Raw genomic sequence first — 56453 nt, forward strand, 5'->3', positions numbered from 1 at the left:
CCCGGTCCTCGCTTTGCGTTTGTCATTTCCATGCCATGGAAAAAACAGGCTTGACAAACAGCCCCTTGTAGCGTAAAATACAACTCAAATAATTTACTTAAAAAAATTTAGATAAATTATTTGATTAATCAAGAGGGAGTGCGTGACAATGACTTTTGAAAAAGTACGGGATAGGATCGTGGAGACCCTGAGCTGCGATGCCGACAAGGTGACCATGGAGGCCCGCCTGGCCGAGGATCTGGAGGCCGACTCTCTGGCCGCGGTGGAGTTGTCCATGGCGCTAGAGGAGGCCTTCGGCGTGACCATCGAGGACGGAGTGCTGCCCACCCTCAAGACGGTGGGCGACCTGGTGAACTACGTGGACGCCCACCGGAACTGAGAGGCCGCCCATGACGAACCAGGAGCTCTTTGAGCTGATGGACCGCTTTTCGGCCAGCGGACTGACGGGGCTGCGACTGACGCAAAAGGACGTATCCCTGGAGCTGACCCGGAACGGGGGGGCTGCGCCGGACGCCCCAGCCGCGGCCTGCGCTCCGGCGGGGCCGGAACCGGCGGGGAAGGTCCTGTCCGCACCGCTGGTGGGGACCTATTACGCCGCCTCTGCGCCGGACGCCGCCCCCTTCGTAACGGCGGGTGCGCAGGTGTCCGAGGGACAGACGGTCTGCCTCATCGAGGCCATGAAGATGATGAACGAGGTCAAGGCCCCCTGCGACTGCATGGTGGAGGAGCTGTACGGCCGGGACGGCGAGCTGGTAGAATTCGGCGCCCCACTTCTCCGCTACCGCCCCCTGTAAGCCATGTTTAAGCGCGTGTTGATTGCCAACCGGGGGGAGATCGCCCTCCGGGTGCTCCGGGCCTGCCGGGAGCTGGACATCGAGACGGTGGCGGTGTACTCCACCGCCGACCGGGAGGCCCTGCCCGTGCAGCTCGCTACCCGGTCGGTGTGCATCGGCCCGCCCCGGGCCGCGGACAGCTATCTGAACCAGGACGCCATCCTCACCGCCGCCCGGGCCGCCGGGTGCGACGCCGTCCACCCCGGCTACGGCCTGCTGTCGGAGAACGCCGGGTTTGCCGATGCCTGTGCAGAGAACGGAATCACCTTTATCGGCCCCTCTGGGGATGTGATCCGGGCCATGGGCAACAAGGCCGCTGCCCGGGCGCTGATGCGGAAGGCGGGGGTGCCGGTGGTGCCCGGCTCCGACGGTCCGGTACCCGACGGAAAAGCCGCCGGGGCGGTGGCGGAGGCCATCGGCTACCCCGTGCTGGTAAAGGCCAGTGCCGGCGGCGGCGGCCGGGGGATGCGCCGGGTGGATCACCCGGCGGATCTGGAGCGGCTGTTCCACGAAGCCCGGGCCGAGTCGGTGGCCTGCTTTGGCAGCGGGGAGCTGTATTTGGAAAAGCTGATCCTGGACCCGCGGCACATTGAATTTCAAATCATGGCCGACCGGCAGGGTCATGTGGTCCACCTGGGGGAGCGGGACTGCTCCCTCCAGCGGCGGAACCAGAAGCTGGTGGAGGAGTCCCCCTCCCGGGCCCTGACGCCGGAGCTGCGAAAGGCGATGGGGGAGGCCGCCGTGGCGGCGGCCCGGGCTGCGGGCTACGAAAACGCGGGCACCATCGAGTTTGTGCTGGACCCGGCGGGCCGGTTCTATTTCATTGAAATGAACACCCGTATTCAGGTGGAGCATCCGGTCACCGAGCTGGTGACCGGCACCGACCTGGTGCGGGAGCAGCTCCGGGTGGCGGCGGGTCTGCCCCTGTCCTGGGGGCAGGAGGACATCGCCCTGCGGGGCCACGCCATCGAGTGCCGCATCAACGCCGAGGACCCGGCCCAGGGCTTCCGGCCCTGTCCCGGACGGGTGGAGTTCCTCCATTTCCCCGGCGGCTGCGGGGTGCGGGTGGATTCCGCCCTGTACACCGGCTACGAGCTGCCCCCCTATTATGATTCCCTGTGTGCCAAGCTGGTGGTCCACGCCCCCACCCGGCTGGAGGCCATCCGCCGGATGCGCCGGGTCCTGGAGGAGTTCGTGCTGGAGGGCTTTCCCACCAACGCCATGCTGGCCCACCAGATTCTGTACCACCCGGATTTTGTCCGGGGCAGCGTCACTACCGCATTTTTGGAGGAGCACCTGGAGGAGCTTCTGGCCTGGACCAAGGAGGCTGAGACATGACCGATTTGTTTGCCAAGCGCCGGGCCCGCCTGCTGGCCCTGAAGGCCCTGCGGGACGGCCAGAGCCACCCGGCCCTGGACAACACCCTGGCCGCCCCCTGCCCGGCCTGCGGCGCCGTGGCGTCCAAGCGGGAGCTGGCCAAAAGCCTCTATGTCTGTCCCCGATGCGGCCATCACAACCCGGTGGGCGCCTATTACCGGCTGCGGCTGGTGCTGGACCCCGGTACCTTCCGGGAGCTGGGGGAGAGGATCGGGGCCCGGGATCCTCTGAATTTCCCGGGTTATGGGGAGAAGCTGGACGACGCCCAGCGCCGCACCGGCCTTACCGAGGCGGCGGTCACCGCCACGGGACGGCTGGACGGCCGCAAGGTGGCGGTGGGGGTGCTGGACGGCCGCTTCCTCATGGGCAGCATATCCGCCGCCGTGGGGGAGAAGGTGGCCCAGCTTGTGGAGTACGCGGCCCAATATAAGCTTCCCCTCATCCTGTTCTCCGCCAGCGGCGGGGCCCGGATGCAGGAGGGCATTTTATCCCTGATGCAGATGGCCAAGACCGCCGCCGCCCTGGAGCGGTTCTCTCAAAAGGGGGGAGTGTACCTCTCCGTGCTCACCGACCCCACCACCGGGGGAGTGACGGCCAGCTTTGCCAGCCTGGGGGACGTGATCCTGGCGGAGCCTGGCGCTCTCATCGGATTTGCCGGGCCCCGGGTCATCCGGCAGACCATCCACCAGACCCTGCCCGAGGGCTTCCAGCGGGCGGAATTTTTACAGGAGCACGGCTTTGTGGACGAGGTGGTCCCCCGGGCCGAGCTGCGGGAGACCCTGGCCCGTCTGCTGAGGCTCCATGGAAAGGGGGGAGGGCGATGAACGGGAACCGCACCGCCTGGGAGCGGGTGACCCTTGCCCGGCACCCGGACCGGCCGGGAACGGCGGACTACATTGCCGCCCTGTTCACCGATTTTTTTGAGCAGCGGGGGGACCGCCTGTGCGGAGAGGACGGCAGCATCCTGGGGGGCGTGGCCCTGTACCACGGCCGCCCGGTTACCGTTCTGGGCCATCGGAAGGGAAAGACCCTGGAGGAGCACCTTCGGTTCCGCTTCGGGATGCCCAACCCGGAGGGCTACCGCAAGGCCCGGCGGCTGATGGACCAGGCGGAAAAATTTCGCCGCCCGGTCCTTACCTTTATCGACACTCCCGGCGCTTATCCCGGCCTGGAGGCCGAGGAACGGGGCCAGGGGGAGGCCATCGCCCGCACCCTGGCCCGGATGAGCGCCCTCACCGTGCCGGTGGTGTCGGTGATCACCGGGGAGGGAGGCAGCGGCGGGGCCCTGGCCCTAGGGGTGGGCAACGTGGTGCTCATGCAGGAGAACGCCGTCTACTCCGTCCTGTCGCCGGAGGGCTTTGCCGCCATTCTGTGGAAAGACGCGGGACGGGCGGAGGAGGCCAGCGGGGTGATGAAGCTCACCGCGCCGGACCTGCGGCGGCTGGGGGTCATCGACGGCATCATCGCCGAGCCCCCCGGCGGGGCCCATACCGACCCGGCCGCCGCCTTCGCCGCCATGGACCGGGCCCTGACCCGGGCCCTGGGCTCCCTGCGGAAGCAGAGCGGCGAGACCCTGGCAGCCCAGCGGTATCAAAAATTCCGGGCCATGGGAGACCCGGCAGGAAAGAAGGAACGCGCGTGAGCGGAATCAGGCTCAAGGGCACGGGCAGCGCCCTGCCCCGGCAGGTGGTCACCAACCGGGATCTGCAGCGGATCGTGGAGACCGACGATGCCTGGATCGTCAGCCGCACCGGCATCCGGGAGCGGCGGAAATGCAGGGACGAGACCCAGAGCAGCCTGGCCGAGGCCGCCGCCCGGGCGGCCATGGAGATGGCCGGAATCGGTCCGGAGACCGTAGGGGTTTGCCTGGTCCCCACCATCACCGCCGACTACATCACTCCCTCCACTGCCTGCGTGCTGCAAAACCGGCTGGGTCTGCCGGAGGACACGGTGTGCTTCGATCTAAACGCCGCCTGCTCCGGCTTTGTCTACGGCCTGCACACCGCCCAGGCCCTGCTGGCGGCCAGCCCCCGGAAATACGGCCTGGTGGTCTGCTCCGAGGTGCTCACCCGCATCACCAACTACACCGACCGGGGCACCTGCATCCTCTTCGGGGACGGGGCGGCCGCCGCGGTGGTGGAGTATGGGGAGACCTATCCCCCCATGCCCACGGTGCTGGGGGCCCGGGGGACCTGGGATATTCTCAACGGGCCGGGGATCAACCGGGGAGCCGAGCCGGTGCTGTATATGGAGGGAACGGCGGTGTTCCGGTTTGCCGTGGAGACCGTACCCCGGTGCATGGATCAGGTGCTGGACCGGGCTGGGCTGGCGTTGGAGGACGTGGATGAATTTGTCTTCCACCAGGCCAACCGCCGCATCCTGGAGCACATCCGGAAAAAATGCGGCATCCCGCCGGAGAAGGTATGGATGAACATGGACCGATACGGCAACGTCTCTTCGGCCAGCACCGCCCTGGCGCTGGACGAGGTGGTCCGGGCCGGGCGGCTGGGGCCGGGGAAACGGGCCCTCTGCGTGGCCTTCGGCGGCGGGCTGACCTGGGGCGGCGCCCTTGTGGAAATGGGGGAGAGAACATGAAGCTCAATGAACTTCTGGGGACGGAGTTCCCCTTTATCCAGGGCGGCATGGCCAACATCGCCACCGGCGCGTTTGCCGCCGCCGTCTCTAACGCCGGGGCCCTGGGCCTGATCGGAGGGGGCGGCATGGACGCCGAGACCCTGCGGATGCATATCCGCCAGTGCAGGGCGCTCACCGACAAGCCCTTCGGGGTGAATATCATGCTGATGAACCCCGCCGCCCCGGAGATGGCCAAGGTGGTGGCCGAGGAGGGGGTCAAGGTGGTGACCACCGGGGCGGGCCTGCCCACCGCCTACCTTCCCCTGTGGAAGGAGGCGGGGATTACCGTATTCCCGGTGGTAGCGGCCTCCCTGGTGGCCAAGCGGCTGGCCCGCAGCGGCATCGACGGCGTGATCGCCGAGGGCTGCGAGTCCGGCGGCCACGTGGGGGAGATGACCACCATGGCCCTGGTGCCCCAGGTGGCGGACGCGGTGGATCTGCCCGTGGTGGCCGCCGGCGGCGTTGCCGACGGCCGGCAGCTCACCGCCGCCTTTGCCCTGGGGGCCTGCGGCGTCCAGCTTGGCACCTGCCTGCTGACCAGCCTGGAGTGCCCCATCCACGACAACTACAAGCAGGCCCTTTTGAAGGCCAAGGACAGCGACACCATGGTTACCGGCCGCACCACCGGCGCGCCGGTGCGGGTGCTGAAAAACAAGATGGCTCGGGAATACGTCCGCATGGAAAAGCGGGACGTGCCCTTGATGGAGCTGGAAAAGCTCACCCTGGGCTCCCTGCGCCGGGCGGTGTTCGACGGCGACGTGGACACCGGCAGCCTGATGGCGGGCCAGGTGGCGGGGATGCTCCACGAGATCCGCCCCCTGCGGGCCATCTTCGAGGACCTGTGGACGGGGTATCAAAGCTGTGTGAAAGGACTGACGGAGCGATGAAGCTGGCCTTTTTATACGCCGGGCAGGGCAGTCAGCACCCCGGCATGGGGCGGGCGTTTTACGAGTCCAGCCCTCTGTTCCGACAGGCCTACGACGGGGCCCCGGTGGACTTCGATCTGACCGAAACCTGTCTGGACGACCCCCAGGGGGTGCTGAACCAGACCGCCTACACCCAGCCCTGCCTGGTAGCCTTCGCCGTGGGCGTGACCAAGCTGCTGAAGGCGGCAGGACTGCGTCCGGACTACTGCGCCGGCCTCAGCCTGGGGGAGTATTCCGCCCTTCACTGTGCCGGGGTGCTGGACGACGAGACCGCCATTTCCCTGGCCGCCTTCCGGGGCAGGGCCATGGCTCAGGCGGCCCAGGGCGTGGAATCCGCCATGATGGCGGTGCTGAATTTGGACCGGGCGGCGCTGTCGGAGTGCTGCCGGGAGGCGTCGGACCTGGGCGTGGTGGAGATCGCCAACTACAACTGCCCCGGCCAGCTTGTCATCGGCGGTGAAAAGGCCGCGGTGGAGCGGGCCGCCGCCCTGGCCCGGGAAAAGGGAGCCCGGCGCTGCCTGCCCCTGAAGGTCAGCGGGCCCTTCCACACCTCGCTGCTGGCCCCCGCTGGCGACACCCTGCGGGAGCGGTTCCAGACCGTGGCCTTCCGCCCCATGGAGGTCCCCGTGCTCTTCAACTGCCTGGGGGACCTGATGGGCCCGGCGGATACCATCCCCGCCCTACTGGAGCGGCAGGTCCAGTCCAGCGTCTACATGGAGGACACCATTCGCCGTCTGGCGGCGCTGGGGGTGGACGCTGTGGTGGAGATCGGTCCGGGTAAAACCCTGTCCGGCTTCGTCCGCAAGACCGCCCCGGAGATGCAAACCTATGCCGTGGAGACTCCCGTCGAGCTGGACGGGGCGGTCTCTGCCCTGAAAGGATAACATGCCATGAGTTTAGAAGGAAAAATCGCCGTGGTCACCGGCGGCAGCCGAGGGATCGGCCGGGCGGTCTGCCTGGAGCTGGCCCGACAGGGCGCCGCAGTGGTGTTCAGCTACGCCGGCAACACCACCGCCGCCCGGGAGACGGAGGCCGCCTGCGCCGCCCTGGACAGGCCCGCCCGGGGCGTCCGGGCCGACGTGACGGACACCGCCGCCGTGAATGCCCTGCTGGACGGGGTGGTGAAGGAGTTCGGCCGCATCGACATCCTGGTCAACAACGCCGGCATCACCCGGGACGATCTGGTGATGCGGATGAAGGAGGAGGACTTCGACGCCGTCCTCGCCACCAATTTGAAGGGGGCCTTCCTGTGCTGTAAGACGGCGGCCCGGACCATGATAAAGCAGCGCTTCGGCCGTGTCGTCAACGTCAGCTCAGTGGTGGGCCTGCGGGGCAACGCGGGGCAGTCCAACTACGCCGCCAGCAAGGCGGGACTCATCGGCCTGACCAAGTCCCTGGCCAAGGAGCTGGCCACCCGGGGCGTCACCGTCAACGCGGTGGCTCCCGGCTTCATCGACACCGATATGACCGCCGTCTTGCCCGAGACCGCCCGCACCGCCCTGCTGGACACCATCCCCATGAAGCGGCTGGGCACAGGGGCGGATGTGGCCGCCGCCGTGGCCTTTTTTGCCTCGGAGGAGGCGGGCTATCTCACCGGCCAGGTTCTCTGCGTGGATGGGGGCATGGCCGTATGAAGGAGGTTGGTTCGATGGAAAAACGACGGGTCGTCATCACCGGACTGGGGTGTGTCACCCCGCTGGGCCACACCGTGGCCGAGACCTGGCAGGCGGTGAAGGACGGGGTGTGCGGCATCGGCCCCATCACCCAGTATGACGCGGAAAACCAGAAGGTCAAGCTGTGCGCCGAGGTAAAGGATTTCGACCCCACGGCCTGGATGGACCGGCGGGAGGCCAAGCATATGGCCCGCTTTGCCCAGCTTGCGGTGGCGTCGGCCCAGCAGGCCGTAGCGGACGGCGGGCTGGACATGGAGCGGGAGGACCCCCTGCGCTGCGGCGTCATCGTTTCCAGCGGCATCGGCGGGCTGTCCATCACGGTGGAGGAGCTGGTGAAGGGCCAGACCAAGGGCTTCGACCGAATCTCTCCCTTTTATATCCCCATGACCATCTGCAACATGGCCGCCGGGCTCATCGCCATCCGGCACGGCTTTCAGGGCATGTGTACCTGCCCGGTCACCGCCTGCGCCGGGGGCACCAACGCGGTGGGCGACGCCTTCCGGCAAATCCGGGACGGCTACGCCGACGTGATGCTCTGCGGCGGGGCCGAGAGCGTGGTCACCCCCCTGGCCGTCGGCGGCTTCACCTCCATGAAGGCCCTGCACACCGGGGACGACCCGGCCCGGGCCTCTATCCCCTTTGACAGGGAGCGCAGCGGCTTTGTTTTGGGAGAGGGGGCCGGCATTCTGCTTCTGGAGGAGTATGGCCGCGCCAAGGCCCGGGGGGCCCGGATCTATGCCGAGGTGGTGGGCTACGGCGCTACCTGCGATGCCCACCACATGACCGCCCCGGCCCCCGACGGCTCCGGCGGGGCGTCGGCCATGGCCCTGGCGTTGGCCGACGGAGGAATCCGGCCGGAGGAAGTGGATTACATCAACGCCCACGGCACCTCTACCCCCCTGAACGACAAGGGGGAGACCGCGGCGGTGAAGGCGGTGTTCGGGGACTGGGCCTATCGGCTGGCTATGAGCTCGACCAAGTCCATGACCGGCCATATGCTGGGGGCCGCTGGGGCGGTGGAGGCCATTTTCTCCGCGCTGGCCCTGGTGGACGGCTATCTCCCGGCCACCATCCACTACCGGGAGCCCGACCCGGAGTGCGACCTGGACGTGGTGCCCAACACGGGCCGGAACGCCGACCTGCGCTGCGTCCTGTCCAACTCCCTGGGCTTCGGCGGCCACAACGCCAGCCTGCTGTTTCAGAGATGGGAGGGACGGTAGATGGAGCTGGATTCCAATCAGATCGCCGCGCTGCTGCCCCACCGCTACCCCTTCGCCCTGGTGGACCGGATCACGGACTACGAGCCCGGAGCGTGGGCCAGGGGAATCAAGTGCGTGTCGGTGAACGAACCGTTCTTCTGCGGCCATTTTCCCCAGAAGCACGTGATGCCGGGCGTGCTCATCCTGGAGGCCCTGGCCCAGGTGGGGGCGGTGGCGGCCCTGTCCCTGCCGGAGAACAGGGGCAAGCTGGCCATTTTCGGCGGCATTAAAAACGCCCGGTTCAAGCGCCGGGTGGCGCCCGGCGACGTGCTGGAGCTGGAGTGCGCGATGGTGAAGCGGAAGGGCCCGGTGGGCATCGGCGCGGCCGGGGCCACGGTGGACGGCCAGGTGGCCGCGGTGGCGGAGCTGACCTTTGTACTGACCGACCAGTGAGACTTGCCGTTCTCCCCGCCGTCTGATACAATAAGAAAAACGCACAGGATCATCGACGTGGAGGCGGGACGCATGCTGGAGCAGAAATTCGCGGAGGTCTATACCAAATTCAAGCTGCACTTCTATCTGGAGACGTTTGAGCGCTTCCAGAGGCGGGAGGCCAGCCTGACCACGGTGGAGACCTTTGCCATGGAGACCATCCAGGCGCTGGGGGAACCTACGGTAAACGAGTTTGCCTCCTTTATGAAGATCTCCTCGCCCAACGCAGCCTATAAGGTAAACAGCCTAATCAAAAAGGGCTATGTGGTGAAGGTGCGCTCGGAGAGCGACAAGCGGGAGTACCATCTGCGGCCCACCCAGAAGTATTTGGACTACTATAACATCAGCAACGACTACATCCAGACGGTGATGGGCCGGGTGATCCGGCGGTTTTCCCCGGCCGAGTGCGCCCAGCTCGAGGAGATATTGACCGTCCTGAGTCGGGAGCTGATGCCAGAGGTGCAGCTTCCCGGCGCTCCGGCGGACCGGGAATGAGCCTGTATACGGCGCCCGCCCCAGTGGAAAGCGGAACGCGGCCCCCGCGTGGGCCGCGTTTTTGCATACCTGCCCGGCGGGAATAGGGTGGACAAAGCCCCTGCCGGCGGTGTATAGTAATAGAATCGAAAGGAAGCGGGAACGATGTGGGTTCTTTATGCGTTTGGTTCTGCCCTCTTCGCCGGCATCACGGCGGTACTGGCCAAGATCGGCATCAAGGGAGTCAACTCCCACCTGGCCACCGCCCTGCGCACCGTGGTGGTGGCGGTGTTTGCCTGGCTGATGGTGCTCATCGTGGGCTCCGGCGGCACCATAGGAGACATCCGGGCCGGGAGCTGGCTCTTCCTGGTCCTCTCCGGCCTGGCCACCGGGGCAAGCTGGATCTGTTATTTCCGGGCCCTCCAGCTCGGCAGCGTGAACCAGGTGGCGCCCATCGACAAGTCCAGCACCGTGCTCACCATGCTTCTGGCCTTTCTGCTGCTGCGGGAGCGTATCTCCCTCAACATGCTGCTGGGAATGGGCCTCATCCTGGGCGGCACCCTGCTGATGCTCCAGCGGCAGGAGAGCGCCAAGGCAGAGCCGGAGGGGAAGGGCTGGCTCGTCTGGGCGGTGCTCTCCGCCGTGTTTGCCAGCCTCACCGCCATTTTGGGAAAGGTGGGCATCCAGGGAGTGGAGTCCAACCTGGGTACCGCCATCCGAACCCTGGTGGTGCTGGCTATGGCCTGGGGGATCGTCTTTGCACAGGGCCTCCAGCGGCAGATCCCCGCCATTGACGCCAGAAGCTGGATCTTTTTGGCCCTGTCCGGCCTGGCCACGGGACTGTCCTGGATGCTCTATTACCGGGCCCTCCAGGATGGACTGGCCAGCGTGGTGGTCCCCATCGACAAGCTGAGCATCCTGGTCACGGTGGCCTTTTCCGCTCTGCTGCTGAAGGAGCGCCTCAGCCGCCGGGCAGGCGTGGGGCTGGCTCTGCTCACCGCCGGGACCCTACTTCTGCTGGTGAAATTTTAGGAGGAATCCCATGAGACGATTGCTGGCGGCCCTGTGCGCCGCGCTGCTGCTGGCGCTGACCGCCTGCACACCCCGGAGCCAGACGCCGGAGCGCCACGAGCTCACCTATCTGGACGTCTTTGACACGGTCACCACCCTGGTGGCCTACGGCGGGACCGGGGAGGACTTCAGCGCGGAGGCCGGACGCATTCACGCCGAGCTGTTGGACTATCACCGGCTCTACGACATCTACAACGACTACCCCGGCCTCAACAACCTCAAGACGGTGAACGACCGGGCGGGAGAGGCCCCGGTGGAGGTGGACCGGCGGATCATCGACCTGCTGCTGGAGGCCCGGGAGATGTACGGCGTCACCGGCGGCAAGGTCAACGTGGCCTTCGGCAGCGTGCTGTCCATCTGGCACGACTACCGGGAGGCGGGCATTCTGGACCCGGAGCGGGCCGCGCTGCCTCCCATGGAGGCGCTGCGGGCGGCCGCGGAGCACACGGACCCGGAAGCTGTGGTCATCGACGAGGAGCGCTCCACCGTCTATCTGGCCGACCCGGCCATGAGCCTGGACGTGGGGGCCATCGCCAAGGGCTATGCCGCCCAGCGGGTCTGCGACAGCGCCCGGGCGCGGGGGGTAGAATCCCTGCTCCTCAGCGTGGGGGGCAACGTGTGCGCCATCGGCAGCCGCCTGGGGGCGGACGATCCCTGGCCGGTGGGGGTGGAGAACCCCTTCCCGGGGGAGGGCGGCTACCTCCACACTCTGCGCATCGCCGGCCAGAACCTGGTGACCAGCGGCAGCTACCAGCGCTATTACACCGTGAACGGCAGAGACTACCACCATATTATTGACCCGGACACCCTGATGCCGGCGGACTATTTTGCCTCCGTCACAGTACTGGCGGACGACTCGGGGAAGGCGGATGCGCTGTCCACCGCCCTGTTCAACCTGCCCTATGAGGCGGGAAAGGAGCTGGCGGAATCCCTGGAGGGGGTGGAGGCTTTCTGGGTGGAGCCGGACGGAACCGAACACTGTACCGACGGCTTCCAGGCCGTGATGGACGACCAGACCTGAGTGGAGGGAACGAGAGATGCGCATTTTAGTCATCGACGGGCAGGGCGGCGGCATCGGAAGCCGTCTGGTGGCCCTGCTCAAGCCCCGGCTCCTGCCGGGGTGGGAGCTGCTGGCGGCGGGCACCAACGTGCTGGCCACCAACGCCATGCTCAAAGCGGGGGCTGGCCGTGGCGCCACCGGAGAGAACGCCATCGCCGTCAATGCGGTCCGGGCGGACATCATTCTGGGCCCCATCGGCGTGATCCTGGCCAACGGTCTCATGGGCGAGGTGCCGCCGGCGGTGGCCTCCGCCGTGTCCGGGGCGGAGGGGGTCAAGATTCTGATCCCCTCCAACGCCTGCGGAACCCGGATTGCCGGGACCGAGGAGATGAAGCTGGAGGAATACCTGCGGCGGGCCGTGGAGCTGGCCGCGGCGGAGATGGAGAAAAAGAGCTCATAAAGGATACGGGGCCGTCCCATTGGGACGGCCCCGTATGTTTATAAGGTGACCCAATACCGCCTTAACCCGTCCTTTCGCGTCATCTGGCCCAGCCGCGGCTGCGGTCCACGGCCCTGTGCCAGTCGGACAGCAGTGTTTCCCGCCGCTGAGGGGCCATATCCGGATCGAAGGTCACATCGCACTTCCAGAGTCCCTCGATCTCGTCCTGGTCCTTCCACACCCCCACGGCCAGCCCGGCCAGATAGGCCGCGCCCAGAGCGGTGGTCTCCCGGATCACCGGACGCCGGACCTGCCGGTCCAGGATATCGGCCTGGAACTGCAGCAGAAAGCCGTCCCGGCTGGCCCCGCCGTCGGCCCGGAGCTGGTCCAGCGGAATGCCGGTGTCCTTCTCCATGGCGGTGGCCAGGTCACAGACCTGATAGGCGATGGACTCCTGAGCCGCCCGGATGATGTGCTCCCGCCGGGTGCCCCGGGTCAGGCCCACGATGCAGCCTCGGGCGTACATGTCCCAGTAGGGGGCTCCCAGGCCGGTGAAGGCGGGCACCAGATACACGCCCCCGGTATCGGGGACCTTTTGCGCGTAATATTCCGCGTCCCGGCTCTCGGTGAGAAAGCGCATCTCATCCCGGACCCACTGGATGACCGCGCCTCCCACAAAGACCGAGCCCTCCAGGGCATACTGCACCTTCCCGCCCAGGCCCACGGCGATGGTGGTGATGAGGCCGTTCTGACTGACACAGGGGATGGCGCCGGTGTTCATCAGCAGGAAGCAGCCGGTGCCGTAGGTATTCTTGGCCTGGCCGGGGCGGAAGCAGGTCTGCCCGAAGAGGGCGGCCTGCTGGTCGCCGGCGATGCCGGCGATGGGCACCTGCGCCCCGGCAAATTCAGCGTAGCCATACACCGCGCTGGAATCCCGCACCTCCGGCAAGATGGCCCGGGGGATGTCCAGGGCGGCGAGCAGGGTGTCGTCCCAGCACAGCTTATGGATGTCGTAGAGCATGGTGCGGGAGGCATTGGTGTAGTCGGTGACGTGGACGGCCCCGCCGGTCAGCTTCCACAGCAGCCAGGTGTCCACCGTGCCGAAGAGGATCTCTCCGCAGCGGGCCCGCTCCTGCGCGCCCTCCACATGATCCAGCATCCATCGGATCTTGGTGGCGGAGAAATAGGCATCGGGCACCAGGCCGGTGGTCTGCCTGATGTGATCCCCGAGACCGTCGGCGAGCAGTCTGTCCACGATGGGGGCGGTGCGGCGGCACTGCCACACGATGGCGTTGCAGATGGGCCGCCCGGTGTCCTTTTCCCACAGGATGGTGGTCTCCCGCTGATTGGTGATGCCGATGGCGGCGATTTGGGCGGGGGTGACCCCTGTCTGGGCGATGACCTCCATCATCACGCCGTACTGGGAGGACCAGATCTCCATGGGGTCGTGCTCCACCCAGCCTTCCTGAGGATAGAACTGGGTAAATTCCTTTTGGGCCACGCCCACGATGTTCTGCTCCCGGTCAAAGAGAATGGCCCGGGAGCTGGTGGTGCCCTGGTCCAGGGCCAGCAGATAGGCGCCCATACCGGCCGCCTCCTTTCCTTGTCTGGTGGATTACAGCTCTGTGCTCTCCCCGTGCTCCAGCAGCAGCCGGCCCGGGCCATCGAAGCCCTCGGCCAGAGCGCGGTTGTAGTGATAGCTGGGGTCGGTGTGGATGGGCACGGAGTGCCGGGCGGCCACGGTCCAGGCGCAGCGGCTGGCCTCGGCGGCGTCCATGTTGTAAATACCGTCGATGGGCAGCAGGGCCCAGTCCAGGCGCCGGCCGGCCAGGCCGGCCATGGCGTCCACCCAGGAGGTGTCCCCGGCGTGGTAGAGGGTCCTGCCGTCGGCGGTGAGGAGATAGCCCACGCAGGCGTCCATGGGGTGGTTCCGGTTCCCGGCGGGGACAGCCTCTACCCGCACGTCCCCCACCTGAAAGGTGCGGTAGACGCCGCCGGTGAGGGCCTGGCCGGCCCGGATGACCCGGCAGCCGGCCTTCTGGATGACCCGGGAGAGGTCGTTGTGGTCGCCGTGCTCGTGGGTGATGAGCACCAGATCGGCGGGCAGGTCGTAGCCTTCCCCAACGGCAGGGTCAAGGTAGATTACCATGCCGGACCGGGTGACGACGCGGCAACTGGCGTGCCCCTGAAAGAGCAGAACAGCCATAGAGGATACCTCCTTTTTCTCCTTATAGGCGTTTTTTGCGCAGGGCGAAGGTGCAGGCGAAAAACAGGGCCAGGTACAGCGTGATGGAAGCGCCGGCGGAGGAACCGATGTAGTAGGAGGTCATCAGTCCGGCCACGCCTGCGATCACAGCGGAGAGGATGGAGAACAGATGGTACTCCTTCATGTTCCGGGCCACGTTGCGGGCGGCGGCGCCGGGGAGTACCAGCAGGGAGTTGATGACCAGCAGTCCCACCCAGGTCATGGATACGGTGACCACCACGGCAATGGCGGCGGAGAAGAGGGCCTCCTGCCAGAATACCCGGATGCCGCGGCTGTCGGCCAGAGCGGGGTGGACCGAGGCGAGCAGGAGCTGGTTGAAAGACAGAGCCCACAGCAGAACCAGGACCAGCAGGATGAGGGCCAGCAGGCCAATTTTGGCAGGCTCCACGCTGAGGATATCGCCGATGAGCAGGGCGTTGTACTTGGTGAAGCTGCCGCCGCCCAGGGTGGCGATGAAGATGCCCAGGGCCACGGCGGTAGAGGAGAAGACGCCGATGACGGTGTCGCTGGCCAGGGCGGTCCGCCGCCGGACAAAGGTGAACAGCAGGGCAAAGACCACCGCGAACAGCACGGCGAACCACATGGGATCGGCGCCGGCAAAGAGCTTCACCGACGCGCCCAGCAGAGTGCCGATGGCGATGCCGGTAAAGGCGGAGTGGCCCAGCGCGTCGGAGAAGAAGGACATGCGGCTTTCCACCACCATGGTGGACAGCAGGCCGAACAGGGGGGAGATGACCAGCACCGCCAGCAGGGCGTTCTTCATAAAGAACATGCTTCCGGGCTGGGCCCAGTCGAAGGGCAGCAGGTCCACCAGGGAGTACCACAGCGCCATATCAGCCCCGCCCCCTTCCCAGCGAGAGGTGGAAGACCTCCTGGAATTCCGGGGAGGAGAGGACCTCCGCCGGCGTGCCCGCCTTCAGCACTCCGCTCTGGAGCAGGATGACCTTGTCGGCATATTCCTCCAGGGTGGCAAAGTCGTGGGTGGACAGGAGGATGGACAGGTCGTAAGACCGCCGCACCTCGTCCAGCATGTCCAGAAGCTGCTTTTCCCCCTCGATGTCCACACCGGACAGTGGCTCGTCCAAAATCAGAATGTGGGGCACCGGCTCCAGGGCCATCGCCAGCAGCACCCGCTGGAGCTCGCCACCGGACAGGGAGCCGATGCGCTTGTCGATGAGGCTTTCGGCGTGAACCCGCTCCAGGCAGGCCGCCACCCGGGCGCGGACCTTTTTCGGCGCCGGCAGGAACACCGGCCAGGTGTCGATGGCGGAGACGAACAGGTCCAGCACGCTCACCGGGTCCCCCCGGTCAAAGGAGGGGGATTGGGGCACATAGCCGATGAGGGGCCGGGTCCGCCGCCCGCCCGCCTGCTGGAAGTCGATGGTCCCCGCGTGGGGGAGCTGGCCCAGAATGGTGCGGAAGAGGGTGGACTTGCCCGCTCCGTTGGGGCCGATGAGGGCGGTGATCTCCCCGCAGTGGAGGTGGAAGCTGACATGCTCCAGAATGGTCTGCTCCCCCAGCGAGACGGACAGGTCCGCCACCTTCAGGCAACAGGCCCCCGAGCAGCCGGAGCCGGCGTTTTCGTGCTTTTTGACGCTCATTGCAGAGCCTCCAGAATGGTGCCGAGATTGGCGTTCATAGCGTCGATATAGGGCTGGATGCCGTCGCCGTCGCCGCTCATGATCATGTCGAGCGTATCGACGGCGCAGCCAGTCTCCCGGGCGATGGCCCGGGCGGTGGCGTCGGAGCCGTTTTTCTCAGTGAAGATGGCGGGGATATGGTGCTCCTCCACCAGAGAGACGATTTCCCGGATCTCGGCGGCGGACGCCTCGGAGCCCTCCTCCTCTTCGATGGCCTTGAGCAGCTCCAGACCAAACGCCTGGGCGAAGTACTGGAACCCGTCGTGGAAGGTGATGAGACCCGGAAGGGCGGCCAGCGCATCCCCGTCCGGCTGGATGCCGCTCTGAATCTCCTTTACGGCGGTACCGCTGTTGGAGCGATATGGATCCAGATGGCTTGGATCGACAACGGCCAGCGCCTCTGCGATCGTTTGAAGCATCCGTTCCGCATTCCCGGGGGCCATCCAGATGTGGGGGTCATAGTGCTCCCCTTCCTCCTCGCCGGCTCCGTGGTCATGTTCTTCGTGACCCTCGTAGGGAAGCAGTTCAAGACCCTGGGCGCAGTCGATGACTGAGGCGGCGGATTGGGACAGGGCGTCGGACATGAAGTCCTCCAGCCCTACGCCATTCATGACGATGACGTCGGCGGCCTCGATGGCCTTCATATCGTTGACGGTGAGGGTGTAGTCGTGGAGGCAGGAAATCTGCCCCTGAACCAGCAGGTCCACCTGTACCCCATCCACCCCCTTGGTGACGGCGGTGGTAAACAGATAGACGGGATAGGTGGTGCACAGGACCCGCAAAGTGCCGCCCTCCGTGGGGGCGGGGGAGGCCGGTTGCCCCCCGCCGCAGGCGGTGAGCAGGAGCAGCGCGGCCAGGAGAATGGAAGACAGAGATTTTTTCAAGCGAACACCTCATAACCGGAAAATCGTTGGTATGGATCGTCAATATTTTATTATACCCTGTCTGTACCGATTTGTAAATAAAACCGGAGCGGCATTGGCCGCTCCGGTTTCCAAAGGTCAGAGCTGTTTCAGTAGGGAGAGGACGGGCTGGAGGGAGAAGAAACCCGCCGCAAAGCTGGCAGCGTTGGCAGCCAGGGCATAGAGTATCCGCCGGCCCCGGGTATGCCCTCCCTTGAGCAGGAAGGCGTAGGCTACGGCCTCCACCGCGAAGATGACGGCCTCCGCCGGGAGCAGGACCAGCAGATAGAAGGGGAAGGAGCTGGCAAGCGTGACGAATCCGCTGCCGATCACCAGGTGGAGCCCGAGCTGCGTGGCCAGGTTGACCAGCAGGAACACCAGGGCATTCTCCCGCAGCCGGAAGCCGAAGAGGAGGAGGACGATCCCCTCCACAATCAGGGTGGGGATCAGGGTGGCCAGGAGCTGGATCAATCTGGCCAGCCAGCCGGAGGTGGCCCGGGTGACAGAGTTGGTCTGGCAGTCATAGACCAGATTGGTATAAAAAGCGGTGCGGGTGAAGGATTCCTCTGTGGCCTGGGAGCCCTCCGCCGTGGAGACGGCGATGCGGAAGGTCTTTGGCAGGCCGTGGTAGGTGAAGCGGTGGGCGCCGTTTGCATCGGGAGTCAGGTCTCCGAAAAGCGGGGCCCGGGTGCCGCCGGCGAAGGCGGGATACCAGCCCTCCCCCTCCCAGACATGAAGCCCGGCCAGCAGGGCCTGGTCGTAGGGCTTGCCATGCAGGTTGTCATAGCTGCCCCGCGTCTCCTCCGGGATGAGCAGATCCAGGTAGTAGAGCCCGTCCGGAGCGTTTTTCACCAAAATGGTGAGCTCCGGCTTGGGCCCCATATCGGCGGAGGCGCGGACCGGGAGCAGAGCCAGACAGAGCAGCAGCGCGCAGGCAAGAGAACAGATGCGTTTCATGGTGGAACCCCCTTTCTATCCAGATAGACGATGGAAGGACCCTTTTTATGACAGAGCCTCCCGGAAAAAATCATCCGGGAGGCTCCGCGTTCCATCATTTTGCGTAGAAGTTGATGAGGCAGCCGGCCAGGATGATGTCCCGCTCTTCGCGGGTCAGGCCGGGCAGGCACAGGGTGACAGGGGATTCCACGCCGTTCTGGAGCAGGGTGGCCGTCACCTCCTCGCCGTCGCCCTCCAGCAGGGCCCGGATACCCGGAATATAGACCCGGTCGCCGGGTTGGAGGTTTTTCTCCTTCAGGCCAGCGCAGATGAAGGGCAGCATCCCCCAGTTCACCACGTTGGAGCGGTAGCGCTTAGTGGCATACTCCTCGGCAATGTTGGCGCAGCCGCCCAGCACCCGCTGGCAGGAGGCGGCCTGCTCCCGGGCGGAGCCGTCGCCGGGCTTCAGGGCCATGACCAGAGAGCCCAGGCCAGTGGTCCTGGGGTCGTGACCCAGCAGAGCGTCGGGGACCTCGCCCGCCCGGCGTCTGCGCTCCTCGGCCAGGACCGCCTTGGCCCGGGGCACATACTGGGGGTCCTTCCGGCTCAGGGCAAACTCACTGAGACGGATGGGGTTGGAACGGTAAGAGGAGGTCTCGCCGGAGGGGATGAGCTCGTCCGTGGTGGTCACCGGGTCATAGATGGCACACGCCACGGTGAGGAGCAGGTCCTCCGGCAGGGGCACCTGCTCCGGCCAGTCGGCGATGTTGGGACCGAACACCAGCTCGGCGTCCTTCTGGGGCTTGCCCACGCCGTAGTAGACGCGGGAGCGGTAGGAGCTGTCGTCGTACTGATAGGGTTCGCGGGCGGGGTCCGCCGGGGGCTCCGGCAGCTCGTCCGCCCCGGTGAGCACGCCGCCGTTCAGGGCGGTGGCGGCGATGGAGCGGGCGTCCATCAGGGCCACATAGGACACCTGGCCGTCGCCGGGCTTGGAGCCCTCCCGGTTGGGGAAGTTGCGGGTGGAATGCCGGATGGAGAAAGCCCCGTTGGCGGGCACGTCTCCGGCGCCGAAGCAGGGGCCGCAGAAGCAGGAACGAATGGAGGCGCCGGCGGCCATCAGCGTGCTGATATAACCCTTGCGGGTCAGCTCCTGCATGACGGGCATGGAGCCGGGGTAACAGGACAGCCAGAATGCGCCGGAGCCGATGGGGTGGCGGCCCAGGATCTCCGCTGCCCGGACCAGATTCTGATACACGCCGCCGGAGCAGCCGGCGATGACGCCCTGGTCCACCTGGAACTGGCCGTTCACAATCTTCTTGGTCAGAGAGGCGGGGGGATTCTTCAGCTCCAACTGCCGGACCGCGTCCTCGTCCACCTGGTGCAGCAGGTCGGCCATGTTGGCCTTGAACTCCCGGATGGTGAAGGCGTTTGAGGGGTGAAAGGGCAGGGCGATCATGGGTTCCACCGTGCCCAGGTCAATCTCGATGAGGGCGTCGTAGCGGGCGCCGGCGGCGGGGGCCTGAGCCTTGAACTGCTCACCGCGGCCCAGAAGGTCCAGATGCTCCCGCACCGTGTCGTCGGTGGACCACACGGAGGACAGGCAGGCGGTCTCGGTGGTCATGACATCAATGCCGGAGCGGTAATCCATGGCTAGGCTGGCTACGCCGGGGCCGAAGAATTCCAGCACCGCGTTTTTCACGATGCCCTGCCGGAAGGTGGCGCCGATCAGGGCCAGAGCCACGTCCTGAGGGCCGGTGCCCGGGCGGGGGGCGCCGGTGAGGTAGACGGCGATGACCTTGGGATAGGCCACGTCGTAGGTCTTGCACAGGAGCTGGCGGGCCAGCTCGGGGCCGCCCTCGCCGATGGCCATGGCGCCGTAAGCGCCGTAGCGGGTGTGGGAGTCGGAACCCAAGATCATCCGGCCGGGGGCGGCATACCGCTCCCGCATGTAGGAGTGGATGACGGCCTGGTGGGCGGGAACAAACTCACCACCGTACTTTTTGGCGGCGGACAGGCCAAAAACGTGGTCATCCTCGTTGATGGTACCGCCCACGGCGCACAGGGAGTTGTGGCAGTTGGTAAGCACATAGGGCACCGGGAATTCCGTCATGCCAGAGGCGCGGGCGGTCTGGATGATGCCCACATAGGTGATGTCGTGGGAGGCCATGGCGTCAAACCGGATCTTCAGACGATCCATATCGGGGGCGGTGTTGTGGGCCTTCAGGATGGAGTAGGCCATGGTTCTGTCCCGGCCCTCGCTCCCGGCGGCGGGCGCAAAGCCCGCCCCTGTATAGGTTACGGGAGAGTTGGTGATTCGTATCATAGGAATCCCTCCGTTTTGATTTAGCAGAATAAAGTTATTATATCAAAAGGCTTGGACCGTGACAAGAGGCGGAAGAAAGACCCTTATAGAAATCCTGCATAAGAGCGGATAGAGCAGAAGGGCCCGGCCGTCCAGTGGACGGCCGGGCCGAAGCGGTTTGGCTTACAGCATGCCCATCAGGTTGAAGCTGACCACCAGGCCGGAGAATACGATAGAGACGGTGGAGCACAGCTTGATGAGAATGTTCAGGGAGGGGCCGGAGGTATCCTTGAAGGGGTCGCCCACAGTGTCGCCCACGACGGCGGCCTTGTGGCAGTCGGAGCCCTTGCCGCCATGGTGGCCGGACTCGATATACTTCTTGGCGTTGTCCCAGGCGCCGCCGGCGTTGGACATAAACACAGCCATGGCAAAGCCGGTGACGGACACGCCGCCCAGCAGGCCCACCACGCCGGTGGGGCCCAGGATCAGACCGGTGGCGATGGGGACGATGATGGCCAGCAGGGCGGGAGCCACCATCTCATGCAGGGCGCCCTTGGTGCACAGGGAGACGCAGGCGGCATAGTCGGGATCAGCCTTGCCCTCCATGATGCCGGCGATCTCGCGGAACTGCCGGCGGACCTCCACCACGATGGATTCGGCGGCGGTCTGCACCGCGGACATGGTGAAGGCGGAGAACACGAAGGTCAGCATGGCGCCGATGAACATGCCCACCAGCACGGTGGGGCTGGTCAGGGTGAAGTTCAGAACCTCGCTGGTCTTGGTTTGGACGATGTCCACATAAGACACCAGCAGGGCCAGAGCGGTCAGGGAGGCGGAGCCGATGGCGAAGCCCTTGCCGGTGGCGGCGGTGGTGTTGCCCAGAGAGTCCAGGGCGTCGGTACGCTCGCGGACCTGCTCAGGCAGGCCGGACATCTCAGCGATGCCGCCGGCGTTGTCGGCCACGGGGCCGTAGGCGTCGGTGGCCAGGGTGATGCCCAGGGTGGACAGCATACCCACGCCGGCGATGCCGATACCGTAGAGGCCCTGGTTGAAGGCGGCGGTGAACAGGCCGCTTTCGTCCACTACATTCAGGGAGCCGCCGGCGGCAAAGTAGCTGATGAGCACGGCGGCCGCCACGATGAGGATGGAAGCCACGGTGGATTTCAGGCCCAGGGAGATGCCGCCGATGATGACGGTGGCGGAGCCGGTCTCGGAGGAGGCGGCCAGCTTCTGCGTGGGCTTATAGGTGTCGGAGGTGTAGTACTCGGTGAAGTAGCCGATGGCGCAACCGCCCACCAGGCCGGCCAGAATGGCCACATACACGCCCCAGTTGCCCACGGTAAAGTAGGTGAGGGGGGCGGCGGCGATGGCGGAAAGAATGGCGGCTAGATAGGTACCGGTGCGCAGGCTCTTCAATAGGGACTTCTGGTCGGCGTCCTCCTTGGTCTTGACGAAGAAGGAGCCGATGATGGAGCACACGATACCGGCCACGGCGATGACCATGGGCAGGATCATACCGGCGTAGCCGTAGCCGGCCACGGCGGACAGTGCGAAGGTGGCCAGAATGGAACCCACATAGGACTCATACAGGTCGGCGCCCATGCCGGCCACGTCGCCTACGTTGTCGCCCACGTTGTCGGCAATGGTGGCGGGGTTGCGGGGGTCATCCTCAGGGATGCCGGCCTCCACCTTGCCCACCAGATCGGCGCCCACGTCGGCGGCCTTGGTATAGATGCCGCCGCCCACCCGGGCGAACAGCGCCATGAAGGAGGCGCCCATGCCGTTCATGACCATGATGTTGGCCAGGGTGTTGGGATCGGTAATGCCAAAGGCATAGTGAAGAAGGAAGAACCAGATAGAGATGTCCAGCAGGCCTAGGCCCACCACGGTGAAGCCCATGACCGAGCCGGAGGAGAAGGCCACCCGCAGCCCGCGGTTCAGGCTCTCAGAGGCGGCCTGGGCGGTCCGGGCGTTGGACTGGGTGGCAATCTTCATGCCGATGAAGCCGGCCAGCATGGACCAGATACCGCCGGTGACGAAGGCGAAGGGGGTAAATTTGGAGAGCATCTCTCCGTTAGAGGCGAAGGCAATGACCAGCAGGAGCACAAAGACCACCAGAAATACCTTGGCTACGGTGCTGTACTGCCGCTTGAGGTAGGCGTTGGCGCCCTCACGGATCGAGGCCGCGATCTTTTGCATCAGGTCGGTGCCCTCAGAAAATTTGAGGACGTTCTTCCGCTGGACCCAGGCAAAGATCAGAGCAACGACCGCTCCGACCAGCCCCACCCAAAAGAAATGTTCAAAGTTCAAAATCTCCACTCCTTTGCTTGTTCTCCCCCTCTGCCAGGGGGAGAACTCCTTGTTAAATATTCTATCATAACCAATTCTTTTTGCAAGGCGGCACGGTCCCGTTTCCGGCCAATATGACCGATTTTACAATTCAAACGAAAATAAAAAGTACAAAATGCAGCTTTCCGTGCATTGTTACCAGGCGGCCTCAAAAACATAGAAAGTTCGAAAGCGAAAGAGATTCAAATAAAAAGTTTGCCCCCTTACGAGCGGCAGAAGACCGTAAATGCAAAAAAGAGGAATGCCAAAAAATTTTGTGAAAAATTTTTGTGTTCGCCAGGGAAAACAACAAAAAAGGACGGGGCGGGCAAAGCCCGCTCCCGTCCGGGGCGAGAAAGGAAGCGATTACACCCGCCGCCAGGCGGCCGTGCTGCACAGGATAAGGATGGGGAAGACCTCCAGCCGGCCGATGACCATACAGGCGGTGAGAGCCAGTTTGCTCAGAGGCGAGAACAGGGCAAAGTTACCCATGGGGCCAACCGCCTCCAGGCCGGGGCCGATGTTGCTGATGCAGGCCACCACGGCGGTAAAGGTGGTACCGAAAGAGAAGTTGTCCAGGGCCACCACCAGGCAGGCGGCGAAAATGATGAGCATATAGGCGCCCAGGAAGATGGTGACGGTGTGCAGGACCTTTTCCTCCACCACACGTCCGTCCAGCTTGACCACGTTGACCGAGCGGGGGTGGATGATCTGGCGGATCTCCCGGCGGACGTTTTTGAGCAGCAGCAGCACCCGGGAGCATTTGACCCCGCCGCCGGTGGACCCGGCGCAGGCGCCGCAGAACATGAGGATGACCAGCAGCACCCGGGAGAACTCCGGCCACAGGTTGAAGTCCACGCTGGAAAAGCCGGTGGTGGAGATGATGGAGGCCACCTGGAAGAAGGCGTGACGCAGAGCGGTAAGGGGCGAGCCGTACTGGCCGGCGATGTTAAAGGTGATGAGGACAACCGAAAGGCTCACAACCGCGCCGAAAAACCGCAGCTCGTCGCTGTCCAGGGCCTGTTTCCATTTGCCCTGTAGGATCAGGAAATACAGGGCAAAGTTCACCGAAAACAGCAGCATGAACACACCGATGATGATCTCGACGGCCGGGCTGTGGTAGCCGCCGATGGAGAGATTCAGAATGGCAAAACCGCCGGTGCCGGCGGTAGCGAAGGAGTTGACCACGCAGTCGTACAGGGGCATCCCCGTCAGCTTGAGTGCGATCACCTCCAGAACGGTGAGGGCAAAATAGATGCCGTAGAGGATCTTGGAAGACTCGGAAGATTTGGGCACCAGCTTGGAGACAATGGGGCCGGGGGACTCGGCCTTCATCAGGTGCAGGGTGCGGGCTCCCAGGGAGGGGAGCAGGGCAATGGTGAGAATCAGTACGCCCATGCCGCCCAGCCAGTGGGTAAAGGAGCGCCAGAACAGCAGTCCGTAGGGCAGACCTTCAATGGCGGTGAGGATGGAGGCGCCGGTGGTGGTGAAGCCGGACAGCGATTCAAACAGGGCGTCGATGTAGGTGGGAAAGGCCCCCGTTTCGGGATACAGCAGCCCGAAGATGCGGAAGGGCAGGGCGCCGAATACGCCGATCAGAACCCAGATGAGCCCGGCGGTGAAAAAGCCCTCCCGGGCAAAGAAGTCGGTCTTGGCCCGCAGCAGGGACAAAAGCCCGCCCACGGCCGCGGTGACCACAGCGGAGAGGAGCAGGGGGCGGGGATCGTCACCGTAGAGCAGGGCTACCGCCAACGGAAGAAGCATACAGGCGGCCTCCACCAGCAGCACCTTACCGGACACCCGAAAAACCAGCTTGAAATTCATGGTCAGCCGTCCGCCTCCATGCCGCTTTCATCGTAGATGTCGTTGACATCCAAAATGCCCATGCCCCGGGAGATGATGATGACCGTGTCGCCGGAGCTGATGACCGAGGAGCCCACGGGGATGATGACCTGGCCCTGGTGGATGATGACAGCGATGAGGACTCCGCGCTTCAGCCGCAGGTCCTTCAGGGGGGTGTGCAGGTGCCGGGTGGTGCCGTTGACGGCAAACTCGGCGGCCTCCGCCCCGCCCTCGGCGATGCGGTACAGGGCGTTCATCACGCTGCCCTTGGAGTTCTGCATCCCCCGGACCACCTGAAGGATGTGCCCGGCGGTGATGAGCTTGGGGGAGATGACGCTGTCCAGCCCCAGGTGCTGGACGATGCCGGTGTAGTTCTGGCGGTTGCACTTGGCCACCACCTTTTTCAGCCCCTTCTGCAGGGCGTAAAGAGAGATGATCAGGTTGTCCTCGTCCCGGTCGGTGAGGGCCACGAAGGCGTCGTTGGCCGCCATGTTCTCCGACTCCAGCAGCTCCTGGTCGGTGCCGTCGCCGTTGATGACGAGGGTGTGGGGGAGCAGCTCGGAGAGCTGGCGGCAGCGCTCTTCCTTCCGCTCCACGATGGTCACCTTCATGTTCATCCGCTCCATCAGGGCGGCCAAATAGAAGGTGATGCGTCCGCCGCCCACCACAAAGACATTGCGGATCTTGGGGGCGTACCGGCCCATCAGCTCAAAAAAGCCGTGCAGGCCCAGCGGCGCCCCGATCAGATAGAGCTTGTCCCCCACCTGGGGCACGAAAGAGCCGTCGGGGATCAGGACCTCCTCGTTCCGCTCGGCGGCGCAGAATAGAATAGGCAGGTCCCGCACCTTTCGAGACAGGGCTGAAAGGGGCTGGCCAATGAAAAAGTCCTCCTCCCGGGCCCGGAAGCTCATCAGCTCCACCCGCCCGCGGTAGAAGGTCTCGATGTTGGCCGCCGAGGGGAAGCGCAGGATACGGGAGATTTCCACGGCGGTGTCGTTCTCCGGATTGATGAGCAGGTCGATGCCCATGCCCATTTTCAGCATTCCCTGGGCGGCCGTGTACTCAAAATTGCGGACCCGGGCGATGGTGTATTTGGCCCCCAGACGCTTGCCAGTGAGGCAGCAGACCATATTCACCTCGTCCAGGTTGGTGACGGCGATGAGCAGGTCGGCGGTATCCGCGCCGGCCTCCTTCAGGGCGGTCAGGGAGGCGCCGTTGCCTTTGATGCACATGACGTCCAGCGTGTCGGAGGCCTTTTGCAGCGCATTGTCGCTGGTATCAATGATGGTGACGTCATGCTCTTCCCGGGAGAGATGCTCGGCCAAGGTGAAGCCCACCTTACCGTCGCCGACGATGATGATCTTCAAGACTCCACATCCTTTGTGCGTAATCTGAACGGAATCGGAATGGCGTAGACCATCATAGCGTATCGTGACGATATTTGCAAGGGCTAATCCCGCCAGAGACGGAGAAATCCCGCGTCGTGGAGCTCTTTAAGGAGCAGAAGGACCAGGGGGGCGAGGACCATGCCCGCCACGCCGAAGGCCCGGAACCCCACATACATGGCCATGAGAGCGGGCAGAGGGGGCAGTCCCGCCCGGGCTCCCAGCAGCCTGGGCTCCAGCAGGCTGCGCACCAGCCACACCACCAGATAGAGAGCCAGCAGCCCCAGGGCCAGGCGGAGATTTCCGGCCAGCAGCTCCAGCACCGCCCAGGGGATCAGGACGGTACCCGTGCCGAATATGGGCAGAGCGTCCACCAGGGCGATGGCGGCGGCCAGCAGCAGGGCCAGGTCCACCCGGAGCAGGAGCAGGCCGGCGGCCAGTTGACCGAAGGTGATGAGCATCAGAAGGCCCTGGGCCCGGAGCCAGCCGCCCAAGGTCGATTTCAGCCGGCGGCCCGCGCCCCGGAACCGGGCCAGCCAGGGGCGGGGCACCTGCCGCCGGAGAAAGACCAGCAGGGCGGGGCGGCGGGCACTGGTGAAGTAGGTGGCCAGGACGGCAGTGAAGAGGAAAAGAGCCAGATTGGGCAGGGCGGAGGCCGCCCCGGTCACGGCGGCCAGCAGCCAGTCGTAAAACTGGCTGGGGAGGCCCACGCCTTGTGAGACCAGCCCCTCCAGCGCCTGTCGCAGCCAATCCTGAAGGGAGACCGGGGCGGCCACCACCAGCCGATAGACCGCCTTCTCCAGCCAGTCCGACAGGGCGGGCAGACCGGACAGAAGCACGGGAAGCCGCCGCAGGAGGACGGCCACCTCATAGCCCACCCGCCAGGCTCCCAGAAAGAGCAGCCCCAGGATGAGGGCGGTCAGCAGCAGGGTGCACAGGGCGGCGGCGGCCCAGCGGGGCAGATGGAGCACATCCATGCACAGGCGTACCGGCGGCTCCAGCAGGGCGGCCAGGGCCCAGGCGATCAGGAAGGGGAGCAGCCAGGGTACGAGAAACCGGGCCGTCAGCCACAGCCCCAGGGTCCCCAGGGCGATGTAAAGCAGGACCAGCAGCAGGCGCAGGTGCTTGTTTTCGGGCATGGTGTGGCCTCCTTTTGGTCCCAATGACGATTTTTTTCCCTGCAGACGAGAAAAAATCGTGGGATCTCCTGTCGCTTTTTCGTTGCGTGCGGCGGCGGGCTGTGCTACAATGGGTTCCAATACGCGGACAAATGGCTCTGTAACAAAGACAGTGCGCGCCGCTTAGAATGGGGGTAGGAACCATGCATATGCCGCCCAAGCACTTTATTGTGGAGGCGGAGGCCCTGCCGGAGATTTTCCGCAAGGTAGCCGAGGCCAAACGCCTGCTGGATACCGGCGAGGCCAAGACCGTCCACCAGGCTACGGTGATGACCGGCATCAGCCGCAGTGCCTTCTACAAATACAAGGATGCGGTGCGGCCCTTCAACGACATGCTCCACGGCCGGATCGTCACCTTCCAGTTCATGCTGCGGGACGAGCCGGGCGTGCTGTCGGCAGTCCTGAATAGCTTTGCCGTCTCCGGCGGGAATATTCTCACCATCAACCAGGGCATCCCCATCAGCGGCTGCGCCCTGGTGACCATCGGCGCGGAGACCTCCGGGCTGGAGATCCCGGTGGAGGAGCTGGTCAGCCGGACTTCCCGGCTGACGGGAGTCCTGCGGTGCGAGATCCTGGCGGGACAATAATACACACGACGAGGTGAAACAAATGGTGAACATAGCGATCCTGGGGTTTGGAACCGTGGGCTCCGGTGTGGCGGAGGTGCTGGCCAAAAACAGCGCCCACATCGACCAGAAGGTGGAGACCCCGGTGCGGCTGAAATATATCCTGGATGTGCGGGATTTCCCTGACAACCCTTTCGGCGATAAGATCATCCACGACTTCGCTACCATCGAGAACGACCCCGAGGTGGATATCGTGGTGGAGACCATCGGCGGCGCGGGCGTGGCGCTGGACTTTACCCGGCGGGCCCTGAGCGCGGGCAAGAGCGTGGTATCCTCCAACAAGGAGCTGGTGGCCGAGCACGGCTGCGAGCTGCTCCAGCTCGCAGCCCGGAAGGGGGCCAGCTACCTGTTCGAGGCCAGCGTGGGCGGCGGCATCCCCATTCTCCGGCCCCTGAGTCAGTGCCTGGCCGCCAACGAGCTCACCGAGGTCTGCGGTATCCTCAACGGCACCACCAACTATATTCTCACCCGGATGATCCGGGCGGGCCTGTCCTTTGACGCCGCGCTTCGTGAGGCCCAGGCCAACGGCTATGCCGAGGCCGACCCCACCGCCGACGTGGAGGGCCACGACGCCTGCCGGAAGATCTGCATTCTGGCCGCCATCGCCTTCGGCCGCCACATTTACCCCCGCCAGGTGCCCACCGAGGGGATCACCGGGGTGACCCTGGCTGACGTGGCCTACGCCGAGTCCTGCAACAAAAAGATCAAGCTGCTGGGTCGGGCCATCCGTCAGGACGACGGCAGGATCTGCGCCTATGTGGCCCCCCACCTGCTGGACGGGGAGAATCCGCTGTCCGGCGTGGAGGACGTGTTCAACGCCATCACCGTCAAGGGCGACGCCATCGGCGACGTGATGTTCTATGGCCGGGGGGCCGGCAAGCTGCCCACCGCCTCCGCCGTGGTGGCCGACGTGATGGACGCCGCCCGCCACATCAAATCTCGGAAGCGGGTGGAGTGGGGCCCCGGCGGAGAGGACGTGACCGTCTCTCCCGAGCGCCTGGAGACCGCCTGGTATGTCCGGGCCAAGGGACGCGTGGATGCGGTCCGGGCCGGGTTCCCCGGAGTGGCCCTGCTGTCCCGTTCCGGCGCTCCGGCGGAAGAGGTTGCCTTCCTGACGCCCGTCATGACCGGAGCTGAGGTGCTGGAACGGCTGGGCGCTCTGGAGCCGCAGTCGCTGTTCCGCGTGCTGGACTGAGGACATAGAATGGCGTAGGTCCCGGCCTGTGCCGGGGCCGGACGCCGATTCGGAAACACTCTTAGGGGGTACATATACATGGGACTCATTGTACAGAAGTTCGGCGGGACCTCGGTGGCGGACTCCGACCGCATCCGCAACGTGGCCCGCATCATCACCGAGACCTACCGCCGCGGACATAACGTGGTGGTGGTCCTTTCCGCCCAGGGCGACACCACCGACGATCTCATCGCCAAGGCCGCGGAGATCAATCCAAGGGCCTCCCAACGTGAGATGGACATGCTGCTGTCCACCGGCGAGCAGATCTCCTGCTCCCTGTGTGCCATGGCCATCGAGGCCATGGGCTATCCGGTGGTCTCCCTCACCGGCTGGCAGGCGGGCTTCCGCACCAACTCCTCCTACTCCAACGCCCGCATCAAGACCCTGCGGACCGAGCGGGTGCTGGCCGAGCTGGACAAGAAAAAGATCGTCATTGTCACCGGCTTCCAGGGCATCAACAAGTACGACGACATCACCACCCTGGGCCGGGGCGGCTCGGACACCTCCGCCGTGGCTCTGGCCGCCGTGCTCCACGCGGATCTGTGCCAGATCTACACCGACGTGGACGGCGTATTCACCGCCGATCCCCGCTGTGTGAAGGGGGCCAGAAAGCTGGACGAGATCACTTATGACGAGATGCTGGAGCTGGCCACCCTGGGCGCCCAGGTGCTCCACAACCGCTCGGTGGAAATGGCCAAGAGGTATAATGTCAATCTGGAGGTCCTCTCCAGCTTTTCCGGCCAGCCCGGAACCAAAGTCAAGGAGGTTGCAAAAACCATGGAAAAGCCCTATGTGAGCGGCGTAGCCAAGGATAAAAATATTGCCCGTCTGGCCCTGGTGGGCCTGCCGGATAAGCCCGGCACCGCCTTCCGCATCTTCTCCACTCTGGCCCGGCACAAGATCAACGTGGACATCATCCTCCAGTCCATTGGCCGCAACGACACCAAGGACATCAGCTTCACCGTCACCCACTCCGACATGGACAAGGCGCGGGAGGCCATGGAGAAGATGAAGGATGCCCTGGGCTTCGACCACATCGACGTCACCGACGACATCGCTAAGGTCTCCATCGTGGGCGCCGGCATGATCAACAACCCCGGCGTGGCCTCCCTGATGTTTGAGGCCCTCTTCAACGCCGGCATCAACATCCACATGATTTCCACCAGCGAGATCAAGGTCTCTGTCCTGGTGGACAAAAGCGACGCCGACAACGCCGTCCAGGTCATTCACGACCGCTTCTTCGAGGAGTACGGCAACCTGTAATGCGGCGGTTCGCACGCATACCAAGAAAAGGCCGGGGCATTTGCCCCGGCCTCCTTGTAGGTTCCACCCCTAATTGGCCCCACCAATGAGGGGGTCATGTCAGCACGCACAACTGTATTTGGACGGCCAACTTTTGGGCTGACCCTTTTCTTTTTTCCCTGGACGGTATATAATAATGTCTACGGAATAAACCGCCAAGCGGTTTATTCGTGCGGCCACTGCCGCATAAGCCAATTGGCCTTGAAAGCATTGGAGGCAAGGCTTTCGGCTTTGTGCAGTACACATTATAATAGGGCCAGTAAGGGAGTGATACCATGAAAACCGGACTGGTGCTGGAGGGCGGCGCCCTGCGGACCATCTTTTCCAGCGGCGCCTGCGACGCTCTGCTGGACGGGGACCTGATGCCTGACTACGTCGTGGGCGTGTCGGCGGGCATCGCCTACGGCGTGAGTTATATCTCCAGACAGAAGCGGCGCAACCTCCACATTCTCACAAATTATGCCGATGACAAGCGGTATATGGGGCCCAAGAACCTGCTTGAGCCGGACAACCGTTGCTATTTCGGCCTGAAATTCACCTATGAGACCATCCCCAACGAGCTGATCCCCTTTGATTACGAAACCTTCGCGGCCTATCCCGGACAGGTGGAGGCGGTGGTCACCAATCTGGACACCGGCTGCCCGGAATATCTGCCGGTGCCCCGTCGGGATGCAAAATTCCTGGTGCTTCAGGCCACCTGCGCCATGCCGCTGCTCTTCCCCATTTTTTATCTGGACAACAGGCCCTATCTGGACGGCGGCGCCTCGGACGCCATCCCCTATGACCGGGCCTTCCGGATGGGGTGCGAGCGGGTGGTGGTCATCCTCACCCGGGAGCGGAGCTACCGCCGCAAGCCGGAGCTTCTGCCCGCCATCAACGCCCGCTACCGAGCGGAGTTCCCCAACTTCTGCGATACCATGGAGGCCCGGGCGGAGCGCTATAACGACAGCCGGGAGCGGCTGTTCCGCCTGGAGGAGGAGGGAAAGGTGCTCCTCATCGCCCCGGAAGACACCCAGGGCTTCTCCCGCACGGAAAAGGACGTGGGAAAGATCATGAAGCTGTGGAAGGACGGATACGACCACACCCTGTCCCGCTTGGATGAGATCCGGGCCTTCTGGCAGGGCTGAGACAGTCCCAAAACCGCCGCCGGCATGTGCCGGCGGCGGTTTTCAATGTGTTCAGCAGCGGCGCCGGTGGCCGAACAGGCGGTCCAGAAGCCCGCGTCTGGCGGCGGGGACGGGGGAAGCCGCCAGCGCCGGCGGCTCCTGCCGGACGGCCTCCTCCATCAGGGCGGCCTGGGCGTCCAGCGGGGGCTGGCCCTCATCGGGGACGGGGTGATAGTGGCCCTGCTCGTCCAGGAAGCGGGCCTTTTCGGTGTCCCGGCACAGGATGTCCACATAGTGTGCGATCTGACGGCGGATGCCTTCGTCCAGGATGGGACAGGCGATCTCCACCCGCCGCTCGGTGTTGCGGGTCATCAGGTCGGCCGAGCCGATGTAGACCCGCTGGTCCTGTCCCGCGCCGAAGGCAAAGATGCGGGCGTGCTCCAGATAGCGGCCCACGATGGAAAAGACCCGGATGCGGTCGGTGAGCCCGGGCACCCCTGGCCGCAGGCAGCAGATGCCGCGCACGTTCATTCGGATGTCCACCCCGGCCTGGCTGGCCTCGGCCAGCTTGTCGATCAGCTCCCGGTCGGTGACCGAGTTGCACTTGAGGAAAATGCGGGCGGCCCGGCCGCTCCTGGCCTTGGCGGTTTCTCCGTCGATCAGGGAGATGAGCCGATCCTTCAGGCCGTTGGGGGCCACCAGCAGGTGGCGGTATTCCCCCTCCAGGTTGGCGGTGGACATATTTTGAAAGAAGGCGGCGGCGTCCGCCCCGATGGCCGGATTGGCCGTCATCAGGCTCAGGTCGGTATAGAGCTTGGCGGTCTTTTCGTTGTAGTTGCCGGTGCCTACCTGGGTGATGTGCTGGATGTGGCCCCGCTCCCTGCGCGTGATGAGACAGATTTTGGAGTGGACCTTGACCCCCTCGAAGCCGTATTGAACGGTGCAGCCCGCCTCCTCCAGCCGCTCGGCCCAGGCGATGTTGTTCTGCTCGTCGAACCGAGCCCGCAGCTCCATCAGCACCGTCACGTCCTTGCCGTTCTCGGCGGCCGCCGCCAGGTATTCGATGAGCTTGGCCTTGGAGGCCAGGCGGTAGATGGTGATCTTGACAGACAGCACCGCCGGGTCGTGGGCGGCCTCCTTCACCAGCTGAAGGAAGGGGTCCATGGAGTGGTAGGGGTAGTAGAGCAGGGCGTCCCGCCGCAGGATCTGGGGGATGAGCTTTTCGCCCCGGTTGAGGCCCATGGGGAAGCGAGGGGCGAAGGGGGCGAAGCGCAGGGCGGCGGCGCTCTCCGGGGGCAGCTTATCCTCCAAGGCGTAGACATAGCCCATGTCGATGGGGGCCTTGGTGCGGAACACCTGCTCCCGGGCCAGGTTCAGCCGCTGGCACAGGAAGGAGAGCAGCGCCTCGTCGGCAGCTCCCTGGATCTCCAGCCGGACCGGGGCCAGCCGGGCGCGCTTTTTGAGCACCTTACGCATGTGCTGGCGGAAGTCGCCGCTGACGTCGTAGTCCTCATCCTCCGGGGAGATATCGGCGTTGCGGGTGACCGAGATCACCGCCTTGCTCACCACCTGGTACTGATCAAAAATCTCTCCGGCGTACTCCTGGACAATCTGCTCGATGAGCAGGTAGCGCAGCCCCCGCTCGCTGAGCTGGAGGAAGGGGGGCAGGCTCTTGGGGATGGGCACGATGCCGAAATACTGCCCCTCCCCCCGGCGCAGGGTCATGGCCACGTTGAGGGACTTGCTGGGCAGGTGGGGGAAGGGGTGGTGGGCGTCCACCACCTGGGGGGAGAGGACGGGGGCGATGTAATCCCGAAAGTACCGCTCCACCTGCTTTTTCTCCTTGGCGTCCAGCTCAGAGATGGTCAGGCCGCAGATATTGCAGGCCCGCAGGCGGGTCTCCAACTGGCTGACCACCTTGTCCCGCTGCTTGTAGAGCGGGCCAACGGCGGCGAGGATGGCGGCGAGCTGTTGGGCGGGGGTCAGGCCGCTCTTGGTGTCCACATGGGCCTTTTTCACCAGGGTCATGTCGTAGATGGAGCCCACCCGGATCATAAAGAACTCGTCCAGGTTGCTGGTGAAGATGGCGGCGAACTTGAGCCGCTCGAACAGGGGGACGGACTCGTCCCGGGCCTCGTCCAGCACCCGCTCGTTGAAGCGCAGCCAGGACAGCTCCCGCTCCTGGGTGTAGCGGGTGTCGATGATCGGAAGCTCAGACATGGCCCTCACCTCCCGAGGACCCGGTCCATGAGATAGCCTTCCCGCACGCCGGTGGAGGAGGCGGAGACCGTCTCCACGCCGTAGGCCTTGACCACCGCATTGAGAAGCAGCAGGCCGGGCAGGAGGGTGTGGACCCGGTCGGGCGCGGCGTGAAGGATCTGCCGCAGGGTGTCCTTGCCGCCTTTCTTGAGCAGCTTATAGAGGGCGCGGATCTCGTCGGCGGTGAGGATACGGCTCTCCGGGTCCTTGCCGAACACGTCCACCGCCAGCTTGGACACCGCCCGGATGGTGCCGCCCACGCCGCACAGGTGCCGGCACGTCAGCCCTCCTGTCCGGACCCGGTCGAGCTCGGCGCTCACGCAGGCACGGATGGCCCGTCGCTCCTCCGGGGTGGGGAAGAGGCCGTCCACGAACCGGGTATAGAGGGACAGGGAGCCCATGGGCAGGGAGCAGGCCGAGGTGATAGACATGTCCCGGTAGGACACCAGCTCCACCGAGCCGCCGCCGATGTCGGCCAGCAGGCCGGTGGGCACGCCGCCGGGGAGCACTGCGCCCTTAAAGGAGAGGGCGGCCTCGGTCTCGCCGTCCAGCACCTCCACGGTGACGCCGGTCACGTCCCGGATGGCCTCCACCGCCTCGCCGGTGTTGGAGATGTTCCGCAGCGAGGCGGTGGCGAACACGTGCATCTCCGAGACGGAGAAGTTGCTCAGCAGGGCCCGGTAGCTGGACAGCACCCGGCAGGCCACCAGAATGCCGCCGTCGGACAGCGCCCCGTCTTGGACGTAGCCCGCCAGGCCGGCCATGGTCTTTTTGTTCAGGAGCAGCCGGAAGTGCTCCCCCTCGTACTGATAGATGGACAGGCGGATGGTGTTGGAGCCCAGGTCCACAATGCCGCACATCATGATGAATTCCCGCTTTCTGTGGTGATATTGTTGTCCCATTCTACACGCTTTTCCTCCTCCGTGCAACGTGAATCGGACGAATTTACAGAATCTTGACGCTGGCATTGCTGGCTGGAGAGGTTGGCCCGCTGGGTGGCCACCATGGCCAGGTTGTCGCCCAGGATGGTGAAGAAGGCGGCCAGGGTCAGCAGCTCGGCCTCGGTGCTGGTCTGGGCGATCTGGATGGCGATGGCCGCTCCGGCCAGCACCATGGCCTCTCCGTTCACGCACTCCAACGGCGTCATAAAATCACCCCCTGCCCCTCCAGTCTATGTAGACGGACGGAAAACGGTGTGATAAACTAGGGAAGAAACCACACATTTTAACGGATATGGAGCGGATCAGAGATGGAATACCGGAACATTGAAACGTTGGGGGCGGCGCCCTCCCTGCTGGGCTACGGCTGCATGCGCTTCCCCACTCTGGACGATGAGTCCATCGATGAGCCCCAGGCCCGGCCCCTGTTGGACCGGGCCATCGAGGGCGGGGTCAACTACTTCGACACCGCTTACTTCTACCACAAGGGGGCCAGCGAGAACTTTATGAGCCGGGCGCTGGCCCAATACCCCCGGGGGAGCTACTACCTGACCTCCAAGCTGCCCACGGTGCTGGTCCACGATCTGGACGAGGCCAGGCGGATCTTCGACGAGCAGTGGGAGCGGCTGGACCGGACGTATCTGGACTTCTATCTGCTCCACAACCTGAACGGGGAGCGGTGGCGGCTGCTGCGGGACCAGGGGGTGGTGGACTGGTGCCTGGACCTCCAGCGGCAGGGGCTGTTCCGCCGGTTCGGCTTTTCCTTCCACGGCAGCTACGACGAGTTCGAAGAGATCCTGACCGCCCGGGAGTGGGATCTGTGCCAGCTCCAGCTTAACTACATGGACACCAACGAGCAGGCGGGGCTGCGGGGCTATGCCCTCACGGAGAAGCGGGGCGTGCCGCTGGTCATCATGGAGCCGGTGAAGGGCGGGGCTCTGGCCAACCCGCCGGCGGAGGCCATGGAGCTGTTCCAGCGGGCCCGGCCGGGGGCCTCGGCGGCCTCCTGGGCCCTGCGCTGGGCGGCCAGCCTGCCCAATGTGATGACGGTGCTCTCCGGCATGTCCACCCTGGAGCAGGTGGAGGACAACCTGGCTACCTTCAACGCCTTCCGGCCCCTGGACGAGGGGGAGCGGGCGGTGGTGGAGCAGGCGGCGGCCGTCTACCGCCGGAGGGTCCGCAACGGCTGCACCGGCTGCCGGTACTGCATGCCCTGCCCGGCGGGGGTGGATATCCCGCGGAATTTTACGCTGTGGAACGAGTACGGCATCTATGGCAGCGAAAAGCAAACCGCGTCCCGCTGGAGGGATCTGGAGGAGGAGCGCAAGGGGAAAAACTGCCTCTCCTGCGGCCGGTGCGAGGCGGCCTGCCCCCAGCATCTGTCCATCCGGGAGGACCTGAAACGGCTCCAGACCGAGCTGGACGGCCTGCTTTGAGTGCGTGAGACAGACAGCGCCCCCGGCCATTCCCGGCCGGGGGCGCTGCGGGTCAGGGGGCCAGGTCCTGGGGCGAGGCGCCCTGTCCCAGCCGGCTGACAAAGGCCTGCATCTCCGACTTGGAGGTGATGCGGTGCGTCTGGTCGATGACGTCCCGCTGCTGATCGGGAGAGAGATGGGCAAAGCGCTCCATGGCGGGGACGTCCTGGGCCAGGGCCATGCCCAGGCCCATCGGCAGGTCAGCGAGGGGATTCAGGGAGTTCATGAGCAAGCTCTCCTTTCCAAATCGGATGAGATCAGTTTGCCCCAACCGGCCTAAAAGCGCAGTGGAAATTCATTCCACTGCGCTTTTCCGGATGCAATCAATCGTAAGGTACGGCCTGGAGGTTGGCTAGGCCGAAGGCGGCGCCGGTGTAGACCACATCGGCCTGGATCTGGGCGATGTATTGGCTGTTTCCGGGGCTGGCGTTGGGGATATAGGCCGCGCCGAAGACCGCGCCCAGGGCGTCGCCCTCTGTCAGGAAGGAGACGACAGCGCCAAAGCCGCAGGGGCCGGTATAGGTCTGCTCCTCGGGGACGGCATAGGACACGGAGCCGCCCTCCGCCTGAACGGTGAGGGTGCGGGAGGGCTCATCATACAGGTATTCCACCGACTGGTCCAAAATGGCCCGGTAGTCGTCGGGGGCAAAGTAGTTGTCGGTCCACACGCCGCTGTCGCCGAACTCGATGATGTGCAGCTCCTCCACGGACACTCCGGTACCCGAGCCCACCGATAGGATGAGGGCCAGCTCCAGGTCCATGTCGGCGTCAAAGTCGCCGTAGGCCATACGGGGAAGGATGACCCCGGGCGTGAGCCAGTTGAGATCGAAGTGCTCCCACTTTTCCCCCACCCGCAGGATGAGGGTATTGGCTTTGGCGGGGTTCAGGCCGTAGAGCCAGGTGTCGGCCTCGGGGAGCTGGGCCACCAGGTAGAGGGGCTCGGTCCCCTGGGCCACGGCGGCGCCGTCGGACAGCGCGGTAGGGAAGTCGGCCAGGGTCAGGGTGCCCAGGTCCCCATCCCAGCCCCCGGAGGTATCGGTGGGCGCAAGGGTGGGCGTCGGCTCTGCAGGCACCGAGGGTGTGGGTATGGGCGTAACCTCGGGCGCAGGGCTGTCGGGGACGGCGGGGGTGGTGCTGACCAGCGGCTGGCTGGAGACGGGGCCGGGCGAACCGCCCTCCGGGCTGGGGGACCCGGTCTCCGTATTTCCGGTGCAGCCGGACAGGACAAAAAGCGCAGCACACAGCAGCGCAAACTTTTTCATGGGAGGGTCCTCCCTTCAAATCGGAGACGGATGTTTGTTTGGGTGATACCCGATTATACCCGTTTTAGAGGCAGAAGACAACTACAAACAGGTGAAAAAGGATGAAGAAAAAACGGATTTACATCCTGTTCACAGTTACGAGAGACGGGATAGCTTCTGCCGGCAGATCTGCCGGTAGAGCAGCAGGGCCAGCCCGCAGGAGAGCAGCTCGGACAGGAGGAAGCACAGCCACATGCGCTCCGGGGCCAGCAGCCCCAGGGCCAGAGCGGCGGGGAGGACCAGGAGGATCTGCCGGGCGAGGGAGACTGCCAGGCTGCGCAGGGACTCTCCCACCGCCTGAAGCACGGCGCACAGCACGATGGAGACGCCTGCGAAGGGGAAGGACAGGGCGATCATCCGCAGGGCGGGTACGCCGGCGGCCAGCACCTCCGGCTCGGCGTTGAAAAGCGCCAGAAAGAACCCGGGCAGGCACAGCAGGAGCAGGGTCCCCACAGCCATAATGACCACGGCGATGCACAGGGCGAAGCGGGTCAGGCCGGTGATGCGCGCCCGGTGCCTGGCCCCGTAGTTGTAGCCCACCACCGGGATCATGCCGTTGTTCAGGCCGTGGACCGGCATGAAGATGAAGGACTGGATCTTGAAGTAGGCCCCCAGGATAAAGACGGCGGAGGAGGAGAACAGGGCCATGATCTTGTTGAGCCCCAGGGTCATGAAGGTGGCCAGGGACTGCATGACGATGGCGGGCAGGCCGATGCGGTAGAGCTCGGCGATCACCTCTTTCTGGGGCCGGAAGCCCTTGGGGGAGAGGGCGACCGTCCGGCACCGGGCCACCAGGACGAAGCCCACGGTCATGCCGGTGAGTTGGCCCATGACGGTGGCGGCGGCGGCGCCCGCCACGCCCAGGGCGGGGAAGGGGCCCGGGCCAAAGATGAGCAGGGGGTCGAAGATCAGGTTGACTACCGCCCCCACCCCCTGGATGACCATGGGGCCTACCGGGTCGCCGCTGGCCAGGAGGATACGCTCGGTGACAAACTGCATGGTCATGCCGATGGAGCAGCCGGTGACGAGGGAGAGATAGCGCGCCCCGTAGCCGGCCACGGCGGCGCTGTCGGTGAAAAAGCCAAAAAAGGGGCGGGTCAGGAACAGCCCGAAAAACAGGAAGAACAGCCAGGACAGCAGATAGACAAACACGCCGTTCATGGCCACGGCGTTGGCGCCCTCCGGGTCCTGCTGCCCCAGGCGGCGGGAGAGCAGGGCGTTGACCCCCACGCCGGTGCCCACACAGACGGCCACCATGAACATCTGCACGGGATAGGACAGGGAGAGGGCCTCGAAGGCCTCCCGGTTGAGCCGGGAGACGAACATGGAGTCCACCATGTTGTACAGGGCCTGGATGAGCATGGAGAGCATCATGGGCCAGGCCATGTGGAGGAGCAGAGGCCGCACCGGCATCACGCCCATTTTATTTTCTTCCATGGCGCACCTCCTCCGTTGGATAAAAGGCAAGGGCGGCCGCGCCGCCCTTGCCGGGGTTGGAGTGGGAGAAAGGGACGGGCTCAGACTCCCATAGTGGGCTCCACCCGGAGATTGCGCAGAGTGAAGGAGCCGCCCGCGTAGTCGATGTCGGCCAGGACGTTGGCAAAGTGGGAGAGCTGGTCCACCCGGGCCCCCAGGACCACGGTAAATACGCCGTCCTGGCAGCGAAAGAAGCCGCTGTCCAAAACCAGCCGCCCGGCGCCGGAGCCCTGAGGCAGTTGGTATACGGCGCTGGTCCGGCCGTAGGACAGGGTGACGGAGCCGTTTTCCCTCCGGACTTCCACCTGACTCAGCACCCGGTCGGCGCAGGCGTCTTTGGTGACGGCGCAGTCGGACCAGCGCTGACCGTCCCAGGCATAGATGTGCAGGTCATAGACCAGGTGGTCCTCGTCAGCGTCGCGGAGGTAGCGGACGGCCAGCTCCTCCGCCCCGTCGCCGTCCAGGTCCATCCACCACAACTCGGGCAGGACGGCCTGGGGCTGGGCCCGGTAGACCTGCTCAAAGGCGGCCAGGGTCTCCCCGCGGCGCAGCAGGACCACGTCCTCCCCGGCCACGCCGTAAAGGGAGATGTCCGGGTCTTTGAGATGACCCAGCATGAAACACTGCTCCCCGGTCCCCGACAGGTCCTCCGCCGCGGCCAGGGCGGTGGGCAGGTCACCCGCGGTCAGACGCTCCCACCAGGGGGCGTCCGGATCGGAGGTGGGCTCCGGTGTGAATGAGGCCGTGGGGGCCGGCGGGGAGGAGGGGGAGGCGGCGGTTTCGCCCCCGCTCTTGCAGGCGGTCAGCAGGAGCAGCAGGGTCAGGACCCAAACCAGCCGTTTCATACCATCACAGCTCCTTTACATAGCGCAGATCCACGCAGACGGCGTCCGGAGGAAAGGGAATGTCGGTGTGGGTGCCGTCCCAGGCGAAGCCATGGGCGGCATAGAACCGGCGGGCCTTGGCGTTTTCCCGCAGCACAAAGACGAAGGCGTTTTGATGCCCGTCTGCCCGCAGCCGGACCAGGGCCTCTTCAAAGAGCCTTCCGCCGTAGCCCTTGCCCCGCTCCGCCGGATGGGTGTAAAAGGAGATGATCTCTCCCCAGCCCTCATAGCCCCGGGCATCAAAGGTGCACGCCGAACCGGCGTTGTAGTTTTCCACCCGGGCGGGACCATAGTTGACGCAGGACACCGGCTCCCCGTCCCGATAGAGCAGCAGGCCGCGGCACCGGCCGGTCTGGTAATCCTCCCGGAAGTATGGGACCCAGCGGTCGTCGGTGATCTCCCGGGCCATGTAGTCGTCGGGCACATAGCCCCGATACGTATCCCGCCAGCCGAGGGCGTGAATGAGGCTCATGGCCCGGAAGTGCTCGTCGGAGCAGGCGTCCACAAAAGCAAGCGCGCTCATACGGCGGCGGGCGCCTGCTCCGCCGGAGCGGGCGCAGCGGAGCCTTCCCCCTTGGCCAGGGCCCGGGCGTTGGCCAGCATCAGCTTGATGCGGTTTTCCTGGTTGATCTTGGTGGCGCCGGGGTCGTAGTCGATGGCCACGATGTTGGAGTTGGGGTAGTCGTCTTTCAGCTTGCGGATCATCCCCTTACCCACGATGTGGTTGGGCAGGCAGCCGAAGGGCTGGGTACAGACGATGTTGGGCACCCCGGTGTGGATGAGCTCCAACATTTCAGCGGTGAGGAGCCAGCCCTCGCCCATCTTGTTGCCGTCCCCCAGATAGCCCTTGATGTAGTGGTGCAGCTCGTCGAAGTCGCCGGGCGCTCGGAAGCGGCCGGAACGGTTGAGGGCGTCGATCATGGCCCGCTGGTACTTCTTAATGTAGCCGGCGAAGATCTGGCAGAACTTCTGCTTGATCCACCTGCCGCCGTAGATGTCCACATCTACGTCCCGGTTATAGATCTTGAAGATGACGAAGTCGGTGAGGCCGGGCACCACCGGCTCGGCTCCCTCTGAGAGGAGGAACTGCTCCAGATTGTTGTTGCCCAGGGGGGAATACTTGACGTAGATCTCACCCACCACGCCTACCCGGACCTTGGGCTCGCCGGCCACCGGGATGGCCTGGAAGCGGTCGATGATGCGGTCGAAGTTGGCGATCATGGACTTGTAGCTCATGCCCTTGCCCCGGCCCATATCGTCCAGCAGGAAGTCCATGCACACGCGGATGGCCCGGTCGGTGTCGCCGGGGTTTACCTCGTAGGGACGGACCTGGTTGGAGACGTTCATCAGAAGATCGCCGTAGAATACGGCGTAAAGGGCCTTGCGGATGAAGGGCAGGGTGAGGGAGAAGCCGGGGTTTTTCTCCAGGCCGGACAGATTCACCGAGATGACGGGGACGAAGGCCAGATCGGCCTTCTCCAGCGCCTTGCGGAGCATGTGGATGTAGTTGGAGGCCCGGCAGCCGCCGCCGGTCTGGGTGATGACCAGGGCGACCTTGTGGGGGTCGTACTTGCCGCTTTTCACCGCGTCGATGAGCTGGCCGATGACCAGGATGGCGGGGAAGCAGGCGTCGTTGTGGACGTATTTCTGTCCATAGTCCAGGATGCTCTTGCCGGAGGTGTTGAGCATCTCCACCTTGTAGCCCATGGTCTGGATGACCCGCACCAGCATGGCGAAGTGCATGGGGAGCATCTGGGGCACCAGCAGGGTGTACTCCTCCTTCATCTCCTTGGTGAACAGGAGGCGGCCGGTATTGTCGTAGACTAATTCTGCCATAACACGTTGATCCTTTCGTCTGCGCGTATCGAGATCCAAAGACCGGGCGGGGCCTCAGCCGGCGGCCTCCCGGCCCGGAGCGCCGTCCCTGGCCCTGCGGGCGTCCATGGCGGCCATCAGGGACCGGATGCGGATCTTCACCGCGCCCAGGTTGTTGATGTCGTCAATTTTGAGCTGGGTGTACAGCTTACCGCCGCTCTCCAGGATGGAGCGCAGCTCGTCGGTGGTGATGGCGTCGGTGCCGCAGCCGAAGGAGACTAGCTGCACCACCTGCATATCGCTCTGGGTGCAGACGTACCGGGCGGCGTTGTACATCCGGCTCTGGAAGGTCCACTGGTTGAGAACCTTCCGGGGGGCATAGCCCTCCAGGTAGCTCAGGGCATCCTCCGTGACCAGTACGAAGCCGAAGGAGGTGATGAGGTCGTTGATGCCGTGGTTGATCTCCGGGTCGATGTGGTAGGGCCGGCCGCAGACCACGATAATGGGCATGCCGTGCGCCCGGGCGTAGTCGATGTACGCCTTGCCGGTCTGCCGCACGTCCTGGACATAGGCGTCGTAGGCGGCATAGGCGGCGTCCACGGCCCCCTCCGTCTCCCGCTTGGGAATGCCGAAATCGGCCTCCATCATCTTGACCGCCCGCTTTTTGAAGTCCTTGCGCCGCCACAGGCCCACATAGGGGTCCAGGAAGCGGGTCTGCTTCAAAACGGGCATGTTGGCGGCCAGAAGCTCGGGATAGTAGGCCACCACCGGACAGTTGAAGTGGTTGTCCCCAATGCCCTCGTCGTTGTTATAAGACATGCAGGGGTACCAGATGGCGTCCACGCCGGCCTCCACCAGAGCCCCCACATGGCCGTGGAGCAGCTTGGCCGGATAGCACACCGTATCCGAGGGGATGGTGTGCTGGCCCTTGAGGTAGAGCTTTCGGGAGGACTCCGGAGAGAGGACCACCTCAAAGTTGAGCCTGGTGAAGAAGGCGAACCAGAAGGGGAGATTTTCGTACATGTTCAGGCCGAAGGGGATGCCGATGCGACCTCGGGAGCCGTCGCCCTCCCCCTTGCCCTTCAGGGCGCGGAGCTTCTGGTATTTATAGGTCATCAGGTCGGGGTTCTCCACCTTCTCCTTGCCCAGGGGGCGGGAGCAGCGGTTGCCCGAGATGAAGCGTCGCCCGCCGTCAAACTGGTTGACGGTGAGGGAGCAGTGGTTGGTGCACAGGTTGCACGTGACGGGCTTTGCCGCATGGGTAAAGGCCTCCAGAGCCCTGGCGTCCAGCAGGGCGGAGCGCTCCAGCCCCAGGTCCCGGGCGGCCAGGGCGGCCCCGAAGGCTCCCATCAGCCCGGCGATGGTGGGCCGGGTCACGTTGCGGCCCAGCTCCTGCTCGAAGGCCCGCAATACCGCGTTGTTGAGGAAGGTGCCGCCCTGGACCACGATGTGCCGGCCCAAGTCGTCGGCGTTGGCGGCCCGAATGACCTTGTAGACGGCGTTCTTTACGATGGAGATGGACAGGCCGGCGGAGATGTCCTCCACGCTGGCTCCGTCCTTTTGGGCCTGCTTGACGCTGGAGTTCATGAACACAGTGCACCGGGAGCCCAGGTTCACCGGATGCTTGGCGAACAGGCCCAGCCGGGAGAACTCCGCGATCTCGTAGCCCAGAGCCCGGGCGAAGGTCTCGATGAAGGAGCCGCAGCCGGAGGAGCAGGCCTCGTTGAGCATGATGGAGTCCACCGCGCCGTTGCGGATCTTGAAGCACTTCATGTCCTGGCCGCCGATGTCGATGATGAAGTCCACGTCGGGCTGAAAGTGGGCGGCGGCGTTGTAGTGGGCCATGGTCTCCACCAAACCCAGGTCACAGCCGAAGGCGTTTTTGATCAGGTCCTCGCCGTAGCCGGTGACGGCCGAGCCACGGATGACGATGCGGCTGCCGCACAGGGCGTAGATCTTCTTGAGCTGGTCCAGCACCACCGCCACGGGGTCGCCCCGGTTGGACTGGTAGTAGGTGTATAGCAGACCGCCGTCGGGGGCGATGAGCGTCAGCTTGGTGGTGGTGCTCCCGGCGTCGATGCCCAGATAGGCGTCGCCGGAATAGGTGTTCACATCCACCTCGGGGGGGTGGTTGGCGTCGTGCCGGGCCAGGAAGGCGTCAAAGTCGGCCTGATCGGTGAACAGGGGGGGCATGGTGTCCACCGTATTGGTGGCGTCCACGCTCTCCTCCAGCTTTCTCAGCAGTTCGTCGAAGGGGTGCTCGGCGTAATCCGAGGCGCACAGGGCCGCGCCGATGCCGGCGAAGCAGTCTCCATCGGCCGGGAAGACGGCGTGCTCCCCGTCCAGATGCAGGGTCTCCACGAACCGCTCCCGCAGGCCGTAGAGGAAGTGCAGCGGGCCGCCCAGAAAGACGATCTTGCCCTTGAGCGCACGGCCCTGGGTGAGGCCGGCCACGGTCTGGTCCACCACGGCCTGGAAGATGGAGGCCGCCACGTCCTCCTTCCGCCCGCCCTGGTTGAGGATGGGCTGAATGTCGCTTTTGGCGAACACGCCGCAGCGGGAGGCGATGGGGTAGATCTTCTCGTGCTTCAGGGACAGCCGGTCCAGCTCGTCGATGGACACGTTCATCAGCGTGGCCATCTGGTCGATGAAGGCCCCGGTGCCGCCGGCGCAGGAGCCGTTCATGCGCTCTTCCAGAGCGCCGCCGAAGAAGATGATCTTGGCGTCCTCGCCGCCCAGCTCAATGACGGCATCGGTGCCCGGTATGTAGGTGTTGACGGCGGCGGCGGTGGCATAGACCTCCTGCACGAAGTCGATGCCGGCAGCCTTGGCCACGCCCAGGCCGGCCGAGCCGGTGATGACCAGGCGCACGTCCTTGCCCGCCAGCTTGTCCTGGATGCTGTGCAGAGTCTCGCAGGCCCGCTCCCGGGCCTTGGAGTAGTGCCGCTCATAGGAGCGGAACAGCAGCTTGTTCTGTTCGTCCAGCACCACCACCTTGACGGTGGTGGAGCCGATGTCGATGCCGATACGAAGGCTCATAGGTTCACCTCAAGACGCCGGAGAACCCCGGCGAAACATGTTTTCGTGGCCTCTATCATATAACAAATCGACAGCGTTTACAATAAAAAAGTGTAAACAAAAAGCAGAAAAACCTAGGGAAATAGAGGAATATATAAGGCAGGTCACCGAAGCCTCTTTCATCGGTTCAACACACAGGTGAATGCGTGTACGCAATCCCACCTAACTGGAGAGAGACAGTCGCTCCGTCGCCTCCGTCCATTCCGATGAGGGGGCGGGGGCCATGCCGCCGAAATACAGGGACACGTCCCCTACGCCGGAGTTCAGCTCCAGCCGGTCCGGGCCGTCGCCCTCCGGGAACGCCTGGACAGCCGCCCCATTCAAGATGCACTTTCCAACGCCTGCGTTTATCCATTACTATACCCCTCTGCTGTCAAAGGACCGTAAAAAACCTTAAGACTTTCTAAAAATGGAGACTGAGCCCGTTGAAAATAGGGACCATTCGACAACATAAGCATAGGTATCTATTCCACCTTAAAATGCAGCTTTAAACTTTTATATTATATTGATAATTGACAAAAAATATTTTTATATTATAATCAAAATATGTTAAATACACCAAAAATATAGGAGGGAGATGATATCAATGCAGTAGAAACCTGACCAAATTTAATTTTTTACTCTCCTACTGTAGTAGCAACTAGAAGCCTAAACTGGAATGGTTTGGGAGACCCATTTACAAGTCAATAGAATGCAACTGCCGAGCGAGTGAGCAAGCAATCCAAGGTATGTTAAAATCTATTTTGGGTGCGTTTATTGGCAAGAGTTTTCCCTATCAGGGGTCGCTCTCTACGATTCTGGCAGCCATTCTGCCTCATCTGTATGAGGCCATTCAAAACAACTATGGTGCCACACAAAAAACGATTTGGCTTGAGCGCACATACTGGCTCAAAGACGATTATTCCGCATACAGATATCAAGATTCGTTGTGTTGGGAGGAGGTATCCGCATGACTGTCTTCACATTCTCCATCGCTCTCATTCTGGTCACTAGCATCGTCCATGTGGTGATCGCCCTTCAAAAAGATCATATCAAGCGAACCGGAGGAGATTCCATTGTGGACGTCATCGGCGCAGTCGCTTTGGCGGGTACTACTCCTATCGCTCCTCCTCGGCAAACCATTTTGACATCCCTTCTTTTTCTCAACTGCGTCCTGCTGTCGTGCTATCTCCCAAGATTTTTCAAATACAAGGAAAACAGCGCACTGTTGCAGGAGAGCACCGTATTTTCATTGGGTGTCACAGTTGTATCCGCCCTTTGCCTCCCATTCCTTTTTTAAGGTCTCAAAAAGCATTCCTCCACCGCTCTACAGGGCAGTGGCGGAATTATTTTTGAGCAAATATCCCTGTATTTCTCTCTGCTTTTAGCCTATTCCCGGTCGTGTCAAGAATTTCTGTGCAACTAAAATTGGAAAGCGGCAATCGGTCTGAATTATGAAAGGAGACTACAGATGAAAAATGCAAAGTGGTTATGTCTTTTACTAATCGTGACGGCCGGGTTGACTTCATGCCGCACGGCACAAGAAAAAATGGATTTTACCATTTCAGCGCACCATTATAACTGTACTCCCAGCGAGATCGTCAGCTTTTTGAACGACGCCAATGAGGATGAGAGCGCTGTCATTCCAGATTTTGTAGCATCCAAGGAACAGATTGCAATTACCGGCGAGGACGGCACTCTGGACGCCTATCTCACGTTTACAACCGATGAGAGCGGGTACACGACGGAAATCAAATTTTATTTTCCGTCTCCCGAGGCAGTGGAAAAAGGGAGCCGCTATCTGAGCTTACTATTCACAGAGATACTGGGCGATGAGGAGGCCTCGGCCGAGTGTGTGGAGCTGATATTGGAATCTCGCCGGAACGAGGGGATGGGCATGACCAAGCAGGAAAACGGAAGCAGCATAACGTCCATGATGACGAAGGGCTCCACGACGGTACGCATGGTTCCCGACTAAAAATGGGGCGTCCAGGGCACCGCGCGGTTTTGCGTTCGTAAAATGAAAAGGAGAGACGGGCTGCCGTCTCTCCTTTTACGATCAGAGGGGATGTTTTGCCGCGCCGGAGGAAAAGATGTCAGATCAGGGCGTCCTTGATGGAGTCGTAGACCGCGTCCTGGTTTTCGCACATGACCAGCAGTACGGTGCCGTCCTCCAGGGTGCCTACCTTGGCCTCCTTGGCGATCTCGTACTGATCGGCCAGGTACTGTTCAAAGCTGCGCTTCTGGTTTTCCACAAAGCTGTTGAGCCCCTCCAGCACCAGATCCTCCTTGCCGGCGGCGGGCAGGATGGCGGCTACGCCGTAGGCCCGGACGTTCATGGCAGAGACCGAGATGGCATAGGCCGTCATGTCCTCCTCGGATACGTTCAGCAGGCCGAAAATCAGCTCGGCCATGTCGTCGTCGGACGAGGTGAGGATGGTGTTGTACTCGTTGTCCTCCTCGCTCCGGGCTCCCTCGATGGCGGCCTTGTAGGCGGCGGTCATCTCCTCGGGGGTCTTGGGGCTCTCGGCGGGCTTGCCGTCGGCGCAGCCGGCGAGGGCCAGCGCCAGCAGCAGAGCGGACAGGGTCAGGGAAAGCGTGCGTCTCATGCGCGGGGTTCCTCCTTTTTCATTGGTGTGGACGGCGCAGGCGGGATGGCGGGGGGATCGGACTCCGGAGGCAGGACGGTGAGGGCCACCTTTCCCTCCCGGGCATCCGCCAGCAGGGCGGCCCCCTGCTTCAGCGTCCCGGAGAGCAGCAGCTCGGCGGCGGGGTCCTCCACCTGGGCCCGGATGGTGCGCCGGAGGGGCCGGGCTCCGTAAGCCGGGTCGAAGCCGTCCCGGGCCAGCAGGTCCAGGGCCTCCTCGCCGGTGCGCAGGGCCACCCCCAGCTTCTCCAGACGCTGCCCGACCGTGTCCAGCATCCGGCGGGCAATGTCTCGGATCTCCGGGCGGGTAAGCTGACGGAAGACGATGACGTCGTCCAGCCGGTTCAGGAACTCCGGCCGGAAGACCTTTTTCAGGTCCCCCAGAATGGCCTCCCGCAGCTCCTCCACCGGCCGGGTCTCCCCAGAGCCGGTGGCAGAGAAGCCCAGCCGGCTGCCCTTGGCGGTGATGCGGGTGGCCCCCACGTTGGAGGTCATCACCACCACCGTGTTGCGGAAATCCACCTTGTGGCCCTGGGCGTCGGTGAGGACGCCGTCCTCCATGATCTGGAGAAGGATGCCCCACACGTCGGGATGGGCCTTCTCGATCTCATCGAAAAGGACCACAGAATAGGGCTTGCGCCGCACCTTTTCAGTGAGCTGTCCCCCTTCGTCGTGGCCCACATAGCCCGGCGGGGCGCCCAGAAGCCGGGAGACGGTGTGCTTTTCCATATACTCCGACATGTCGAAGCGGAGCAGGGCCTCCCCAGTGCCGAACAGGGCGGCGGCCAGGGCTTTGCACAGCTCGGTCTTGCCCACGCCGGTGGGGCCCAGAAAGAGAAACGCGCCGGTGGGCCGGTCCGGGTCCTTCAGCCCCACCCGGCCCAGACGGACCGCGCGGGCCACTGCCCGCACCGCCTCGTTCTGACCCACCACCCGCCGGTGGAGCTCCTCCTCCAGATGGAGAAGCCGCTCCGACTCGGCCTGGGTCAGCGTGGTGACCGGGATGCCGGTCCAGCCTGCCACCACGGCGGCCACGTCCTCGGCCGTCACCTGGTTGACGGTATGGTCCAGATGCCACAGGGAGCGCTGCCGGGACAGCTCCCGGCGGAAGTCCCGCTCGGCGTCCCGGAGCATGGCGGCCTTCTCAAAGTCCTGGCCCCGGATGGCCTCCTCCTTCTCCCGGGCGGCCCGGTCAGCCCGCTCCTCCAGCTCCCGCAGGTCGGGGGGCGTGGACAGCTTCTCCATCCGAACCCGGGAGGCGGCCTCGTCGATCAGGTCCACCGCCTTGTCGGGGAGAAAACGGTCGGTGAGGTAGCGGCAGGACAGGGAGACGGCGTGCTCCAGCGCCTCGTCGGTGATGGTCAGCTTGTGGTGGGCCTCGTAGCGGTCCCGCAGGCCCCGGAGAATGGCCAGGGCGGTGTCCGGATCGGGCTCATGGACGGTAACGGGCTGAAAGCGCCGCTCCAACGCGGCGTCTTTTTCGATATACCGGCGGTATTCGTCCAGCGTGGTGGCCCCCACCACCTGGATCTCCCCCCGGCCCAAGGCGGGCTTGATGATGTTGGCCGCGTCGATGGCACCCTCAGCGCTGCCCGCCCCCACGATGGTGTGCAGCTCATCGAGGAAGAGGATTACGTCCCCAGCCCGGCGGACCTCGGCCAGCACGTTTTTCACCCGCTCCTCAAACTCGCCCCGGTACTTGGTGCCCGCCACCATGCTGGACAGGTCCAGGGCCATGACCCGCTTGCCCCGCAGGTCCTCGGGCACCTCGCCGGAGATGATGCGCCGGGCCAGGCCCTCGGCAATGGCGGTCTTGCCCACGCCGGGTTCCCCGATGAGGGCGGGGTTGTTCTTCTGCCTCCGGGCCAGGATCTGGATGACCCGGCGGATTTCTTCCTCCCGGCCGATGACCGGGTCCAGGGCGCCGTTGGCCGCCATGCGGGTCAGATCCCGGGAGAACTGGTCCAGCAGCTTGGTGTCCCCCCGCTCGGCGTAGTCCCGCTCCGGCTTGGGCCGGCCGGGGCTGCGGAAGGGGGGCGTGGGCTCCCCGCCCAGAGCGCTCATCAGGTCGTCGTAAAGCCGTTTGAGCTCCACGCCGCTGCCCGCCAGGATCCGGGCGGCCACGCCGTCCCCCTCCCGCAGCAGGCCCAGCAGCAGGTGCTCGGTGCCCACGTAGCGGTGGCCCAGTCCGGCGGCCTCCGACATGGCCAGCTCAATGATCTTTTTGCACCGGGGGGTCAGCCCCTGGGAGGGCATGGGGACCGGGGCTCCCACTCCCACCAGCCGGGCAATGGAGCTGCGGATGGTCTCGGGCTCCAGACCGGCGTTGCGCAGCACCTTGGCGGCCACGCCCTGCCCCTCCCGGGACAGGCCCAGCAGCAGGTGCTCGGAGCCCACGTAGCCGTGACCCAACTGGGCGGAGGCCTCCTGTGCCAGACGCAGGGCGGCCTGGGCCCGCTGGGTGAATCTGTTTTCGCTGATGGAACTCACTCCTTGGAGGCGCGCCCGGACTGGGAGGCGCGCGGTGTGTTGGCCGAAGCCGGCCCCGGAAGCGCCCGGATGCGGGGCAGCCGGGCGGCATGGGCCGCGCTGTGGGAGGCCCCCTCCAGCTCGGGGGTGAGGGAGCCGGCCAGCTCGGCGGAAAAGCGGTTTTTGGATTCGCTCATAAAAACACCTCTTAAAACAGGGCGGAGAGGGAACAGAAGGTATTGTGCCCGGTTCGGGTCGGTCTAAAAAGCTCCGGATCAAGAAAATTTTGCCATAAAACAACAGGCTGGCCGTTTAACGCCCCTCTAAGAAGAATATACCCGGGCAAAAGAGGATTTAGGACGGGAATTTTGAAGAAAATAAAGATTGCAATTTCAAAAAACTGTGGTAGAATGAAGTCACATTGATATTTGGAGGTGTTTCCAATGGCCTATGTCATCAGCGATGCTTGCGTCAGCTGCGGCGCCTGCTCGGATACTTGCCCCATGGGCGCTATCTCTCAGGGCGATTCCCAGTATGTGATCGACGCCAATACCTGCATCGACTGCGGTTCCTGCGCCGATGCCTGCCCCACCGGAGCTATCTCCCAGGGCTGAGACGCAGAGCTACATACGCACATGAAACAGCGGCGCGCCATTGGCGCGCCGCTGTTTTTCTCTTGCTCCGGGGAACGGAAGGACTTTACAAAACCCTCCTGCACCGGATATACTGGAAGCAGACGGGCCCGTGCCCGTCGGAATATGCATATTTGGGGGACGCTATGAAAAAACAGGATGGAAAACAGCTTCTGCTGGTGGGCTTCACTCTGTTCTCCATGTTCTTCGGAGCAGGCAACCTGATCTTTCCCCCCGGACTGGGGGCCCAGGCGGGGATTCACACCTGGCCGGCCATGGCCGGCATGGCCATCAGCGCCGTGGGCCTGCCGGTGCTGGGGGTGGTGGCGGTGGCCCGCTCGGGCGGGCTGGATGCCCTGGGCGGCCGGGTCCACCCGATGTTCGCCCGGGTGTTCACTGTGGCGGCCTACCTGGCCATCGGGCCCTGCCTGGCCATTCCGCGCACGGCCAGCACCTCCTTTGAGATGGCGGTGCCCCCCTTTGCGGGGCCGGATGCCCCGCTGGAGCTGCTTCGACTCCTCTTTTCCCTGGCGTTTTTCACCGGGGCGCTGCTGGTGGCGCTCCGGCCGGAAAAGCTGACGGACCGGCTGGGCAAGGTGCTCTGCCCCATTCTGATCGCCCTGATCGTCGTCACCTTTGTGGGGTGTCTGCTCAACCCGCTGGAGGGGTACGGCCCGCCCCAGACCGCCAGCTATGAGACCCACCCCGTGATTGCCGGGTTCCTAGCCGGCTATCAGACCATGGACACCATCGCCGCGCTGGTGTTCGGCATCGTCATTGCCCTGAATCTGCGGGCCAGGGGCGTCCAGGATGAGCGGGACGTGGTCCGGGGCACCATCCGGGCCGGCTGGGTGGCCGGAGCTATGCTGCTGGCGGTCTACTCCATGCTGGCCCATGTGGGGGCCCTGTCCGGCGGGGCTTTTCCGGGGGCATCCACCAACGGGGCGGTGGTACTGACCAATCTGGTCTCCGCCCTGTTCGGCGTGCCGGGCAGCCTTCTGCTGGCGGCGATCTTCCTCATCGCCTGCTTCAACGTGTGCGTGGGGCTCATCAGCTCCTGCGCGGAGTATTTCTCCGGTCTGTGGCCCCGGCTGCCCTACCGCGCCTGGGCGGCGCTCTTCGCGGCGGTGAGCCTGCTCATTGCCAACGCCGGGCTGGACCAGATCCTCCGCGTCTCGGTGCCGGTGCTGAGCATCCTCTACCCCGTGGCCATCGTGCTCATCGCCCTGTCCTTCTTCCAGCGCTGGCTGTGCGGGCTCCGGCTGGTCTACCCCGCGGCCGTGCTGCTCACCGGTGCGGCCAGCATCCTGTATACGCTGCGGGACCTGAAGCTGCTGCCCGCCGGCCTGGGGGATGCGCTGGGACTGCTGCCCCTGGCGGCCCAGGGGCTGGGCTGGCTACTGCCCGCCCTGGCCGGCACGCTTTTGGGGGCGGCGCTGTCGCGGCTGCGCCCCGCCCCTTGACTGCGGCGGCCCGGCCCGCCTTCTGGTGGAGAGCGCGGCGGAGGAAGCGCAAACAAGACGCGCCCCCGGATCACAGATCCGGGGGCGCGTTCGCATGGTTCCGGTTACGGGTTGAGAGGAGTGACGGTGAGGGTGGCCTTGCCGGTGGCCAGGTCCAGCGAGACGCGGTAGACGCCCGGCTCGTGATAGACAAATCCATCCATCTCGGACCGGTCGGTGTAGGTGACCGAGTAGGTCAGGGTGGTCTCGTCCGGACTGAGGGTCAGATTTTCCAGGTTGGGAGCGGTGCCCCGGGGATTGACCGCCGGAATGCCGTCATCCACCCGCAGAATCCTGCCGTCGGGATAGACCAGAATCAGATCGGGGCCCGCCTTGGCGGGCATGCCGCCGTATTCGCCGTAAAGCACGACGCACAGCTTGGTATCCCAGCGCTTTTCGACGTTGAAGGGAAAGCCGGACGGCCCATCTTTCAGATAGGCGATGGTCTCCTCTTGGCTGGGCCCCTCCAGCTTGGCAACGTTGTTCTTGGCCCGGCTCACCGGCCCGCTCTGCCATAGGCGCAGGAAGGTGACGATGCACTGCTCCCGGGTGTAGAGGCCCAGCGGGGAGAACAGACCATCGCCGGTGCCCCCCATGACCCCCAGCGCCCACATGGCCTCGGCGCTGTCCAGGGCCCAATCGGCCACCTGCCCCGCGTCGGTGAAGGTGTCGGCAAAGCTCGGACCGGCGGCGTCCTCCAGAGAACCGCCGTAGACGGCGTAGGCCCGGCACAGCATAGCCGCCGCCTCCTGCCGGGTGATGGGGGCCTCTGGGTCGAAGGTCCCCCGCTTCAAGCCGGCCTCATTCTCGGTCATCCTGCGGCCGTTGACCACGCCCAGGGAGTAGGCCCAGTCCACATGCCTGCTCACGCCGTCCACAAAGGGGGATTCCAACTGGGGAGCGTCCGGGTCCTGGGCGGCCCGCCAGGTCAGCGCAAAATAGAAATTTTCCACGTCATAGCCGTACTGGGCGGCCAGGAACTGCATGGCGATGGCGGCGAATTCACCCCGGGTGATGTCCTGCTGATAGGCGCTTTGCAGGTCCTCGGGGACGAAGCCCAGGGCGATGGCCTGGTCCAGGCTGTCCTGGGCCCAGTCGGAGGCGGAGGGGTCGGCGGCGAAGGCGGTGCAGAGGCAGGTGAGCAGGGCGGCGGTCAACAGGGCGGCCAGTGTCTTTTTCATGTGCGTTACTCCTTTCCGGCGGGGTGGCCCCGCCCATCGGTCAGACGATTTCCAACAGAAAACGTCCCACGCTCTCCATGGCCTCGGCGGCCTTTTTCATGGGGAACATCTGGAACACATGCCACATGTCGGGCCACAGCTCCATCCGGCAGGGGACGCCGGACTGGACCAGCCGGTCCCGCAGGCGCAGGGAATCGGAGAACAGGATCTCGTTCTCACCCACCTGGATGAGGGTGGGGGGGAAGCGGTCAAAGTCCCCGAACAGGGGAGAAAGCAGGGGGGAGGAGAGCTCCTGGCAGGGCGCGTAGGCGGAGCGGACGGCCCGGATATAGTCCATGGTGAGCATGGGGTCGGCGTCCCGGCGGGTCTCGTAGGACCTGCCGCTGGCGGTCATGTCGGTCCAGGGGGAGAAGAGGACCAGCCGCCGGGGCAACAGCCGCCCGGCGTCCCGGAGCTGCATGGCCAGCACCAGGGCCAGGTTGCCGCCGGCGGAGTCCCCGGCCACCGTCACCTCCCGGGCCCCGTAGCCCAGGTGCATCAGATAGTCCCAGGCCCGCATGGCGTCCTCCAGGGGGGCGGGAAAGTGGTACTCGGGGGCCAGGCGGTACTCGAAGGAGAGCACCTCGTAGCCGGTGGCATTGGCCAGCTTGGCGGCCAGAATGCGGGAATAGCCCAGGTTGCCGCTGGTATAGCCGCCGCCGTGGCAGTATAAAATGATATGGCGCTTGTCGTGGCCCCGCTCGGGCCGGGTCCAGGCGGCGGGCATCCCGCCCAGATCGAAGGGCTCCCAGCTCATGCCCAGCATGGGCGCCACCAGCCGTCCCAGCAGCTCCTGACCCTTGCGCTGGCGCTCCAGGTCGTCCGGGGCCATGGAGTCGGGGGAGGCGGCGGAGTGGATGGCCCTGAGTGCGCCCATCATGGCGCTGGTGCGCCTCTGCTCAGCGGCCTGGCGCTCCGCGGGGCTGCGGAGCGTTAGTTTTCTCAGCTTGGTCTTTTCCTTGTCCATAATTCCTCCAGACAGGGGGCGGCAGGTGTTCATTCCATATTCTAACACAAGCCGGGGCGGATGAAAAGCCTTCTTGTGCATAAGACGCGGACGTGGTATGATTTATTCCATGAAAAGGAAAGGGGGGGACGGCCCTGGCCCGGGAGAAAAAGCAGAAAAAGGACTGGTACCCGCTGGACAACGCCGCCCTGATGTACTCGGCCATCCAGCGGGAGGACTACTCGGCCATCTACCGCTTTTCCGCCGTGATGACCGAGCTGGTGGACCCGGCCGCCCTCCAGCGGGCCATCGACCGGACCATGCCCCGGTTCCCCAGCTTCCGCGTCCGCATCCACCGGGGCGCGTTTTGGTACTACTTTGAGCCCAACGACGCCCCGGGCCCCTTTGTCAAGGAGGACATGCAGAACCCCTGCCAACCAGTGCGCTATCGGGAGGACGACGGCTGGCTGGTCCGCTTTTTCTATTACCATTACCGGATTTCCCTGGAGGTATTCCACGCCGTGTCCGACGGGGCGGGGTCGCTGACCTTTTTCAGGACCCTGCTGGCGGTCTACCTGCGGGAACTGGGCCACGCCGTCCCCGACGCGCAGGGCATCTTGGATGTGGACGAGCCGCCCCGGCGGGAGGAGCGGGAGGACGCCTATCTCCGCTACGCCACCGCCCGGGTGAAGCTGGGCATGGGGGACCGGAAGGCCTATCAGGGCAACGGCACGCCGGAGCCCTTCTACACGCTCAACGTCACCATGGGACTGGTGCCGCTGGACAAGCTGCGCGCGGTGGCCAGGAGCTACGACGCCTCGGTGACGGAATACCTGGCGGCGGTGCTCATCCAGTCCCTGCTGGCCAAGCAGCGCCGGGAGGGGCGGCGGCGGGAGCTGCCGGTGGCCCTGGCCGTGCCCATCAATCTGCGGCCCCACTTCCCGTCCGAGACCCTGCGCAACTTCATTCTGACGGTGCGGCCCTCCATCGACCCGGAGCTGGGGGACTACACCTTTCCGGAGATCGTCCGCCAGGTCCACTACTACATGCGCCTGCACATCAACCGCCAGGAGATGCAGGCGCAGCTCACCCGAAATGTGGGCCTGCGGCGGAACAAGCTGCTCCAGATCGTCCCCATCCCCATCAAGGACCTGGCCATGGCCCTCAGCTACAAGCTGGTGGGCAGCCGGCCGTACTCTACGACCTACACCAACCCCGGAGCCTTCCAGGTCCCAGCCGAGATGGAGCCCCACATCCGGCGCATGGAGGTGGTTCTGGGTCAGTCCTATACCCCGCGAACCAACTGCGCCTCCATCAGCTACGGCAACACCATGGAGATCACCTTCGCCGGTACGGTGAAGGAGACGGACGTGGAGCGGGATTTCTTCCGCCATCTGGTGCGGGAGGGACTCCATGTCCGGATACTTTCCAACCGGGAGGAGTGAAACAAGATGTCCTACTGTGTCAACTGCGGCGTGGAGCTGGACCCCAGCGCCGGAATCTGTCCCCTGTGCCACACCCCGGTAGTGAATCCAGGCCGGCCGGCAGATGAGGAGGCTCCGCCCCCCTTTCCCACCCGGCGGGCCGAGGTCCAGCCGGTGAATAAATGGGAGGTGGCCCTGCTGCTGTCCGCCATGCTGGCGTCGGTGGCCGTGTGCTGTGGGCTGCTGAACCTGTTTTTTCTGCGCTCCGACCGGCCCTGGTCCCTCTACGTCATCGGGGCGGCGGTGATGCTGTGGATCTGGTTGGTGCCGCCGCTGCTCCACCGGACCATGCCCTTGTGGCTGCGGCTGCTGCTGGATGTGGCGGCGGTGGGGGTCTATGTTTACCTCATCTCCATCGACCTGCGGGGCCATGACTGGTATATGGGCCTGGCCCTGCCCATTATCCTCACGGGCGGAGCCATCATGGCCGCCCTGGGCCTGCTGCTGGGCAAGGGACGCCGTTCCATCCTGTCCAGTGTCACCCTTATCATCGGCTCCGTCGGGCTGTTCCTGGTGGGCGTGGAGGTCTTCATCGACCGCTGGCTGTTCGGGCGCTGGACTCCGGGCTGGTCGCTGGTGGTGCTGGCAGTGTGCGCGGCACTGGTCATCCCCCTGCTGGTGGTGCGCCACCGCCCTGCCCTCCGGGAGGAGGCCCGGCGGCGGTTCCATATGTGACACCAGCATGAATATTCATAGATTTGTGAATATTCATGCCAATTAGAGGAAAAATATACGGGAAAGAAGGGGGCATAGTACGCATAGTTATGCAAAATTGCCCTTGCATTTTATGCAGGGCCGTGGTATCATAACTCCAACATCGAACGACACGGAGGTTTTTCACCATGGCGGACCAGAAAGAGATCAAAAAAGTCGTACTCGCTTATTCCGGCGGTTTGGATACTTCCATCATCATCCCCTGGCTGAAGGAGAACTACAACGATCCCGAGATCATCGCCGTCTCCGGCGACGTGGGCCAGGGCACCGAGCTGGATGGTCTGGAGGAAAAGGCCATCAAGACCGGCGCCTCCAAGCTGTATGTGGAAGACCTGACGGATGAGATGGTGGACGACGTCATCATCCCCTCCATGATGATGGGCGCCAAGTATGAGGACTATCTGCTGGGCACCGCCTTTGCCCGGCCCATCATCGCCAAGCGCCTGGTGGAGATCGCCAAGGCCGAGGG

Annotated in this window: 54 protein-coding genes (1 of these 54 running past the window's edge); 27 read left to right on the forward strand and 27 right to left on the reverse strand. The window is 64.5% G+C overall.

The genetic code is table 11. The features are described 5' to 3' along the window. Nucleotides 1-148 precede the first annotated feature (148 nt). The 15 genes from acpP to B3H64_RS02675 all read left to right on the forward strand — a co-directional run bounded on the left by acpP (nt 149) and on the right by B3H64_RS02675 (nt 12139). Nucleotides 149-379 (forward strand): acyl carrier protein, encoded by a 231-nt coding sequence (gene acpP, locus B3H64_RS02605; protein WP_050617784.1) that lies wholly within the window; start codon nt 149-151, stop codon nt 377-379. Between the two features lie 10 nt (nt 380-389). Continuing rightward, the gene (locus B3H64_RS02610) at nt 390-794 is read left to right on the forward strand and encodes an acetyl-CoA carboxylase biotin carboxyl carrier protein (RefSeq protein ID WP_286732708.1); all 405 of its coding nucleotides are present in this window, start codon (nt 390-392) and stop codon (nt 792-794) included. A 3-nt stretch (nt 795-797) separates the two neighbouring features. After that, on the forward strand, nt 798-2171 hold the full coding sequence (gene accC / locus B3H64_RS02615; protein ID WP_050617786.1) for an acetyl-CoA carboxylase biotin carboxylase subunit: 1374 nt from the start codon (nt 798-800) through the stop codon (nt 2169-2171). Then, a complete protein-coding gene (gene accD, locus B3H64_RS02620; protein WP_286732713.1) occupies nt 2168-3034 on the forward strand; it encodes an acetyl-CoA carboxylase, carboxyltransferase subunit beta in 867 nt (288 codons plus the stop codon). Before accC ends, accD begins: the two co-directional genes overlap by 4 nt. Beyond that, nucleotides 3031-3852 (forward strand): acetyl-CoA carboxylase carboxyltransferase subunit alpha, encoded by an 822-nt coding sequence (locus B3H64_RS02625; protein ID WP_286732715.1) that lies wholly within the window; start codon nt 3031-3033, stop codon nt 3850-3852. Before accD ends, B3H64_RS02625 begins: the two co-directional genes overlap by 4 nt. Next, the gene (locus tag B3H64_RS02630) at nt 3849-4805 is read left to right on the forward strand and encodes a beta-ketoacyl-ACP synthase III (protein ID WP_050617789.1); all 957 of its coding nucleotides are present in this window, start codon (nt 3849-3851) and stop codon (nt 4803-4805) included. Before B3H64_RS02625 ends, B3H64_RS02630 begins: the two co-directional genes overlap by 4 nt. Then, entirely contained in the window at nt 4802-5731 is a 930-nt protein-coding gene (locus B3H64_RS02635) for a nitronate monooxygenase (protein ID WP_286732717.1), read from the forward strand. The genes B3H64_RS02630 and B3H64_RS02635 overlap by 4 nt, the downstream gene beginning before the upstream one ends. Next, nucleotides 5728-6654 (forward strand): ACP S-malonyltransferase, encoded by a 927-nt coding sequence (gene fabD / locus B3H64_RS02640; RefSeq protein ID WP_286732719.1) that lies wholly within the window; start codon nt 5728-5730, stop codon nt 6652-6654. Before B3H64_RS02635 ends, fabD begins: the two co-directional genes overlap by 4 nt. A 6-nt stretch (nt 6655-6660) precedes the next feature. Then, the gene (fabG, locus tag B3H64_RS02645; protein WP_286732721.1) at nt 6661-7404 is read left to right on the forward strand and encodes a 3-oxoacyl-[acyl-carrier-protein] reductase; all 744 of its coding nucleotides are present in this window, start codon (nt 6661-6663) and stop codon (nt 7402-7404) included. A gap of 14 nt (nt 7405-7418) precedes the next feature. Then, nucleotides 7419-8663, forward strand: coding sequence for a beta-ketoacyl-ACP synthase II (gene fabF / locus B3H64_RS02650; RefSeq protein ID WP_286732724.1), 1245 nt, complete (start codon nt 7419-7421; stop codon nt 8661-8663). Further along, entirely contained in the window at nt 8664-9095 is a 432-nt protein-coding gene (fabZ, locus tag B3H64_RS02655; protein WP_286732727.1) for a 3-hydroxyacyl-ACP dehydratase FabZ, read from the forward strand. A 72-nt stretch (nt 9096-9167) separates the two neighbouring features. After that, entirely contained in the window at nt 9168-9629 is a 462-nt protein-coding gene (locus B3H64_RS02660; RefSeq protein WP_256303740.1) for a MarR family winged helix-turn-helix transcriptional regulator, read from the forward strand. A 144-nt stretch (nt 9630-9773) separates the two neighbouring features. After that, complete coding sequence (locus tag B3H64_RS02665) at nt 9774-10640, forward strand: EamA family transporter (protein ID WP_050617796.1); 867 nt, start codon at nt 9774-9776, stop codon at nt 10638-10640. Between the two features lie 10 nt (nt 10641-10650). After that, nucleotides 10651-11700: an FAD:protein FMN transferase gene (locus B3H64_RS02670; protein ID WP_050617797.1), complete on the forward strand. Its 1050-nt coding sequence runs from the start codon at nt 10651-10653 to the stop codon at nt 11698-11700. 16 nt (nt 11701-11716) lie between these two features. Then, nucleotides 11717-12139 carry a DUF3842 family protein gene (locus B3H64_RS02675; protein ID WP_050617798.1) on the forward strand — a complete coding sequence of 141 codons (423 nt, stop codon included), beginning with the start codon at nt 11717-11719 and terminating at the stop codon, nt 12137-12139. A 79-nt stretch (nt 12140-12218) separates the two neighbouring features. Here the strand turns inward: B3H64_RS02675 and glpK are convergent, their stop codons facing one another. The 11 genes from glpK to ytvI all read right to left on the reverse strand — a co-directional run bounded on the left by glpK (nt 12219) and on the right by ytvI (nt 26858). Beyond that, complete coding sequence (gene glpK, locus B3H64_RS02680; protein WP_286732735.1) at nt 12219-13703, reverse strand: glycerol kinase GlpK; 1485 nt, start codon at nt 13701-13703, stop codon at nt 12219-12221. Between the two features lie 30 nt (nt 13704-13733). Next, on the reverse strand, nt 13734-14324 hold the full coding sequence (locus tag B3H64_RS02685; protein ID WP_286732737.1) for an MBL fold metallo-hydrolase: 591 nt from the start codon (nt 14322-14324) through the stop codon (nt 13734-13736). Nucleotides 14325-14346: 22 nt separating this feature from the next. Then, nucleotides 14347-15216: a metal ABC transporter permease gene (locus tag B3H64_RS02690; RefSeq protein ID WP_050617801.1), complete on the reverse strand. Its 870-nt coding sequence runs from the start codon at nt 15214-15216 to the stop codon at nt 14347-14349. 1 nt (nt 15217) lies between these two features. Beyond that, nucleotides 15218-15985, reverse strand: a complete 768-nt coding sequence (locus tag B3H64_RS02695) for a metal ABC transporter ATP-binding protein (protein ID WP_286732739.1) — start codon at nt 15983-15985, stop codon at nt 15218-15220. Then, entirely contained in the window at nt 15982-16908 is a 927-nt protein-coding gene (locus B3H64_RS02700; protein ID WP_050617803.1) for a metal ABC transporter substrate-binding protein, read from the reverse strand. The genes B3H64_RS02695 and B3H64_RS02700 overlap by 4 nt, the downstream gene beginning before the upstream one ends. Before the next feature lie 117 nt (nt 16909-17025). Further along, nucleotides 17026-17883 (reverse strand): hypothetical protein, encoded by an 858-nt coding sequence (locus B3H64_RS02705; protein ID WP_050617804.1) that lies wholly within the window; start codon nt 17881-17883, stop codon nt 17026-17028. Nucleotides 17884-17977: 94 nt separating this feature from the next. Continuing rightward, nucleotides 17978-20185, reverse strand: a complete 2208-nt coding sequence (locus B3H64_RS02710; RefSeq protein WP_050617805.1) for a hydratase — start codon at nt 20183-20185, stop codon at nt 17978-17980. A gap of 162 nt (nt 20186-20347) precedes the next feature. Further along, entirely contained in the window at nt 20348-22483 is a 2136-nt protein-coding gene (locus B3H64_RS02715; protein WP_094762370.1) for a sodium-translocating pyrophosphatase, read from the reverse strand. Nucleotides 22484-22858: 375 nt separating this feature from the next. Beyond that, the gene (locus B3H64_RS02720; RefSeq protein WP_050617806.1) at nt 22859-24316 is read right to left on the reverse strand and encodes a TrkH family potassium uptake protein; all 1458 of its coding nucleotides are present in this window, start codon (nt 24314-24316) and stop codon (nt 22859-22861) included. Nucleotides 24317-24318: 2 nt separating this feature from the next. After that, entirely contained in the window at nt 24319-25701 is a 1383-nt protein-coding gene (gene trkA / locus B3H64_RS02725; protein WP_050617807.1) for a Trk system potassium transporter TrkA, read from the reverse strand. Between the two features lie 83 nt (nt 25702-25784). Continuing rightward, nucleotides 25785-26858: a sporulation integral membrane protein YtvI gene (gene ytvI / locus B3H64_RS02730; protein ID WP_050617808.1), complete on the reverse strand. Its 1074-nt coding sequence runs from the start codon at nt 26856-26858 to the stop codon at nt 25785-25787. Nucleotides 26859-27046: 188 nt separating this feature from the next. On the opposite strand from ytvI, the gene B3H64_RS02735 reads away from it, so the two are divergent. The 4 genes from B3H64_RS02735 (at nt 27047) to B3H64_RS02750 (ending at nt 31186) form a co-directional block, all read left to right on the forward strand. Then, nucleotides 27047-27484: an ACT domain-containing protein gene (locus B3H64_RS02735; RefSeq protein WP_238073525.1), complete on the forward strand. Its 438-nt coding sequence runs from the start codon at nt 27047-27049 to the stop codon at nt 27482-27484. 22 nt (nt 27485-27506) lie between these two features. Continuing rightward, nucleotides 27507-28718 (forward strand): homoserine dehydrogenase, encoded by a 1212-nt coding sequence (locus B3H64_RS02740; protein WP_238073526.1) that lies wholly within the window; start codon nt 27507-27509, stop codon nt 28716-28718. A 78-nt stretch (nt 28719-28796) separates the two neighbouring features. Beyond that, a complete protein-coding gene (locus B3H64_RS02745; protein ID WP_050617811.1) occupies nt 28797-30020 on the forward strand; it encodes an aspartate kinase in 1224 nt (407 codons plus the stop codon). A 314-nt stretch (nt 30021-30334) separates the two neighbouring features. Beyond that, nucleotides 30335-31186, forward strand: a complete 852-nt coding sequence (locus B3H64_RS02750; RefSeq protein WP_286732763.1) for a patatin-like phospholipase family protein — start codon at nt 30335-30337, stop codon at nt 31184-31186. A 51-nt stretch (nt 31187-31237) separates the two neighbouring features. On the opposite strand, the gene ppk1 is transcribed toward B3H64_RS02750, so the two are convergent. From ppk1 to B3H64_RS02765, 3 genes are read right to left on the reverse strand one after another with little or no spacing between them, the layout of a single operon-like run. Continuing rightward, nucleotides 31238-33385, reverse strand: a complete 2148-nt coding sequence (gene ppk1 / locus B3H64_RS02755; RefSeq protein ID WP_050617813.1) for a polyphosphate kinase 1 — start codon at nt 33383-33385, stop codon at nt 31238-31240. Nucleotides 33386-33390: 5 nt separating this feature from the next. Beyond that, entirely contained in the window at nt 33391-34326 is a 936-nt protein-coding gene (locus tag B3H64_RS02760; RefSeq protein WP_238073528.1) for a phosphatase, read from the reverse strand. Further along, nucleotides 34284-34571, reverse strand: coding sequence for a hypothetical protein (locus B3H64_RS02765; protein ID WP_050617814.1), 288 nt, complete (start codon nt 34569-34571; stop codon nt 34284-34286). Before B3H64_RS02765 ends, B3H64_RS02760 begins: the two co-directional genes overlap by 43 nt. Nucleotides 34572-34673: 102 nt before the next feature. Here B3H64_RS02765 and B3H64_RS02770 point away from each other — a divergent pair, with 102 nt between their 5' ends. Beyond that, nucleotides 34674-35798, forward strand: a complete 1125-nt coding sequence (locus tag B3H64_RS02770; protein WP_050617815.1) for an aldo/keto reductase — start codon at nt 34674-34676, stop codon at nt 35796-35798. A 52-nt stretch (nt 35799-35850) separates the two neighbouring features. Here the strand turns inward: B3H64_RS02770 and B3H64_RS02775 are convergent, their stop codons facing one another. The 8 genes from B3H64_RS02775 to B3H64_RS02810 all read right to left on the reverse strand — a co-directional run bounded on the left by B3H64_RS02775 (nt 35851) and on the right by B3H64_RS02810 (nt 44715). Beyond that, the gene (locus tag B3H64_RS02775; RefSeq protein WP_238073530.1) at nt 35851-36063 is read right to left on the reverse strand and encodes a hypothetical protein; all 213 of its coding nucleotides are present in this window, start codon (nt 36061-36063) and stop codon (nt 35851-35853) included. A 97-nt stretch (nt 36064-36160) separates the two neighbouring features. After that, nucleotides 36161-37099 carry a hypothetical protein gene (locus tag B3H64_RS02780; RefSeq protein ID WP_050617816.1) on the reverse strand — a complete coding sequence of 313 codons (939 nt, stop codon included), beginning with the start codon at nt 37097-37099 and terminating at the stop codon, nt 36161-36163. Nucleotides 37100-37234: 135 nt separating this feature from the next. Beyond that, entirely contained in the window at nt 37235-38575 is a 1341-nt protein-coding gene (locus B3H64_RS02785; RefSeq protein ID WP_286732776.1) for an MATE family efflux transporter, read from the reverse strand. An 80-nt stretch (nt 38576-38655) separates the two neighbouring features. Further along, a complete protein-coding gene (locus B3H64_RS02790) occupies nt 38656-39459 on the reverse strand; it encodes a hypothetical protein (RefSeq protein WP_050617818.1) in 804 nt (267 codons plus the stop codon). 4 nt (nt 39460-39463) lie between these two features. After that, a complete protein-coding gene (locus B3H64_RS02795; RefSeq protein ID WP_286732779.1) occupies nt 39464-40021 on the reverse strand; it encodes a GNAT family N-acetyltransferase in 558 nt (185 codons plus the stop codon). Then, the gene (locus B3H64_RS02800) at nt 40018-41334 is read right to left on the reverse strand and encodes a 2-hydroxyacyl-CoA dehydratase (protein ID WP_050617820.1); all 1317 of its coding nucleotides are present in this window, start codon (nt 41332-41334) and stop codon (nt 40018-40020) included. The genes B3H64_RS02795 and B3H64_RS02800 overlap by 4 nt, the downstream gene beginning before the upstream one ends. A 54-nt stretch (nt 41335-41388) precedes the next feature. Then, nucleotides 41389-44352: an acyl-CoA dehydratase activase gene (locus B3H64_RS02805; RefSeq protein ID WP_349676157.1), complete on the reverse strand. Its 2964-nt coding sequence runs from the start codon at nt 44350-44352 to the stop codon at nt 41389-41391. Between the two features lie 201 nt (nt 44353-44553). Beyond that, complete coding sequence (locus tag B3H64_RS02810; protein ID WP_154666645.1) at nt 44554-44715, reverse strand: hypothetical protein; 162 nt, start codon at nt 44713-44715, stop codon at nt 44554-44556. Nucleotides 44716-45340: 625 nt separating this feature from the next. On the opposite strand from B3H64_RS02810, the gene B3H64_RS02815 reads away from it, so the two are divergent. Further along, a complete protein-coding gene (locus B3H64_RS02815; RefSeq protein ID WP_286732783.1) occupies nt 45341-45670 on the forward strand; it encodes a hypothetical protein in 330 nt (109 codons plus the stop codon). Between the two features lie 171 nt (nt 45671-45841). Continuing rightward, entirely contained in the window at nt 45842-46348 is a 507-nt protein-coding gene (locus B3H64_RS02820) for a hypothetical protein (protein ID WP_286732786.1), read from the forward strand. 118 nt (nt 46349-46466) lie between these two features. Here B3H64_RS02820 and B3H64_RS02825 read toward each other — a convergent pair whose 3' ends face one another. The 3 genes from B3H64_RS02825 to B3H64_RS02835 are packed head-to-tail and all read right to left on the reverse strand — an operon-like array spanning nt 46467 to nt 49683. Next, nucleotides 46467-46979: a DUF4358 domain-containing protein gene (locus B3H64_RS02825; protein WP_286732788.1), complete on the reverse strand. Its 513-nt coding sequence runs from the start codon at nt 46977-46979 to the stop codon at nt 46467-46469. After that, on the reverse strand, nt 46976-49498 hold the full coding sequence (locus B3H64_RS02830; RefSeq protein ID WP_286732896.1) for an ATP-dependent Clp protease ATP-binding subunit: 2523 nt from the start codon (nt 49496-49498) through the stop codon (nt 46976-46978). The genes B3H64_RS02825 and B3H64_RS02830 overlap by 4 nt, the downstream gene beginning before the upstream one ends. Before the next feature lie 5 nt (nt 49499-49503). Further along, on the reverse strand, nt 49504-49683 hold the full coding sequence (locus B3H64_RS02835) for a hypothetical protein (protein WP_238073537.1): 180 nt from the start codon (nt 49681-49683) through the stop codon (nt 49504-49506). Between the two features lie 246 nt (nt 49684-49929). Here B3H64_RS02835 and B3H64_RS02840 point away from each other — a divergent pair, with 246 nt between their 5' ends. Beyond that, a complete protein-coding gene (locus tag B3H64_RS02840) occupies nt 49930-50100 on the forward strand; it encodes a DUF362 domain-containing protein (protein WP_050617826.1) in 171 nt (56 codons plus the stop codon). A gap of 164 nt (nt 50101-50264) precedes the next feature. Then, nucleotides 50265-51581, forward strand: coding sequence for a branched-chain amino acid transport system II carrier protein (gene brnQ, locus B3H64_RS02845; RefSeq protein WP_286732792.1), 1317 nt, complete (start codon nt 50265-50267; stop codon nt 51579-51581). Between the two features lie 104 nt (nt 51582-51685). Here brnQ and B3H64_RS02850 read toward each other — a convergent pair whose 3' ends face one another. Both B3H64_RS02850 and B3H64_RS02855 read right to left on the reverse strand, forming a co-directional pair. Beyond that, nucleotides 51686-52801 carry an S-layer homology domain-containing protein gene (locus B3H64_RS02850; RefSeq protein ID WP_286732794.1) on the reverse strand — a complete coding sequence of 372 codons (1116 nt, stop codon included), beginning with the start codon at nt 52799-52801 and terminating at the stop codon, nt 51686-51688. Between the two features lie 40 nt (nt 52802-52841). Further along, on the reverse strand, nt 52842-53807 hold the full coding sequence (locus B3H64_RS02855; protein ID WP_050617829.1) for an alpha/beta hydrolase: 966 nt from the start codon (nt 53805-53807) through the stop codon (nt 52842-52844). A 191-nt stretch (nt 53808-53998) separates the two neighbouring features. Between B3H64_RS02855 and B3H64_RS02860 the strand changes: the two genes are divergently transcribed. The 3 genes from B3H64_RS02860 to B3H64_RS02870 all read left to right on the forward strand — a co-directional run. Then, nucleotides 53999-55231, forward strand: a complete 1233-nt coding sequence (locus B3H64_RS02860; protein ID WP_278894919.1) for a hypothetical protein — start codon at nt 53999-54001, stop codon at nt 55229-55231. Nucleotides 55232-55237: 6 nt separating this feature from the next. Beyond that, nucleotides 55238-55945: a DUF6320 domain-containing protein gene (locus B3H64_RS02865; RefSeq protein ID WP_286732799.1), complete on the forward strand. Its 708-nt coding sequence runs from the start codon at nt 55238-55240 to the stop codon at nt 55943-55945. A 167-nt stretch (nt 55946-56112) separates the two neighbouring features. After that, nucleotides 56113-56453 carry part of the coding region annotated (locus B3H64_RS02870; RefSeq protein ID WP_286732802.1) for an argininosuccinate synthase on the forward strand (this coding region is incomplete at its 3' end). Its footprint extends 830 nt past the window's final position, so 341 of the 1171 annotated nt are shown.

Origin of the sequence: Intestinimonas sp. UBA1698, from assembly GCF_002320075.1 — a bacterium.
GTDB lineage: Bacteria > Bacillota > Clostridia > Oscillospirales > Oscillospiraceae > Intestinimonas > Intestinimonas massiliensis.

What these genes read in the sequence shown, in the direction of transcription:
- B3H64_RS02610 (WP_286732708.1), top strand. Translation starts at nt 390, where the DNA reads ATGACGAACCAGGAGCTCTTTGAGCTGATGGACCGCTTTTCGGCCAGC.
- B3H64_RS02775 (WP_238073530.1), bottom strand. Translation starts at nt 36,063, where the DNA reads ATGAACTCCCTGAATCCCCTCGCTGACCTGCCGATGGGCCTGGGCATG.
- B3H64_RS02760 (WP_238073528.1), bottom strand. Translation starts at nt 34,326, where the DNA reads ATGGGACAACAATATCACCACAGAAAGCGGGAATTCATCATGATGTGC.
- fabD (WP_286732719.1), top strand. Translation starts at nt 5,728, where the DNA reads ATGAAGCTGGCCTTTTTATACGCCGGGCAGGGCAGTCAGCACCCCGGC.
- B3H64_RS02800 (WP_050617820.1), bottom strand. Translation starts at nt 41,334, where the DNA reads ATGGCAGAATTAGTCTACGACAATACCGGCCGCCTCCTGTTCACCAAG.
- B3H64_RS02750 (WP_286732763.1), top strand. Translation starts at nt 30,335, where the DNA reads ATGAAAACCGGACTGGTGCTGGAGGGCGGCGCCCTGCGGACCATCTTT.
- B3H64_RS02825 (WP_286732788.1), bottom strand. Translation starts at nt 46,979, where the DNA reads ATGAGACGCACGCTTTCCCTGACCCTGTCCGCTCTGCTGCTGGCGCTG.
- B3H64_RS02720 (WP_050617806.1), bottom strand. Translation starts at nt 24,316, where the DNA reads ATGAATTTCAAGCTGGTTTTTCGGGTGTCCGGTAAGGTGCTGCTGGTG.
- fabZ (WP_286732727.1), top strand. Translation starts at nt 8,664, where the DNA reads ATGGAGCTGGATTCCAATCAGATCGCCGCGCTGCTGCCCCACCGCTAC.
- B3H64_RS02625 (WP_286732715.1), top strand. Translation starts at nt 3,031, where the DNA reads ATGAACGGGAACCGCACCGCCTGGGAGCGGGTGACCCTTGCCCGGCAC.
- acpP (WP_050617784.1), top strand. Translation starts at nt 149, where the DNA reads ATGACTTTTGAAAAAGTACGGGATAGGATCGTGGAGACCCTGAGCTGC.
- B3H64_RS02795 (WP_286732779.1), bottom strand. Translation starts at nt 40,021, where the DNA reads ATGAGCGCGCTTGCTTTTGTGGACGCCTGCTCCGACGAGCACTTCCGG.
- B3H64_RS02735 (WP_238073525.1), top strand. Translation starts at nt 27,047, where the DNA reads ATGCCGCCCAAGCACTTTATTGTGGAGGCGGAGGCCCTGCCGGAGATT.
- B3H64_RS02695 (WP_286732739.1), bottom strand. Translation starts at nt 15,985, where the DNA reads ATGAGCGTCAAAAAGCACGAAAACGCCGGCTCCGGCTGCTCGGGGGCC.
- B3H64_RS02765 (WP_050617814.1), bottom strand. Translation starts at nt 34,571, where the DNA reads ATGACGCCGTTGGAGTGCGTGAACGGAGAGGCCATGGTGCTGGCCGGA.
- ppk1 (WP_050617813.1), bottom strand. Translation starts at nt 33,385, where the DNA reads ATGTCTGAGCTTCCGATCATCGACACCCGCTACACCCAGGAGCGGGAG.
- brnQ (WP_286732792.1), top strand. Translation starts at nt 50,265, where the DNA reads ATGAAAAAACAGGATGGAAAACAGCTTCTGCTGGTGGGCTTCACTCTG.
- B3H64_RS02820 (WP_286732786.1), top strand. Translation starts at nt 45,842, where the DNA reads ATGAAAAATGCAAAGTGGTTATGTCTTTTACTAATCGTGACGGCCGGG.
- ytvI (WP_050617808.1), bottom strand. Translation starts at nt 26,858, where the DNA reads ATGCCCGAAAACAAGCACCTGCGCCTGCTGCTGGTCCTGCTTTACATC.
- B3H64_RS02770 (WP_050617815.1), top strand. Translation starts at nt 34,674, where the DNA reads ATGGAATACCGGAACATTGAAACGTTGGGGGCGGCGCCCTCCCTGCTG.
- glpK (WP_286732735.1), bottom strand. Translation starts at nt 13,703, where the DNA reads ATGGGCGCCTATCTGCTGGCCCTGGACCAGGGCACCACCAGCTCCCGG.
- B3H64_RS02780 (WP_050617816.1), bottom strand. Translation starts at nt 37,099, where the DNA reads ATGAAAAAGTTTGCGCTGCTGTGTGCTGCGCTTTTTGTCCTGTCCGGC.
- B3H64_RS02790 (WP_050617818.1), bottom strand. Translation starts at nt 39,459, where the DNA reads ATGAAACGGCTGGTTTGGGTCCTGACCCTGCTGCTCCTGCTGACCGCC.
- accD (WP_286732713.1), top strand. Translation starts at nt 2,168, where the DNA reads ATGACCGATTTGTTTGCCAAGCGCCGGGCCCGCCTGCTGGCCCTGAAG.
- B3H64_RS02705 (WP_050617804.1), bottom strand. Translation starts at nt 17,883, where the DNA reads ATGAAACGCATCTGTTCTCTTGCCTGCGCGCTGCTGCTCTGTCTGGCT.
- B3H64_RS02805 (WP_349676157.1), bottom strand. Translation starts at nt 44,352, where the DNA reads ATGAGCCTTCGTATCGGCATCGACATCGGCTCCACCACCGTCAAGGTG.
- B3H64_RS02785 (WP_286732776.1), bottom strand. Translation starts at nt 38,575, where the DNA reads ATGGAAGAAAATAAAATGGGCGTGATGCCGGTGCGGCCTCTGCTCCTC.
- B3H64_RS02835 (WP_238073537.1), bottom strand. Translation starts at nt 49,683, where the DNA reads ATGAGCGAATCCAAAAACCGCTTTTCCGCCGAGCTGGCCGGCTCCCTC.
- B3H64_RS02740 (WP_238073526.1), top strand. Translation starts at nt 27,507, where the DNA reads ATGGTGAACATAGCGATCCTGGGGTTTGGAACCGTGGGCTCCGGTGTG.
- B3H64_RS02855 (WP_050617829.1), bottom strand. Translation starts at nt 53,807, where the DNA reads ATGGACAAGGAAAAGACCAAGCTGAGAAAACTAACGCTCCGCAGCCCC.
- B3H64_RS02745 (WP_050617811.1), top strand. Translation starts at nt 28,797, where the DNA reads ATGGGACTCATTGTACAGAAGTTCGGCGGGACCTCGGTGGCGGACTCC.
- B3H64_RS02815 (WP_286732783.1), top strand. Translation starts at nt 45,341, where the DNA reads ATGACTGTCTTCACATTCTCCATCGCTCTCATTCTGGTCACTAGCATC.
- B3H64_RS02635 (WP_286732717.1), top strand. Translation starts at nt 4,802, where the DNA reads ATGAAGCTCAATGAACTTCTGGGGACGGAGTTCCCCTTTATCCAGGGC.
- fabG (WP_286732721.1), top strand. Translation starts at nt 6,661, where the DNA reads ATGAGTTTAGAAGGAAAAATCGCCGTGGTCACCGGCGGCAGCCGAGGG.
- B3H64_RS02670 (WP_050617797.1), top strand. Translation starts at nt 10,651, where the DNA reads ATGAGACGATTGCTGGCGGCCCTGTGCGCCGCGCTGCTGCTGGCGCTG.
- B3H64_RS02710 (WP_050617805.1), bottom strand. Translation starts at nt 20,185, where the DNA reads ATGATACGAATCACCAACTCTCCCGTAACCTATACAGGGGCGGGCTTT.
- B3H64_RS02860 (WP_278894919.1), top strand. Translation starts at nt 53,999, where the DNA reads ATGTACTCGGCCATCCAGCGGGAGGACTACTCGGCCATCTACCGCTTT.
- B3H64_RS02675 (WP_050617798.1), top strand. Translation starts at nt 11,717, where the DNA reads ATGCGCATTTTAGTCATCGACGGGCAGGGCGGCGGCATCGGAAGCCGT.
- B3H64_RS02685 (WP_286732737.1), bottom strand. Translation starts at nt 14,324, where the DNA reads ATGGCTGTTCTGCTCTTTCAGGGGCACGCCAGTTGCCGCGTCGTCACC.
- B3H64_RS02850 (WP_286732794.1), bottom strand. Translation starts at nt 52,801, where the DNA reads ATGAAAAAGACACTGGCCGCCCTGTTGACCGCCGCCCTGCTCACCTGC.
- B3H64_RS02690 (WP_050617801.1), bottom strand. Translation starts at nt 15,216, where the DNA reads ATGGCGCTGTGGTACTCCCTGGTGGACCTGCTGCCCTTCGACTGGGCC.
- B3H64_RS02665 (WP_050617796.1), top strand. Translation starts at nt 9,774, where the DNA reads ATGTGGGTTCTTTATGCGTTTGGTTCTGCCCTCTTCGCCGGCATCACG.
- accC (WP_050617786.1), top strand. Translation starts at nt 798, where the DNA reads ATGTTTAAGCGCGTGTTGATTGCCAACCGGGGGGAGATCGCCCTCCGG.
- fabF (WP_286732724.1), top strand. Translation starts at nt 7,419, where the DNA reads ATGGAAAAACGACGGGTCGTCATCACCGGACTGGGGTGTGTCACCCCG.
- B3H64_RS02660 (WP_256303740.1), top strand. Translation starts at nt 9,168, where the DNA reads ATGCTGGAGCAGAAATTCGCGGAGGTCTATACCAAATTCAAGCTGCAC.
- B3H64_RS02865 (WP_286732799.1), top strand. Translation starts at nt 55,238, where the DNA reads ATGTCCTACTGTGTCAACTGCGGCGTGGAGCTGGACCCCAGCGCCGGA.
- B3H64_RS02840 (WP_050617826.1), top strand. Translation starts at nt 49,930, where the DNA reads ATGGCCTATGTCATCAGCGATGCTTGCGTCAGCTGCGGCGCCTGCTCG.